At 69.7% G+C, this 57,286-nt stretch carries 53 protein-coding genes, 2 tRNA genes and 1 riboswitch (1 of these 56 cut by a window edge); of the genes, 29 read left to right on the top strand and 26 right to left on the bottom strand.

The features are described 5' to 3' along the window. On the bottom strand, positions 1-1,500 hold the 5' portion of the coding sequence (locus AB0M47_RS16770; protein ID WP_363413907.1) for a M4 family metallopeptidase. The gene continues 1,119 nt to the left of window position 1, outside the view; the window shows 1,500 of its 2,619 coding nt (coding positions 1-1,500); its start codon is at positions 1,498-1,500; the stop codon falls past the left edge of the window. A 201-nt stretch (positions 1,501-1,701) separates the two neighbouring features. Between AB0M47_RS16770 and AB0M47_RS16765 the strand changes: the two genes are divergently transcribed. The 10 genes from AB0M47_RS16765 to AB0M47_RS16720 all read left to right on the top strand — a co-directional run bounded on the left by AB0M47_RS16765 (position 1,702) and on the right by AB0M47_RS16720 (position 11,834). Continuing rightward, a complete protein-coding gene (locus AB0M47_RS16765; RefSeq protein ID WP_363413905.1) occupies positions 1,702-3,837 on the top strand; it encodes a (Fe-S)-binding protein in 2,136 nt (711 codons plus the stop codon). Positions 3,838-3,858: 21 nt separating this feature from the next. Further along, a complete protein-coding gene (locus tag AB0M47_RS16760) occupies positions 3,859-5,181 on the top strand; it encodes a hemolysin family protein (protein ID WP_363413946.1) in 1,323 nt (440 codons plus the stop codon). Continuing rightward, on the top strand, positions 5,178-6,182 hold the full coding sequence (locus AB0M47_RS16755; RefSeq protein WP_363413902.1) for a hemolysin family protein: 1,005 nt from the start codon (positions 5,178-5,180) through the stop codon (positions 6,180-6,182). The genes AB0M47_RS16760 and AB0M47_RS16755 overlap by 4 nt, the downstream gene beginning before the upstream one ends. Positions 6,183-6,298: 116 nt before the next feature. Beyond that, a complete protein-coding gene (locus AB0M47_RS16750; protein ID WP_363413899.1) occupies positions 6,299-7,276 on the top strand; it encodes an NlpC/P60 family protein in 978 nt (325 codons plus the stop codon). Between the two features lie 36 nt (positions 7,277-7,312). Further along, the gene (locus AB0M47_RS16745; RefSeq protein WP_363413896.1) at positions 7,313-8,083 is read left to right on the top strand and encodes a LamG-like jellyroll fold domain-containing protein; all 771 of its coding nucleotides are present in this window, start codon (positions 7,313-7,315) and stop codon (positions 8,081-8,083) included. A gap of 109 nt (positions 8,084-8,192) precedes the next feature. Then, positions 8,193-8,343, top strand: a riboswitch (cyclic di-AMP (ydaO/yuaA leader). Positions 8,344-8,376: 33 nt separating this feature from the next. After that, positions 8,377-9,369, top strand: a complete 993-nt coding sequence (locus AB0M47_RS16740; protein WP_253759309.1) for a C40 family peptidase — start codon at positions 8,377-8,379, stop codon at positions 9,367-9,369. Between the two features lie 125 nt (positions 9,370-9,494). Beyond that, positions 9,495-10,067 (top strand): DUF998 domain-containing protein, encoded by a 573-nt coding sequence (locus tag AB0M47_RS16735; RefSeq protein WP_363413893.1) that lies wholly within the window; start codon positions 9,495-9,497, stop codon positions 10,065-10,067. Between the two features lie 90 nt (positions 10,068-10,157). After that, complete coding sequence (locus AB0M47_RS16730) at positions 10,158-10,535, top strand: hypothetical protein (RefSeq protein WP_363413890.1); 378 nt, start codon at positions 10,158-10,160, stop codon at positions 10,533-10,535. 282 nt (positions 10,536-10,817) lie between these two features. Further along, entirely contained in the window at positions 10,818-11,204 is a 387-nt protein-coding gene (locus AB0M47_RS16725; protein WP_363413887.1) for a hypothetical protein, read from the top strand. Between the two features lie 66 nt (positions 11,205-11,270). Further along, entirely contained in the window at positions 11,271-11,834 is a 564-nt protein-coding gene (locus AB0M47_RS16720) for a hypothetical protein (protein WP_363413884.1), read from the top strand. Between the two features lie 110 nt (positions 11,835-11,944). Here the strand turns inward: AB0M47_RS16720 and AB0M47_RS16715 are convergent. Further along, positions 11,945-12,018: transfer RNA gene (locus AB0M47_RS16715), tRNA-Gly, on the bottom strand. Positions 12,019-12,238: 220 nt separating this feature from the next. Between AB0M47_RS16715 and AB0M47_RS16710 the strand changes: the two genes are divergently transcribed. Beyond that, on the top strand, positions 12,239-13,204 hold the full coding sequence (locus AB0M47_RS16710) for a zinc metalloprotease (protein WP_363413881.1): 966 nt from the start codon (positions 12,239-12,241) through the stop codon (positions 13,202-13,204). An 81-nt stretch (positions 13,205-13,285) separates the two neighbouring features. On the opposite strand, the gene AB0M47_RS16705 is transcribed toward AB0M47_RS16710, so the two are convergent. Next, positions 13,286-13,828, bottom strand: coding sequence for a pyridoxamine 5'-phosphate oxidase family protein (locus AB0M47_RS16705; protein WP_363413879.1), 543 nt, complete (start codon positions 13,826-13,828; stop codon positions 13,286-13,288). A 95-nt stretch (positions 13,829-13,923) separates the two neighbouring features. On the opposite strand from AB0M47_RS16705, the gene dcd reads away from it, so the two are divergent. Then, complete coding sequence (gene dcd, locus AB0M47_RS16700; protein ID WP_363413876.1) at positions 13,924-14,502, top strand: dCTP deaminase; 579 nt, start codon at positions 13,924-13,926, stop codon at positions 14,500-14,502. On the opposite strand, the gene AB0M47_RS16695 is transcribed toward dcd, so the two are convergent. After that, positions 14,499-15,137, bottom strand: coding sequence for a GNAT family N-acetyltransferase (locus AB0M47_RS16695; RefSeq protein ID WP_363413873.1), 639 nt, complete (start codon positions 15,135-15,137; stop codon positions 14,499-14,501). The genes dcd and AB0M47_RS16695 overlap by 4 nt on opposite strands. A 122-nt stretch (positions 15,138-15,259) precedes the next feature. Here AB0M47_RS16695 and AB0M47_RS16690 point away from each other — a divergent pair, with 122 nt between their 5' ends. After that, positions 15,260-16,507, top strand: coding sequence for a PP2C family protein-serine/threonine phosphatase (locus AB0M47_RS16690; protein WP_363413871.1), 1,248 nt, complete (start codon positions 15,260-15,262; stop codon positions 16,505-16,507). Here AB0M47_RS16690 and AB0M47_RS16685 read toward each other — a convergent pair. Then, positions 16,504-16,644 (bottom strand): hypothetical protein, encoded by a 141-nt coding sequence (locus tag AB0M47_RS16685; protein WP_253759326.1) that lies wholly within the window; start codon positions 16,642-16,644, stop codon positions 16,504-16,506. The two genes, AB0M47_RS16690 and AB0M47_RS16685, sit on opposite strands and share 4 nt — an antisense overlap. A 251-nt stretch (positions 16,645-16,895) precedes the next feature. Between AB0M47_RS16685 and AB0M47_RS16680 the strand changes: the two genes are divergently transcribed. From AB0M47_RS16680 to AB0M47_RS16665, 4 genes are all read left to right on the top strand, one after another. Further along, the gene (locus AB0M47_RS16680; RefSeq protein WP_363413868.1) at positions 16,896-18,746 is read left to right on the top strand and encodes an acyl-CoA dehydrogenase; all 1,851 of its coding nucleotides are present in this window, start codon (positions 16,896-16,898) and stop codon (positions 18,744-18,746) included. A 135-nt stretch (positions 18,747-18,881) separates the two neighbouring features. Beyond that, positions 18,882-19,565, top strand: a complete 684-nt coding sequence (locus AB0M47_RS16675) for a hemolysin III family protein (protein ID WP_253759330.1) — start codon at positions 18,882-18,884, stop codon at positions 19,563-19,565. A 68-nt stretch (positions 19,566-19,633) separates the two neighbouring features. After that, complete coding sequence (locus AB0M47_RS16670; RefSeq protein ID WP_363413865.1) at positions 19,634-20,365, top strand: 5-oxoprolinase subunit PxpA; 732 nt, start codon at positions 19,634-19,636, stop codon at positions 20,363-20,365. 46 nt (positions 20,366-20,411) lie between these two features. After that, positions 20,412-22,214 carry an NHL domain-containing thioredoxin family protein gene (locus AB0M47_RS16665; RefSeq protein WP_363413862.1) on the top strand — a complete coding sequence of 601 codons (1,803 nt, stop codon included), beginning with the start codon at positions 20,412-20,414 and terminating at the stop codon, positions 22,212-22,214. A 178-nt stretch (positions 22,215-22,392) separates the two neighbouring features. On the opposite strand, the gene AB0M47_RS16660 is transcribed toward AB0M47_RS16665, so the two are convergent. The 11 genes from AB0M47_RS16660 to AB0M47_RS16610 all read right to left on the bottom strand — a co-directional run bounded on the left by AB0M47_RS16660 (position 22,393) and on the right by AB0M47_RS16610 (position 38,196). Next, positions 22,393-23,685 (bottom strand): MFS transporter, encoded by a 1,293-nt coding sequence (locus AB0M47_RS16660; RefSeq protein ID WP_363413860.1) that lies wholly within the window; start codon positions 23,683-23,685, stop codon positions 22,393-22,395. Between the two features lie 84 nt (positions 23,686-23,769). Next, the gene (locus AB0M47_RS16655; protein ID WP_363413857.1) at positions 23,770-26,481 is read right to left on the bottom strand and encodes a hypothetical protein; all 2,712 of its coding nucleotides are present in this window, start codon (positions 26,479-26,481) and stop codon (positions 23,770-23,772) included. Positions 26,482-26,607: 126 nt separating this feature from the next. Next, the gene (locus AB0M47_RS16650; protein WP_363413854.1) at positions 26,608-28,245 is read right to left on the bottom strand and encodes an ABC transporter permease; all 1,638 of its coding nucleotides are present in this window, start codon (positions 28,243-28,245) and stop codon (positions 26,608-26,610) included. Then, positions 28,236-28,982 (bottom strand): ABC transporter ATP-binding protein, encoded by a 747-nt coding sequence (locus tag AB0M47_RS16645; RefSeq protein ID WP_253759342.1) that lies wholly within the window; start codon positions 28,980-28,982, stop codon positions 28,236-28,238. The genes AB0M47_RS16650 and AB0M47_RS16645 overlap by 10 nt, the downstream gene beginning before the upstream one ends. A gap of 112 nt (positions 28,983-29,094) precedes the next feature. After that, complete coding sequence (locus AB0M47_RS16640; RefSeq protein ID WP_363413851.1) at positions 29,095-30,573, bottom strand: cation acetate symporter; 1,479 nt, start codon at positions 30,571-30,573, stop codon at positions 29,095-29,097. Then, positions 30,570-30,989, bottom strand: a complete 420-nt coding sequence (locus AB0M47_RS16635; protein WP_253759346.1) for a hypothetical protein — start codon at positions 30,987-30,989, stop codon at positions 30,570-30,572. Before AB0M47_RS16635 ends, AB0M47_RS16640 begins: the two co-directional genes overlap by 4 nt. Before the next feature lie 40 nt (positions 30,990-31,029). Further along, positions 31,030-33,177 (bottom strand): DUF4153 domain-containing protein, encoded by a 2,148-nt coding sequence (locus tag AB0M47_RS16630; RefSeq protein WP_363413848.1) that lies wholly within the window; start codon positions 33,175-33,177, stop codon positions 31,030-31,032. A 300-nt stretch (positions 33,178-33,477) separates the two neighbouring features. Next, the gene (locus AB0M47_RS16625) at positions 33,478-34,254 is read right to left on the bottom strand and encodes a LytTR family DNA-binding domain-containing protein (RefSeq protein ID WP_253759350.1); all 777 of its coding nucleotides are present in this window, start codon (positions 34,252-34,254) and stop codon (positions 33,478-33,480) included. Then, positions 34,251-35,480: a histidine kinase gene (locus tag AB0M47_RS16620; RefSeq protein ID WP_363413845.1), complete on the bottom strand. Its 1,230-nt coding sequence runs from the start codon at positions 35,478-35,480 to the stop codon at positions 34,251-34,253. Before AB0M47_RS16620 ends, AB0M47_RS16625 begins: the two co-directional genes overlap by 4 nt. 13 nt (positions 35,481-35,493) lie before the next feature. Then, positions 35,494-36,966 (bottom strand): sugar transferase, encoded by a 1,473-nt coding sequence (locus AB0M47_RS16615; protein WP_363413943.1) that lies wholly within the window; start codon positions 36,964-36,966, stop codon positions 35,494-35,496. 309 nt (positions 36,967-37,275) lie between these two features. Further along, positions 37,276-38,196: a DNA-formamidopyrimidine glycosylase family protein gene (locus AB0M47_RS16610; RefSeq protein WP_363413842.1), complete on the bottom strand. Its 921-nt coding sequence runs from the start codon at positions 38,194-38,196 to the stop codon at positions 37,276-37,278. A 35-nt stretch (positions 38,197-38,231) separates the two neighbouring features. On the opposite strand from AB0M47_RS16610, the gene AB0M47_RS16605 reads away from it, so the two are divergent. Together AB0M47_RS16605 and AB0M47_RS16600 are read left to right on the top strand one after the other, a co-directional pair. Beyond that, on the top strand, positions 38,232-39,176 hold the full coding sequence (locus tag AB0M47_RS16605; RefSeq protein ID WP_363413839.1) for an endonuclease/exonuclease/phosphatase family protein: 945 nt from the start codon (positions 38,232-38,234) through the stop codon (positions 39,174-39,176). Positions 39,177-39,187: 11 nt separating this feature from the next. Next, the gene (locus AB0M47_RS16600) at positions 39,188-40,351 is read left to right on the top strand and encodes a glycosyltransferase family 4 protein (RefSeq protein WP_363413836.1); all 1,164 of its coding nucleotides are present in this window, start codon (positions 39,188-39,190) and stop codon (positions 40,349-40,351) included. 55 nt (positions 40,352-40,406) lie between these two features. Here the strand turns inward: AB0M47_RS16600 and AB0M47_RS16595 are convergent, their stop codons facing one another. From AB0M47_RS16595 to AB0M47_RS16585, 3 genes are read right to left on the bottom strand one after another with little or no spacing between them, the layout of a single operon-like run. After that, positions 40,407-41,084: a CDP-alcohol phosphatidyltransferase family protein gene (locus AB0M47_RS16595; RefSeq protein WP_363413833.1), complete on the bottom strand. Its 678-nt coding sequence runs from the start codon at positions 41,082-41,084 to the stop codon at positions 40,407-40,409. Next, positions 41,068-42,138 carry an iron-containing alcohol dehydrogenase family protein gene (locus tag AB0M47_RS16590; RefSeq protein WP_363413830.1) on the bottom strand — a complete coding sequence of 357 codons (1,071 nt, stop codon included), beginning with the start codon at positions 42,136-42,138 and terminating at the stop codon, positions 41,068-41,070. Before AB0M47_RS16590 ends, AB0M47_RS16595 begins: the two co-directional genes overlap by 17 nt. Further along, positions 42,126-42,857 (bottom strand): phosphocholine cytidylyltransferase family protein, encoded by a 732-nt coding sequence (locus AB0M47_RS16585; protein ID WP_363413827.1) that lies wholly within the window; start codon positions 42,855-42,857, stop codon positions 42,126-42,128. Before AB0M47_RS16585 ends, AB0M47_RS16590 begins: the two co-directional genes overlap by 13 nt. A gap of 225 nt (positions 42,858-43,082) precedes the next feature. Between AB0M47_RS16585 and AB0M47_RS16580 the strand changes: the two genes are divergently transcribed. The 3 genes from AB0M47_RS16580 (at position 43,083) to corA (ending at position 46,015) form a co-directional block, all read left to right on the top strand. Continuing rightward, a complete protein-coding gene (locus tag AB0M47_RS16580) occupies positions 43,083-43,481 on the top strand; it encodes a CBS domain-containing protein (RefSeq protein WP_253759373.1) in 399 nt (132 codons plus the stop codon). A 73-nt stretch (positions 43,482-43,554) separates the two neighbouring features. Next, positions 43,555-44,649, top strand: coding sequence for a PLP-dependent aminotransferase family protein (locus tag AB0M47_RS16575; protein ID WP_363413823.1), 1,095 nt, complete (start codon positions 43,555-43,557; stop codon positions 44,647-44,649). Positions 44,650-44,896: 247 nt separating this feature from the next. Then, entirely contained in the window at positions 44,897-46,015 is a 1,119-nt protein-coding gene (gene corA / locus AB0M47_RS16570) for a magnesium/cobalt transporter CorA (protein WP_363413820.1), read from the top strand. Positions 46,016-46,147: 132 nt separating this feature from the next. Here corA and AB0M47_RS16565 read toward each other — a convergent pair whose 3' ends face one another. Continuing rightward, complete coding sequence (locus AB0M47_RS16565; protein WP_363413817.1) at positions 46,148-46,669, bottom strand: peptidylprolyl isomerase; 522 nt, start codon at positions 46,667-46,669, stop codon at positions 46,148-46,150. A gap of 399 nt (positions 46,670-47,068) precedes the next feature. Between AB0M47_RS16565 and AB0M47_RS16560 the strand changes: the two genes are divergently transcribed. Together AB0M47_RS16560 and AB0M47_RS16555 are read left to right on the top strand one after the other, a co-directional pair. Further along, positions 47,069-47,521: a hypothetical protein gene (locus tag AB0M47_RS16560; RefSeq protein WP_363413814.1), complete on the top strand. Its 453-nt coding sequence runs from the start codon at positions 47,069-47,071 to the stop codon at positions 47,519-47,521. A gap of 75 nt (positions 47,522-47,596) precedes the next feature. Then, the gene (locus AB0M47_RS16555; RefSeq protein WP_363413811.1) at positions 47,597-48,511 is read left to right on the top strand and encodes a rhomboid family intramembrane serine protease; all 915 of its coding nucleotides are present in this window, start codon (positions 47,597-47,599) and stop codon (positions 48,509-48,511) included. Here AB0M47_RS16555 and AB0M47_RS16550 read toward each other — a convergent pair. The 3 genes from AB0M47_RS16550 to AB0M47_RS16540 are packed head-to-tail and all read right to left on the bottom strand — an operon-like array spanning position 48,505 to position 51,106. Then, positions 48,505-49,836 (bottom strand): HAMP domain-containing sensor histidine kinase, encoded by a 1,332-nt coding sequence (locus tag AB0M47_RS16550; RefSeq protein ID WP_363413940.1) that lies wholly within the window; start codon positions 49,834-49,836, stop codon positions 48,505-48,507. The two genes, AB0M47_RS16555 and AB0M47_RS16550, sit on opposite strands and share 7 nt — an antisense overlap. Positions 49,837-49,883: 47 nt before the next feature. Next, entirely contained in the window at positions 49,884-50,567 is a 684-nt protein-coding gene (locus tag AB0M47_RS16545; RefSeq protein ID WP_363413808.1) for a response regulator transcription factor, read from the bottom strand. Positions 50,568-50,617: 50 nt separating this feature from the next. Continuing rightward, positions 50,618-51,106, bottom strand: a complete 489-nt coding sequence (locus AB0M47_RS16540) for a hypothetical protein (protein WP_363413806.1) — start codon at positions 51,104-51,106, stop codon at positions 50,618-50,620. A gap of 96 nt (positions 51,107-51,202) precedes the next feature. Between AB0M47_RS16540 and AB0M47_RS16535 the strand changes: the two genes are divergently transcribed. After that, on the top strand, positions 51,203-51,787 hold the full coding sequence (locus AB0M47_RS16535) for a hypothetical protein (RefSeq protein WP_363413804.1): 585 nt from the start codon (positions 51,203-51,205) through the stop codon (positions 51,785-51,787). Between the two features lie 128 nt (positions 51,788-51,915). Next, positions 51,916-52,614, top strand: coding sequence for a glycosyltransferase family 2 protein (locus tag AB0M47_RS16530; protein WP_253759390.1), 699 nt, complete (start codon positions 51,916-51,918; stop codon positions 52,612-52,614). Here the strand turns inward: AB0M47_RS16530 and AB0M47_RS16525 are convergent. After that, a complete protein-coding gene (locus tag AB0M47_RS16525) occupies positions 52,601-53,509 on the bottom strand; it encodes an NAD(P)H-quinone oxidoreductase (RefSeq protein ID WP_363413801.1) in 909 nt (302 codons plus the stop codon). The genes AB0M47_RS16530 and AB0M47_RS16525 overlap by 14 nt on opposite strands. A gap of 38 nt (positions 53,510-53,547) precedes the next feature. On the opposite strand from AB0M47_RS16525, the gene AB0M47_RS16520 reads away from it, so the two are divergent. After that, a tRNA-Ser gene (locus tag AB0M47_RS16520) sits at positions 53,548-53,634 on the top strand. A 74-nt stretch (positions 53,635-53,708) separates the two neighbouring features. Beyond that, entirely contained in the window at positions 53,709-54,215 is a 507-nt protein-coding gene (locus AB0M47_RS16515) for a GNAT family N-acetyltransferase (RefSeq protein ID WP_363413798.1), read from the top strand. 5 nt (positions 54,216-54,220) lie between these two features. On the opposite strand, the gene AB0M47_RS16510 is transcribed toward AB0M47_RS16515, so the two are convergent. Beyond that, a complete protein-coding gene (locus tag AB0M47_RS16510) occupies positions 54,221-54,988 on the bottom strand; it encodes a hypothetical protein (protein WP_363413795.1) in 768 nt (255 codons plus the stop codon). A gap of 289 nt (positions 54,989-55,277) precedes the next feature. Between AB0M47_RS16510 and AB0M47_RS16505 the strand changes: the two genes are divergently transcribed. Further along, positions 55,278-56,888: a peptide deformylase gene (locus AB0M47_RS16505; protein ID WP_363413792.1), complete on the top strand. Its 1,611-nt coding sequence runs from the start codon at positions 55,278-55,280 to the stop codon at positions 56,886-56,888. Here AB0M47_RS16505 and AB0M47_RS16500 read toward each other — a convergent pair. Then, the coding region (locus tag AB0M47_RS16500; protein WP_363413789.1) for a CPBP family intramembrane glutamic endopeptidase at positions 56,858-57,286 on the bottom strand (429 nt) is incomplete at its 5' end. The two genes, AB0M47_RS16505 and AB0M47_RS16500, sit on opposite strands and share 31 nt — an antisense overlap.

Here is a 57,286-nt window from a genome sequence, read left to right as displayed (position 1 = left end):
CGCGTAGTTCGCGACGCCCGAGTTGTAGTGCACGCCGCCGCTGTCGGCCTCGCCAGTGAACCAGTACCCGTCGCCGACCGACTGCGGCTGCCCGTACGCCCAGGGGTTGTTCATGCTGCGCAGCGTCCCGATCGAGCTGGGGAGGTCCTCGCCGAGCTGCCACTTCAGGCTCGGGTTGGCCTCGTTCACCGCGGTGTACTGCTGGTCGACGAACTCGCCCATGATGTCCGAGAGCGCCTCGTTGATGGCGCCCGACTGGTACGCGTACAGCAGGTGCGAGGAGTACTCGGTCACCCCGTGCGTGTACTCGTGGGCGACCACGTCGTCGGTGGCGAACCCGTCGCCGAAGACGAACTGGGTGCCTTCCCAGAAGGCGTTCTGGAACGGGCACTGAGCCACGTCACAGACCCGGACGGTGGCCTGCAGCTGGGCGCCGCGGCCGTCGAACGAGTCGACGCCGAAGTTCGCCTTGTAGAAGTCGTAGGTCGCGCCGAGCATGTCGTACACCTTGTTGACCTCGGCGACGGTGCTGACCGCAGCGCCCTCCTTGCGCGTGGTGCTCTTCGCGCCCAGGGCGGTCGACGGCGTGCAGCGGTAAGCCGCCGCGTTGTCGGTGTCCACCTTCGTCCCGGCGAGGTCGCAGACGATCCGGTTGCGGGCGCTCTGCCGGTCCGACATGGTCAGCCGCGCGGTGCCGTCGAGCGCGTCCACGAGCACCGTCGCGACGTCGCCGCCGTCGGTGGCCGTGATCGCGACCTGCCAGGTCGGGCGCAGGCTCGCGGCGCCCGGTGCGCCGATCAGCGTCGGGTCGTACAGCGCCAGCTTCGGCTGGCCGGCCTTCAAGGTCGAGGCCGGTACGCCGGTCTCCGTGGCGGCTGCGGTCAGTGCCGTCGTCGCCGCGGCCGCGGCCGGAACGGTCGCCTTGGTGCTGACCGGGGAGAGCCCGGACGTCTCGGCGATCGCCGACCGGACCTGCTTGCCGTGGCTGGTCACCACGACCTGGCCGCCCAGGATCGGCAGTCCGCCGGCCGTCTGCTGGTAGCGGTTGACCGTGTCGCCGCCGGGCAGCGCCGCCGTCTGCGTCTTGCTCAGCGAATGCGCGTCGGTGAGACCGAAGGCGGCCGCGTACCGGACGGTGAACGCGTCCGCTCCGCCAGTGGTCAGTGACTTTCCGGTGGCCGCGGTGGCGGCCGTGACCGCTCCGTCGGCGGCGACGACGACGGTGTTCTTCCCGCTTCCGGACGTACGCAGTTCCCGGATGCCGGCCGAGGCCGACATCGATCCCTTGGGCGGCGTCTGGCTGCGCTGGCCGCCGGTCGAGGTGTTCGAAGTGGTCGAGGTAGCGGTGCTCTCCGCAGCGGCGGAATCGCCGGTGCTGCCGTTCGCGGGGGCGGGCGACGAAGTCGCGACGGGGGCGTCGTCTGGGACGGCGCTCGCCACGGCGACCCCGGCCAACGCCACGCCCGCGGCGAGGAGCGCCACGCGGGTGCGTGATCTCAAGGCTGGTCCTACCAGAGGGGTGAGGGAGAGGATTCCGCCAGAGTCTAAGTGTGCGATTCAACCCGCGCTGCCCCGCCGACGCCCACTGCACGTGCGGTCCTCGTAGTCTGACCGTACGCTGTGGCGTAGTAGACGTTACTGGCGGGTAACCAAGACGGTAGGCTGAGCGGCACTGGAGCCGAGCAGAACGAGGAGTGGTGCATGGGCGGCGTGCAGATCGTCACCACGATCGGGGCTTTCGCGATCACCGCGGTCGCGGTCTTCCTGGTCGTACGCGCGGTGCGCAGCATGCTGGCGGTGATCCGGCTGGGCCAGCCCGACCCGACGCGTACGGGGAACAAGGGTGAGCGCCTCAAGGTGATGCTCGCCGAGACCGTGGGTCACACCCGGATGCTGAAGTGGACCGCGGTCGGTGTCGCGCACTGGTTCGTCATGGTCGGCTTCATCCTGCTCTCCTCGCTCGTGCTCGAGGCGTACTGGGAGGTCGTCACACCGACCGGCGAACTGCCGATCATCGGCCACTGGGGCGTGTTCGGCGTGGTCACCGAGTGGGTGGGCGTCCTCGGCATCCCGGCGATCCTCTACCTGATGGCGATCCGGCTGATGAACCGGCCCAACCGGCCCGGCCGCCGCTCCCGGTTCGCGGGCTCCACGATGTGGCAGGGCTACTTCGTCGAGTGGGTCGTCCTGCTGGTCCTGGTGATGGGCATGCTCATCCGGGGATTCAAGGCCGCCAACGGCCACCTGCCCTACCCGGTCTGGGCGGCTCCGGTCAGCCACGGCCTCGGCGAGATCCTGCCGGCCAGCGCCGCGGCCGTGTCGATCATCGCCATGATCAAGATCGCCGTCTCGATGATCTGGGTCATCGTCATCAGCCTGAACCTCACGATGGGTGTGGCCTGGCACCGGTTCGCCGCGTTCTTCAACATCTTCTTCAAGCGCAGCGGCACCGAGCGCCCGGCCCTCGGCGCGCTCAAGCCGATGGTCGACAGCACCGGCCAACCGCTGAACTTCGAGGAGGCGGATCCGGAGAAGGACCTCTTCGGCGTCGCCCAGGTCGAGCAGTTCACCTGGAAGGGCCTGCTCGACTTCACCACGTGTACGGAGTGCGGCCGCTGCCAGTCGCAGTGCCCGGCCTGGAACACCGCCAAGCCGCTGTCGCCGAAGCTGCTCATCACGAGCCTCCGCGATCACGCGTACGCCAAAGCTCCGTATCTGCTCGCCGACGAGAGCCACCGAGACCTCGACGTCCTCGCCCTCGCCCGGGCGGAGAGCGAGCGTCCGCTGATCGGCGGCGCCGACCTCAACGGCGTGATCGACCCGGACGTGCTGTGGTCGTGCACCACCTGCGGGGCGTGCGTCGAGCAGTGCCCGGTCGACATCGAGCACGTCGACCACATCGTCGACATGCGCCGCTACCAGGTCATGATCGAGTCCAGCTTCCCGGCCGAGGCCGGTGTGATGCTGCGCAACCTCGAGAACAAGGGCAACCCGTGGGGCGCCCCGCCGAACACCCGCGAGGACTGGACCAAGGGGCTGGACTTCGCGGTGCCCCGGGTCGCGGAGGGCGCTGAGTTCGAGTACCTGTTCTGGGTGGGCTGCGCGGGCGCGTTCGAGGACAAGGCCAAGAAGACCACCCGCGCCGTGGCGACCTTGCTGAACGAGGCCGGTGTCCAGTTCGCCATCCTCGGCAACAACGAGACCTGTACCGGTGACCCGGCCCGCCGGATCGGCAACGAGTTCGTCTACCAGATGCTCGCCCAGCAGAACGTCGAGACGCTCAAGGAAGCCGGCGTCCTGAAGATCGTGGCGACCTGCCCGCACTGCTTCAACGCCATCGGCAACGAGTACAAGCAGCTCGGCCTGGAGGTCGAGGTCGTGCACCACACCGAGCTGCTGGCCCACCTCGTCAAGACGGGCAAGCTCACCCCGGTCCGCCCGGTCGACGGCGGCCTGACCTACCACGACCCGTGCTACCTCGGCCGGCACAACCGCGTCTTCACCCCGCCCCGCGAGGTGCTCGGCGCGGCCCTCGGCGAGCAGCCCATCCGCGAGATGCAGCGCACCATGGAGCGCTCGTTCTGCTGCGGTGCCGGCGGCGCGCGGATGTGGATGGAGGAGCGGATCGGCAAGCGGATCAACGTGGAGCGGACCGAGGAGGCCGTCGCCACCGGCGCGGCCACCATCGCGGTGGGCTGCCCGTTCTGCTCGACGATGATCACCGACGGGGTGAACACCGTCGGCTCGGGGGAGAAGGTCGAGGTCGTCGACGTCGCCACCGTGCTGCTGCGATCGATCAAGCCGGAGGCGACTGCGGCACCGGCGGCCGCCGAGTAGCCGGCTTGTAAGATCCACGTCATCGACGGTCTACTGCTCACGGTCCTGCTGCCACTGGTGCTCTTCGTGCTCCTGACAGCGGGCAACGCCTTCTTCGTGGCGGCGGAGTTCTCGCTGGTCACGGTGGACCGGGCGGAGATCGACGAGCTTGCCGAGTCTGGCGACAAGCGCGCCCGCACGGTCCGCCGTGCGCTGCGCGCCTTGAGCTTCCAGCTCTCCGGGGCGCAGCTCGGCATCACGATCACCGCGCTGCTCACGGGTTACATCGCGCAGCCGGCCTTCGACGTGCTGCTCTCCGGCCTCGGCCTGGGTCAGGCGGTCAACCATGCGATCGCGCTGACCTTGGCCACCCTGCTGTCGATGCTCTTCGGCGAACTCGTCCCGAAGAACGCGGCGCTGGCCAGGCCGATGCCGTTGGCGTTGCGGACCTCCGGACCGCTGCGCGTCTTCTCGCGTACCTTCACGTGGCTCATCGCGGTTCTGAACGGCAGCGCGAACTGGCTGGTCCGCCGGTTGGGGGTCGAGCCACAGGAGGAGCTGGCCAGCGCGCGGTCGCCCGAGGAGCTGGGCCTGCTCGCGGCGATCTCCGCGCGGGCGGGCGCGTTGCCCTCGGACACCGCGCTGGTCCTCCAGCGCACGGTGCGGTTCGGCGAGAAGCGGGCGGCCGAGGCGATGACCCCCCGCGTGGACGTCGTCGGGCTGACCGCGACCGACACGGTGGCCGACCTGATCACGACCTCGATCGAGACCGGGCACAGCCGGTTCCCGGTCTACGAGCAGACGCTGGACCAGGTCACCGGAGTGGTGGAGCTGACCGACGCCCTCGCGGTTCCGCCCCACCGCCGCGCGGTGACCAGCGTGAACGCCGTCGCGCGCGAGCCTGTGCTCGTCCCCGAGTCGCTCGACCTCGACGGAGTGTGGGAAGCGCTCAACGCCGCCCGCGCGGAACTCGCGATCGTCGTCGACGAGTACGGCGGCACCGACGGCGTGGTCACCCTGGAGGACCTGGTCGAGGAGATGGTCGGCGAGATCGCCGACGAACACGACACCGACTGGGTCGACGTCGAGCTGACGGCTCCGGCCGACGCGCGCGAGCACCTGGTCGACGGGGTGCTCCGGGAGGACGAGCTGCGCGAGCAGACCGGCTTCCGGCTGCCTGAGGGCCCCTACGAGACGCTCGCGGGCTTCCTCATGGCCCGGCTCGGGCACATCCCGAGCGTCGGCGAGTCGGTACGCGAGAACGGCTGGGAGTTCACCGTCGTGGAGACCGACCGCCATCGGGTGGAGCAGGTACGCGTCGTCCGCCCCGAACCCGGGGACGACCGCGAGGACGATGCGGCGTGACCGGGATCGTGATCATGCTCGTGTTGCTGCTCGGCAACGGGTTCTTCGTCGGCGCCGAGTTCGCCCTGATCGCCTCGCGGCGTACCGTGCTGGAGCCGAAGGCGACGACCTCCCGGCGTGCCCGGTGGGCGTTGACCGCGATGGGCCAGATCCCGCTGATGATCGCGGGCGCGCAGCTCGGCATCCAGATCTGCTCGATCCTGCTCGGCGCGATCGCCGAACCGGCCATCGCGCACCTGCTCGAAGCGCCGTTCGAGCTGGTCAATCTGCCGGAGCAGCTGGTGCATCCGGTGTCCTTCGTGATCGCGCTGGCGATCGTCGTCTACCTGCACACGGTGCTCGGCGAGATGGTGCCGAAGAACATCACGCTGGCCGGGCCGGAGGCGTCCGTGGTCTGGCTCGGGCCGCCGATGCTGCTCTTCTGCACGGTGACCAAGCCGCTGCTGCTGGTCATGAAGTGGCTGTCCCGGCGCGTCCTCAAACTCTGGCGGATCGACGCGGTGGACTCGGTGAAGTCGGTCTTCACCGCCGAGGAGCTGGCCGGCCTGGTCACCCAGGCCCGCTCGGAAGGCCTGCTCGATCCGGAGCAGCACGCGCGGATCTCCGGCGCGCTGGCGATGCATCAGCGTACGGCGGCCGACGCGTTGCGTCCGTGGACCGAGGTCGACCTGGTCACCGACGACACGTCGCCCGCCTCGCTGGAAGTGCTCGCCACCCGGACCGGCCGGTCCCGATTCCCGGTCGTGCAGCGGCTCAACCGCCGCGTGCTCGGGTTCGTCCACATCAAGGACGTGATCGGGATGAGCGGGGCGGCCCGGCGGGCGCCCATCCCGCCCGACGTGATCCGGCCGCTCGCCGTCGTGCCGCCCGAGCGCAGTCTCGCCGAGCTGTTGCTCGCGATGCGCCGCGAACGCCGCCACATGGTGCTGGTCAGCGACGGTCAGCGACCGCTCGGCGTGGTCACCCTGGACGACGTGCTGGCGGCGGTTTCCGGTCGCTGACCGGCTCCCAGCAGTCTTCGAGCGAAGTTGACCGCGAGTAAACAGGCGTGAGCAGGGTGAAGTTTCCGCACCGACGCCTTGCGTACGCCGAACGCCCGCCCCTAGGGTGATGAGCTGTGCCTCACCCCCGCACTCTCTACCGTGGACTCATCACGGCCCTTGGCGTGTTGCTGATCGGACTGGTCCCCTCGACCGTCTACGCCGCGCCCAGCGTGGCCGAGATCGAGAAGCAGATCAACGAGGCCTGGGAGAAGCTCGAACCGGCGATCGAGCAGTACAACAAGGTCCACAACGAGCTGACCAAGAACCAGAAGAAGGCTCGGGACCTGCAGAAGAAGATCGCCCCGCTGAGCCTCCAGGTGTCGGTCTCGCTCGGCCAGGTCGCCGACATGGCGAGCGCCTACTACATGACCGGGCCGGCTTCGCGGCTGACGGGACTGTTGAACGCGAAGTCGCCGGACCAGTTCCTCGACCAGCTCACGACGCTGGAGCAGATTTCGCAGACGCAGCAGCTGGCGATCGCGGGGGTCGCGGCGCAGCGTGACGTCTACGACGGGCAGAAGTCCCAGCTCGATCAGCTCATCGCCACGCTCGGCCAGCAGGACGCGGCGTTGGCGGCGCAGAAGAAGTCCATCCAGGCTGAGATGGATCGGCTGCAGAAGCTGCGCATCCAGGCGTACGGGTCGTCGTCGGTCGGCGGCAGCCTCCGGATCGGGGTGTGCCCGCCGGTGCTGCCGGGCGGCGCACGGGCCACCGCGGTGAAGAAGGCCTGCGCGCTCATCGGTAAGCCGTACGTGTGGGGCTCGGAAGGGCCGAACTCTTACGACTGCTCGGGTCTGACCAAGGCGGCGTGGGCGGCGGCCGGCAAGAGCCTGGAGCACTACACCGGGGCGCAGTGGAACGAGTCTCATTACGTGAGCCGTGCCAACCTACAACCCGGTGACCTGGTGTTCTTCTATTCCGATCATCATCATGTCGGCATATACGTCGGTAACGGGCTCATGGTCCACGCCCCGCACAGCGGTGACTACGTGCGAATGGCGTACATATCGAATATGCCGATCAGCCCGAGCGGGACTCGTTCCGTGCTTTAACGGACAATTGTGCCGAAAATCGGCACAATTGTCCCAATGAAGCGTTTCCGTCTCCTGCTGGGCAGCGGAGCCGGCCTGCTGGCCGTGCTTGTCGCGACTGCCCCGGCCCCCGCCAGCCCGACGGCCGCCCCCCGAACCCCCGATCAGCGGCGAGCCGCCGGCGAGGCCGTCACTCTCCGGTACGCCTTCGACGCCGGTCTGGCCGATCCGATCTGGGACGCCGACCGGACCCTGCGGGTGCACCCGGTCGGCGTGATGGGCGGCGTCCTGACCGCCAAGGCCCGGGCCGGCACGGTGGCGGTCGGATTTCCGCCGGCCTGTTTGGGGGACGAGGCCGAATGCCCCCGGGTCATCCTGGAGAGCGACCCGGCGCCGTGGCTGAATCCGGCTCAGGCCGACGTCTCGTGGGGCGCGCAGGTGCTGCTGGATCCGCGGAACACCAGCGACGGCGAGAACGTCGTGCAGAAGGGCTTCTCGACCCAGGGCACGCAGTACAAACTCCAAGTGGATCACTTCGGCGGCCTGCCGAGCTGTGTCGTCGCCGGGATGGTCGTCGGCGTCAACCGCATCTACGTCGCGCAGTGGCGTCGCACCGTCGCCGACGGCGCCTGGCATCGCCTGGATTGCGTACGCCGAAGCACCAGACTGGCGTTGTTCGTAGACGGTGAATTGCGGGCGAGTACCGCGATTCCCGCACAATTGTCTATTGTGAACTCCGATCCGCTCCGGTTGGGCGGCAAGGGGATCGGGCCCTGGAACGACCAATTTCACGGTTTGCTGGACGATGTCTACGTCACGGTCGGTTAGACAATTGACTACGCATTGAAGTCCGTGCTAGCCCCGGGTTGCGGTTCGATAACGCACGACTTTAGAGTCATCGAGGCGCAGGAAGTCGGTCGGCCATCCGGGGCGGCCCCTCGCGCCGCCGCCGAACCGCGACATCCGTCGCGGACCGGGGACCCAGGTTAGTGAGGCCACCGAGCCTCAGGGGGTGAATCCGCGTCAGCGGTAGCGCATCTTCCAGCGCGAACCCGTCAGCTAACCCGGTAGGCGGTGAGAGCGACCCGAACGCTCTCAGTGGAAGAGGAGACCCACCTAAGGTGGCCAGCCAATCCACCCGCAAGAAACGTGCCCTGATCACGCTCGTGCTCTCCGCCGTCGCCACGATGGGGATGTTGCTCAGCAGCGAGGCCGTCCGGGCGGACCCGTCGGTCAGCGCGCTGGAACAGCAGATCGACGACGCCTGGAACAAGCTCGAGCCCGTGCTGGAGCAGCACAACGACACCAAGGAAAAGCTCACCGCCGAGCGCAAGCGCCTCGAAGGCCTGAAGAAGCAGCTCGATCCGCTGGAGCTGGAGCTGCACGTCGCGACCGCGCGCGTCGGCGAGTTCGCCGCCTACCTGTACACCGGCGGCAGCACGACCGAGCTGAACGCCCTGCTCTCGGCCAAGTCCCCGACCGACGTCACGGACCAGCTGGTGCTGCTCGACCAGTTCTCCCGCATCCAGCAGGACAAACTGTCGGATGTCATCGCCAAGCGCGATGACCTGACGGCCAAGAAGAAGCCGATCGACGACAAGATCACCGCGCTGGCCGAGGCCGAGAAGAAGCTCAACGACCAGGCCAAGACGCTCAACGGCCAGATCAAGACGCTGCAGGACCAGGTCCAGAAGTTGTACGCGACCACGGGCGGTCTGGGCTCGCTGCGTCCCGCGCCGTGCCCGTCGACCTACCCGGGCGGCAAGGCGGCCACGGCCGTCCAGTACGCCTGTCGCCAGATCAGCAAGCCCTACGTCTGGGGCGCCGACGGACCCGGTTCGTTCGACTGCTCGGGCCTGACGATGGCGGCGTGGAAGGCGGCCGGCATCTCCCTGCCGCACAACGCGAAGTCGCAGTGGAACTCGGTGCAGCACGTGTCGCGCGCGAACCTGCGCATCGGCGACCTCGTCTTCTACTACTCCGACATCCACCATGTCGGGATGTTCGTCGGCAACGGCTGGATCGTGCATGCGTCCAGAGCCGGCGTACCGATCATGATGCGGAAGATCGACGCCGCACCGATCTACGGCTACGGCCGGCCCTACGGCAGCTGACTTCCCCGTAGGGGTCCGCGAATCCGGCGGACCCCTACGGGACAGTCACCTAGCTCGCGCGACGGAGAGCTGAACCCGTCGCGACGGCGATGTCTCGCGACCGGCGTACGACGAGCATCTCCCTCATGAATCGCCTGTCGCTCGCCCTGTTCGGGCTGCTCCTGTCCGCCTTCCTCATCGTGGCCGGCCACCTCGACGGCGACGGACTGTCGCCGTGGATCCACACCATCAGCGACTACGCCGCCGCTGATCGCGGCGGCGCGGTGGAGACCGGGATGGGCCTGGCCGCGCTCGCCACGCTGGCCTTGCTGCCGTCGGTCTACCGGGCTGACCGGCTGGCCGCCGTCCTGCTGAGCGTCTGGAGCGGCGCGCTCCTGGTCGCCACGGTCCTGCCCACCGACCCGGTCGGCGAGGCGTTGAGCCAGACCGGCTACCTCCACCGGTACGCCTCCACAGTGGCCTTCGCGGCGTTGCTCGCCGCCGGGCTGCGCCTCGGCTTCCGCCGGCTCACCGGCGTCGGTGTGGCCGGCGGAGTGGCCATGCTCGCCTCGACCTACCTCTTCCACCGATACGCCATCGGCCTCACCGAACGTGTCATGGCCGCCGCCGAGCTGAGCATGCTCATCGCCCTGACCTGGAGCCTGCTGCGCGCCTCGGTCCGGGCGTACGCCCCCACAGCCGTCCCCGCCCATGCCTGACGGCCTGCCTGAATGCGACAGTCCGCCGCGGCACTCTCTGTGTCAAGGCGACCTTGACGGTCGAGTGAGCGTCAAGGTAGCCTTGACGGCATGTTGATCGAGAAGGCCTGCACCACGGACATCACGCAGGCGGTGACCGCCGCCAGCCTGGCCGCCGTGAACGAGGCGAGCCGCCAAGCCGACCGAATCCTCGGCCCGCGCCCCCTCCCCGAAACGCCCGACTGGGAAGCCGAGCAGGGCGACCCGGCGATCCAGCGGGACATCGCCACGGGCCTGCTGCAACTGCGGATCGAACTGGGACTCGGGCTCGACCCGTTCGGCACCGTGCTGGGCCTGCGTCGCTGGGGTGCCACGTGGGAACTCATCGCGCGGGCGGCCGGAGTCAGTCGCCAGGCGGCGCACGAGCGATGGGGCAAACGCGTACGCGAGACGCTGGGCATCCCGGAGAACGCCGAAGCCGGCCTCTGACGAGGCCGGCTTCGCGGAAGGCGCTCAGCGAACGGAAAACACAAAGCCCAGGCCCCGAATGATCCCGGTGACCTGGGCTTTCTGTGAAGAGCGGGTGAAGGGAATCGAACCCTCACTGTCAGCTTGGGAAGCAACCGAGCAAGATCCGCCGATGAGATCACTCCACAGGCACTCGTATGCGACGTTGAGGATCGGGGCACGAGCTGGTTCACCTGGTCCAGCGTCGCATCTGCTGCGGAAGTCACCCACGCTCACCGATATGAGAACGGCACCAGCCAGACGATGTCCGGCAGCCGCACGGCTGAATTTCAGACCTCAGTGACTGCCGGGATCACCATCACTCAGGGCGGCGGCGTGAGCGCAAGCATCATCGTGGCAAGTCTTGATGGTCAAACGAGCCTTTCGTTGCAGGCGTCGGGCTCGGTTACGCGGACGTACAACATCTCGGTCACGGTCAACATTGCGCCGGGCAAGATTGTGATCGCGTACGGCGGAACGACGAAGGTCACTGGAAAATACACTCGCTATTACTGCAACACTGCAGGTTCGATCACGCAGGTTCAAGCCGGGACGGCGAAGTCCTGGAATATCGAGACAAGCGGTGGGCAGCAATGCGACCTGTCGCCGATCTCGTCCCTCGCCTCGTTGGCGAAGACCCGCTACTGCTGATGTGCTGGGTGGTCGCTGCGACCCGCAGCGACCACCTTCAGGGGGCAAACGATGAAAGCAGCAACAGTGATGGTTCTGCTCGCCACCGCGCTAATGGCGGGCTGCAGCGCAAATGACGACCCGTCGCCAGCGCTGCCGCAGAAGTCTGCTTCCACAACGGCGGCCTGCGCTCCCGAGGTAGCAGCCATCAAGTGGGAGACGCCTGCGGTCGTGCGCACGCTCACCGGCGCGACGAGATTGACCGTTAGCGCCAATGGGGAACGGTCGATTGGTGTGGTGAAGCAAGACCAGCCAGCAGTCACCAAGATCAATGGATTTTCGGATAGTGAGCGTTGGCGTGCCTGGATCTTGAAGGAGGCTACCGCGACGCTACAACGTCCGTTCGATGTCTCCTCCGGGCCGGCACTCGCCGAGGTCGACCAGTTTCTCGATGGCATGACAAAGACGGGCGACTACATCGGGTTCGTGGGAGTCTTCGCCGTGACGGCAGACTTCAGAATCACATGTGAGGGGCAACCGCCGCTCGCTGGGAGCCTTGTCGGCTGGGATTCTTCGACTTCCGGCGTCCTGGAATGTGGCCGGCCACCTGCGCCGGAGAGCTTCGCCGCACTGGCTTCGCAGTATTGCTGATCAGCCAAGTTCGCCTTGGTGCTGCAGGATCGAGCGCGTACTCGGTTGGTCTTCTTCAAGTCGGACCGAGTACCGCGCTCGCAGGCCTACGACCCCTGGGTCTTCTCTCTTGGAGCGGGTGAAGGGAATCGAACCCTCACTGTCAGCTTGGGAAGCTGATGTTCTGCCATTGAACTACACCCGCAGGCGGCGCAACTCTATCAGGTCCGACCCGGCCGTGCGTAACCCCGGCATCCGATGATCGGCTGATGCCGATGCCACGATGATGATCAGTGCCCGGCGACAGTCAAACCCATGCGCACTATTCTCGATCGCGATCGATCCTCCGTAGCGTCCGAGGGACCCCCGACATCGGGGCGCACTGTCGCGACACGACTACCGGCGTGTCGTGGGGAGGAGAAGGCATGGCAGACGCAGGGCGTACGCCCAGGAAGCGTGCGGCCGGACTAGCGGTGGCCGCAGCGGCCGCCTTCGTGCTCAACGCATCGCCTGTGGCGTTGGGCGCGTTCGCGGCGACGTCGGCGGCGTGCTACGACCCGGTCGCCAGCGGTGCGGCCAGCGCCAAGGCGAAGCCCGGCAGCGTCGGCAAGGTCGACCCGAACGAGTTGACCGCCGCGCAGACCGATGCCCGTGAGAAGGAGACCAACGCCCTGCTGAAGGGCAAGGGTAAGACGCCGGGCACGGTCACGGCCGCCGCGACGATCACCATTCCGGTGATCGTCCACGTCGTCAGCTCGGACGGCACGCGGGCCAACGGCAACATCCCCGACAATCTGATCGCCGCCCAGCTCGACGTGCTCAACAAGTCGTACGCGGGCGTCTACGGCGGTACGGCGACGGCGTTCCAGTTCCAGCTGGTGAAGGTGAACCGCGTCGTCAACCCGGCGTACTACCCGATCGTCTACGGCTCGCAGGGCGAGAAGGCGATGAAGGCGGCGCTGCGCGAGGGCGACGCCGGCACGCTCAACATCTACACCGGTCTGCTCAGCGACGACCTGCTCGGCTGGGCGACCTTCCCGACCAAGAAGCTGTCCACTTCGGATGGCGTGGTGATCCTGGCCGAGTCGGTCCCGGGTGGCACCGCGACGCCCTACAACGAGGGTGACACGGCGACGCACGAGGTCGGCCACTGGCTGAACCTCTACCACACCTTCCAGGGCGGCTGCTCCAAGCAGAACGACAAGGTCTCCGACACCCCGGCCGAGGCGTCGGCGGCGTTCGGCTGCCCGGTCGCCCGCGACACCTGCACGGCGTCGGGCGTCGACCCCATCCACAACTTCATGGATTACACCGACGACGCCTGCATGTACGAGTTCACCGCGGGCCAGGCCCAGCGGATGCTCGACGGGTGGACGGCGTACCGGGGCTGACAGAAGTCTCGCCGCGTTGACTGACTGCGAGGTCAACGCGGCGAGAGAACGACGGGGGACAGGGTCCGAAGCCGGGGGGCCTCAGGCCGCGATCACATCCCGTAGCACCGCGGGGACATGCCCGCGTCGCCATCCTCGGCGGCGCGGGCTTCGTCGTTCGGGCGACGACTCGCGCCACACCTGCGCGACGCCGGATCGGGCTCGCCCGTCGCTGGTCGGACCCATGGGCGAGTGCATCATCGCGACCTCGACCTGCAGTTCGAACAGCCGCCAGTCGACGGAGTCGTCGGCGCCGGCCCGGGCGGCGATCCGGGCGATGACCGCCGGGTCCTCGACCGGCCGGGCCGTCCCGGTCAGGTACGCCTCGACGTCGGTCTCCTCGGCCGGGAACGCGTGCAGCGCGTATCGCCCGTCGCGTTCGAGGTCCCGGCGTTTCGGCGAGTCGATGAGGAAGCAGTACACACCCTCCTCGGTGATGAGCGGAGAGACCGGGTGCACCCGCGGGCCGCCGTCGGACCGGACCGTGGCGAGATAGCCCAGTCCCGGGCCGTACTGGTGGAACAGCGCACGGATCTGCGCGGCGAGCCGGGGAGAGGCCGCGGCGAACTGCGTCCAGGAAGCCATACACACATTCTATAGAACAGACGTACGAACACCTAGCCGAATCGCCGAGGTAGCGCGGAAGTAGTACATAAGGCCGGGCAGGTAGAGTCCCAGGGGTGCTGCTCTCCGACCGTGATCTCGTTGCCGAGCTGAAGGCCGGCAGTCTGCTCCTCGACCCCTTCGAGCCGGACCTGATTCAGCCGTCGAGCATCGACGTCCGGCTCGACCGGCATTTCCGGGTCTTCAACAACCACCTCTACACCCACATCGATCCGGCCGTCCAGCAGGACGACCTGACCGCCTGCGTCGAGGTGGACGACGACCAGCCGTTCGTCCTGCATCCGGGCGAGTTCGTGCTGGCCTCGACCCTCGAGGTGGTCACCCTCGGCGAGCAGCTGGCCGGTCGCCTGGAGGGCAAGTCGTCCCTCGGCCGCCTCGGCCTGCTCACCCACTCGACGGCCGGCTTCATCGACCCCGGCTTCTCCGGCCACGTCACGCTCGAGCTGTCGAACGTGGCCAACCTCCCGATCAAGCTCTGGCCCGGCATGAAGATCGGCCAGCTCTGCCTCTTCCGGCTCTCGTCGCCGGCCGAACACCCCTACGGCTCGTCCGTCTACGGCTCGCGCTACCAGGGGCAGCGCGGCCCGACGCCGAGCCGCTCGTGGCAGAACTGGCGGACCTGGCCCACGCGCTAGCTCAGCCCGAACATCTCCAGACAAGGGTCCAAACCCTCGATCTCCACTGGTACGCGGGAATGCAGCGCCCAGCGCTCGCGGGTGAGTCGCAGCCGCCGCGAGATCGTCGGCCGGCCGCGTACCGCGTCGACTTGGACGCCGTCGGGCTGATAGCCCAGCTTCTCCGAGACCCGTAGCGACGAGTGGTTGTCCAGGAAGGCGGCCGAGCAGGCGCTCAACGCGTCGAGGCCGTCGAAGGCCAGCGCGAGGACGGCCGCCCGCATCTGGGTGCCGAGGCCCTGGCCGTGGAAGCTTCGTCCCATCCAGGACCAGGTACGCACTTCGCGCGTGACGGCGTACTCCTTGGCGCTCATGATCTGCCGCCCGATCGGCTCGCCGTCGCGGAAGGCGACCAACCCGAGGCTCCAGTCGTCGGGCCGCCACTGGCCGAGTTCGGCGAGCGCGCCGAGGATCACCCGCCGCCCGACGTCGGGCTCCTGGGTCCACGGATGCATGAACGGCAGGACGTCCGGGTCATGGATGCCCGCCGCGGCGACGTCCCCCAGACGGGCGAGTTCCGCCAAGTCGGCCAATCGGAGTTCCAGATCAGGCGTACGCACCCGTAAGCCGTACAGCGGGAGATGAGCTACCAGCACCGGGTCATCCTTGAGGTTGACCGCTTGATGGGCAACCGGTTAACCACGCGCCCCTCATCCGCCCGGTCAGAATGCGGTCGTCTGTCGGGTCAACCTCATCGTCGTAGCGTCCGCGATCCGGCATGCTGATTGCCGTACTCGAACGACTGCTGTGGTCGTCTCGCCGGCCACTGACCCCAGGCACCCGCGCCGGCGTCGGCGCGGCCGCCATCCTGCTCTTCTTCCTGGCGATACTGGAGTGGGCCGACGGCCCCGAACCGCATTACATCGGCCTGATGGCGACGGCGCCGTTCCTCGCGGCCGCCTTCGCTCCGTGGCGTTCGGTGCTGGTCGCGGGCGGTCTGGCCACCGCGCTCGGCACCGTCTTCGCGGTGATGAGCGGCGCTCGCGGCCAGACCACGCTGCTCAACGTCATCGGGATCGGCCTCGCGACCGGCTTGGCGGCCGCGGCCGCGGCGGTACGTCAGAAGCAGGCCGAGCGGATCGCCGAGCTGTCCCACCTCGCGATGATCGCCCAGCAGGCCGTCCTGCGCCCGCTCGGGCCGACCGTCGGCGGATTGTCGATCGCCGGCCGATACATCTCCGCCACCGCGGCGGCCGACATCGGGGGCGACCTGTTCGAGGCGGTCGAGACGGCCTACGGCGTACGCATCATCGTCGGCGACGTCCGGGGCAAGGGTCTGGAAGCCGTCCGGCTGGCGAGCATCGTGCTCGGGTCCTACCGCCATGTCGCGTACGACCGGGCCGATCTGCGGGCCATCGTGGCCGACCTGGATCGAGCGGTCGCCCGCAGCGTCGGTGAGGAAGACTTCGTCACCGCGGTCCTCGTCGAGGAACGCGGCGGGACGCTGACCGTGGTCAACTGCGGTCACCCCGCGCCGCTGCTGCTCCGGCGGGGCAACGTCATCCCGCTCGAGCCGCCGGCCCCGGCGCCGCCGCTGGGCTTCCTGCCGTCGGTGAAGGCGCGGGTGGAACGCCTGGAACCCGGTGACCGGCTGCTGATCTTCACCGACGGACTCGCTGAGGCCCGCCGGGACGGCCGGTTCTTCCCGATCGCGGAGCGCGCCTGGCGTCTGCTCGGCCATGGGACCGTCGGCGACGGGCTGGCCTCGATCGAGACGGCACTGGTCGAATGGGTGCACGGGCGACTCGACGACGACATCGCGCTCGTCCTGCTCGAATACACCGGTCCGCAGTCCGGCGGTCCGATGCCCAGCTGGGAGGTCGGCACCGCACCTTCGGCGTCGGCCCGGCCGGCCCTGGAGGAGGGCGGGTCTCCGCCACGGGCGCCCTCACCCGGTCCGCACCCCGATCGGCCGGACGCCGGTCCGATCCAGCCGAGCGGTCCGCGCTCTACGCGTACCGCCTAGGAGACGACGCGAGCCGCTCGGGCGCGACGGGCCTGGCCCACGACGAAAGCCGCCGGCAGGACGAACGGTGCGCGGTGCCGCCCGATGTAGCGGGCGGGGGTGCGGCTGTCGAACAGCCGGGCGATGATCACCTTCATGGTCGGTTCCTCCCCTGTCGAGTCACTCTCTGGAACGAAAGCCCCCCAAGAAGGTGACGGGGGAAGCGGCGTGTCGGGTTGCCCTGGTCCGGGCCGACCTACTCACTTTTCCGACGTATGGGATGAAACAGGCACTATCTGCGACCCGCGCGGTGATTTCTCCCCGGCCGGTTACCGCCGAGTAATGTTTGCGCGCTAGAGTCGAGGTTACTGATCGGTAACCGGCACACACCAAAGGGCTTGGGGAAGCGATGACGCACTACAAGAGCAACCTTCGGGACCTGGAGTTCAACCTCTTCGAGGTCTTCGAGACGCCGTTCGGAACCGGCCCGTACGCCGACGTCGACGCGGAGACGGCGCGGGGCGTGCTGGCTGAGGTCGACCGGCTGGCGCGAGTCGACCTCGCGGCGAGCTTCGCCGAGGCCGACCGCAATCCGCCGGTCTTCGACCCCGCGACGCACTCCGTCACCGTTCCGGACGCCTTCAAGAAGTCCTTCCAGGCGTTCATGGACTCCGAGTTCTGGCTGCTCGACCTGCCTTCGACGGTGGGTGGCACGCTCGCGCCGCGCAGCCTCTGGTGGACCCTCGCCGAGATGGTGCTGGGCGCCAACCCGGCCATCTGGATGTACTCGTCCGGCCCGTCCTTCGTGAACACCATCCTCTCGGAGGGCACGGAGGAGCAGAAGAAGTGGGCGCAGATCTTCGTCGACCGCCGCTGGGGCTCGACCATGGTGCTCACCGAGCCGGACGCCGGCTCCGACGTGGGCGCCGGGCGGACCAAGGCGATCCCGCAGCCCGACGGCTCCTGGCACATCGAGGGCGTCAAGCGCTTCATCACGTCCGGTGACCAGGACATGACCGAGAACATCATCCACTACGTGCTGGCCCGTCCGGTCGACACTCCCGGCGTGGGCGGACCCGGCACCAAGGGCCTGTCGCTGTTCCTGGTGCCGAAGTTCCACTTCGACCCGGAGTCGGGCGAACTGGGCGAGCGCAACGGCGTCTTCACCACCAACGTCGAGCACAAGATGGGCCTGAAGGTCTCGGCCACCTGCGAGATGACGTTCGGCGGGCACGGCGTACCGGCGAAGGGCTGGCTGCTCGGCGAGGTGCACGAGGGCATCCGGCAGATGTTCCTCATCATCGAGAACGCCCGCATGATGGTCGGCACCAAGGCGATCTCCACCCTGTCGACGGGCTACCTCAACGCGCTGGAGTACGCCAAGGAGCGCGTCCAGGGCGGCGACCTCAAGGCGATGACCGACAAGACGGCTCCCCGCGTCACGATCACCCACCACCCCGACGTACGCCGCTCGCTGATGCTGCAGAAGGCGTACGCCGAGGGCCTGCGCGCGCTCTACATCTACGCGGCGCAGTGGGCGGACAAGGCGCGCATCGCGACGGCGGCCGGCGACGCCGACGCGGCGAAGCAGGCGACGAAGATCAACGACCTGCTCCTGCCGCTCGTCAAGGGCGTCGGCTCGGAGAAGGCGTTCGAGCTGCTCGGCTCGGAGTCGCTCCAGACCTTCGGCGGATCCGGTTTCCTCCAGGACTACCCGCTGGAGCAGTACGTCCGCGACTCGAAGATCGACTCCCTCTACGAGGGCACCACCGCGATCCAGAGCCTCGACCTGTTCTTCCGCAAGATCGTCCGGGACAACGGCAAGGCCATGCTCACGGTCGCCGCGGAGATCTCGGAGTTCCTCTCCGACGACAACGAGAACAGCGAGCTCAAGCAGGAGCGCGAGGCGCTGGGCAAGGCCGCGATGGAGTTCCAGCGGATGGTCGGCGTGCTGACCGGCTGGCTGGGCGAGGCCGCCGGGGGCGACCCCGACGCCGTCTACAAGGTCGGCCTGCACTCCCGCCGGCTGCTGCTGGCCCTGGGCGACCTGGTCGTCGGCTGGCTGCTCCAGCGGCAGGCGACCGTCGCGCTGGCCGCGCTGAACGGCGAGGTCACCGAGGCGGACCGGGCGTTCTACACCGGCAAGATCGCGGCGGCGAAGTTCTTCGCCTCCGAAGTGCTGCCGGAGCTGGGTGCTTCCCGCCGGATCATTGAGGGCGCGTCGCTCGACCTCATGCAGCTCGACGAGGCTGCGTTCTGATTCTCTCCTGATTCTGTTGCGGCACAACGGTTTCATCGACGGCGTCGGGGCATTCCGCCTCGGCGCCGTCCACTGTTCCGGTGAAGATTGCCACAACCTACGGTCTCGTAACCTACGGTGCCGTAACCTAATCACGTGAGCACGACCGCCGACCTCAAGCAGAAGCTGAAGCCGATCGACATCGGCAAGCCGCGCCTGCGCGGCTGGCTTCACGCGTACGCGTTCTTCATCGCCCTCGCCTGTGGGGCAGTGCTGGTCACGCTGGCCGCGTTCCGGCCCGGCATCGCGCCCGTCGTCAGCGTCGCCATCTACAGCGTCACCGTCTGCGGGCTCTTCGGGATCAGCGCCCTCTACCACCGTCGGGTGTGGAGCGAGCGCGGGTACCAGATCATGCGGCGGCTCGACCACGCCATGATCTTCGTCTTCATCGCCGGGACGTACACGCCGTTCTGCGTACTGCTGTTGGATCAGGGCAAGGCGACCGTGCTGCTGATCATCGTCTGGGCCGGCGCGGTCGCCGGGGCGGCGCAGTCGCTGATCTGGCCGCACGCTCCGCGATGGGTCTCCGCCCCGATGTACATCGCCCTCGGCTGGGTCGCCGTCGCGGTGCTGCCCGACATCCTCCACAACGGTGGCGTCACGGCGCTGGTGCTGCTGCTCGCCGGTGGGGCGGCGTACACCGTCGGCGCGGTCTTCTATGCGCTGCGCCGGCCGAACCCGTGGCCGACGGTCTTCGGCCACCACGAGTTCTTCCACGCCTGCACTCTGGTGGCCGCCCTCTGCCACCAGATCGCCGTCTACTTCGCGCTCTACGCCTGACTCCGCCCGCCCGCGATGATGGCGTGGGGAACGCGGCGGCGGCGTGGTGGCGTCGGTACGGTGAGCGGATGGATCTCAACGCGGACCTCGGCGAGGGCTTCGGGCACTGGAACCTCGGCGACGACGACGCCCTGCTCGCCGTCGTGACCAGCGCCAACGTGGCCTGCGGCTTCCATGCGGGGGACGCCGGGATCATGCGCCGGGTCTGCGCGGGCGCGGCGGAGCGCGGCGTCGTCATCGGGGCGCAGGTGGGATACCGGGACCTGGCCGGGTTCGGCCGACGCAAGATCGAATACGAGCTTCCCCAGCTGCGGGACGAGCTGATCTACCAGGTCGGGGCCCTGCAAGCGCTGGCGGCCAGTGAGGGTGCGCAGGTCCGGTACGTCAAACCGCACGGCGCCCTCTATCACGCGGTCGACCACGTTCCGGCCGTCGTCGAGGCCACGATGGCGGTCGGCCTGCCGCTGTTGTGCGCGCCGGAATCCGTGTTGTCGACGGAAGCCGCTGATTCCGGCGTACAAGTCGTCTTCGAAGGGTTCGCGGACCGCGCCTATCGCGCGGACGGCACGCTGCTCCCGCGCGACAAGCCTGGCGCGGTGATCGGCGACACCGAGGAGGTCGTGGCCCGCGCCTTGCTCATGGCCGTGGACCAGCGCGTCATCGCGCTCGACGGGACGGTGGTCCCGCACAACGTCGACTCGATCTGCGTGCACGGTGACACACCCGGGGCGGTCACGCTCGCTCAACGGGTACGCACAGCGCTGGAGTCAGCGGGGGTGGACCTCCGTCCGGCGGTGTGATCGGGTCGTCTCGCGGTTCAAGGTCAGCATGCGGCAGGATTGTCGGATGCGAGTGAGGGCGCCGGAGCTGCGCGGTCGAGGCTGGTTGAACACGGGCGGCAAGGAGCTGAAGCTCGCCGACCTGCGCGGCAAGATCGTCGTCCTGGACTTCTGGACGTTTTGCTGCATCAACTGCCTGCATGTCCTCGACGAGCTGCGCCCGCTGGAGCAGAAGTACGCCGACGTCCTGACGATCATCGGGGTGCACTCGCCGAAGTTCGAGCACGAGAAGGATCCCGACGCCCTCGCCGCGGCGGTCGAGCGGTACGGCGTCGAGCACCCGGTGCTGGACGATCCCCAGCTGGAGATGTGGCAGCAGTACACGGCCAAGGCGTGGCCGACGCTCAGCGTCGTCGACCCGGAGGGCTATCTCGTCGCGAGCATGGCCGGCGAAGGGCACGCCGAAGGGCTCACCCGGCTGATCGAGCAGATCGTCGCCGAGCACGACGCGAAGGGGACGCTGCATCGGGGCGACGGGCCGTACGTGCCGCCGCTGCCCAGCAAGACCGCGCTGCGCTTCCCGGGCAAGGCGCTGGCACTGCCCGGTGGGAGCCTACTTGTCAGCGACTCCGCCCGGCACTCGCTCGTCGAACTCGACGCCGACGGCGAGACGGTGCTGCGCCGGCTCGGCTCCGGTACGCGAGGTCGCGCCGACGGCGGTCCCGCCACGGCCGGCTTCTCCGAGCCGCAGGGCCTGTGCCTGCTGCCCACGAAGGTCGCCGAGCAGGTCGGCTATGACGTCGTCGTCGCCGACACCGTGAACCACCTGCTCCGGGGCGTACGCCTGGAGACCGGAGAGGTCACCACGATCGCCGGCACCGGACGGCAGTGGCGGTCGACGGTGGACTTCCACGCGCACGACGCGACCAGCGTCGACCTGTCGTCCCCGTGGGACGTCGCCTACTACGACGGGCGCATCGTGATCGCGATGGCCGGCATTCACCAGCTCTGGTGGTTCGACCCCATTCGGCGGACCGCCGGGGCGTACGCCGGAACCACCGTGGAGGCGTTGCGCGACGGCGACCTGGAGCAGGCGTGGCTGTCGCAGCCCTCGGGCCTGTCGGTGTCGGCGGACGACGCGCGACTGTGGTTCGTGGACTCCGAGACGAGCGCGCTGCGCTACATCGAGGACGACCAGCTGCACACCGCCGCCGGGCAGGGCCTGTTCGACTTCGGGCACGTCGACGGCCCGGCCGAGACCGCGCTCCTGCAACACCCGCTGGGCCTCTGCGCGTTGCCCGACGGCTCGGTGCTCATCGCCGACACCTACAACGGGGCGATCCGCCGGTACGCCGACGGCCAGATCTCCACGGTGGAAGCCGGATTGGCCGAGCCCAGCGACGTGATCGTGGCCGCCGACGGATCCGTCCTCGTGGTGGAGTCCGCCGCCCATCGGCTCATCCGGCTGGCGCCGGGCGCCGTGGACTCGCTCGTGGACGGCGGCCGGCTCTCGGTCGAACGCCCGGCCACCCCGATCAGCTCAGGCGACGTCACGCTGGAGATCCTGTTCACGCCGCCGCCCGGCCAGAAACTCGACGAGACCTACGGTCCGTCCACGCGACTGGAAGTGTCGGCGTCCCCGCCGGAGCTGCTCCTCGAAGGTGCCGGTGTGACGACCTCGCTCGTCCGGCAGCTCGTCATCAACCGGGCCGTGCCCTCGGGCGTACTGCAAGTCGTGGCGCAAGCGGCGACGTGCGACGCCGACGTCGAGCACGCCGCCTGCCACCTGGCCCGGCAGGACTGGGGCGTGCCCGTGACGGTCGACGACGCCGCCTCCGACCGGCTGGCGCTCGCCCTGCTCGCCCGCTGACCCCCCGGCTTTCCGCTGGCCGCTGGCCGCTGGCGCGGTCACGGCTGGCGGGGCGTGTTGATCTAGGCGCGGAATGGTTGCCGGGGCAGCCCTTTCTCGCCAAGATCAGCCTGCTGCGGGCTGGGCCCGTAAGGCTGGGCGGCTAAGACTGGGCGGGTAAGGCTGGGAGGGGCAGCGGTCAGGCGGTGACGGACTGCGGATTGCCCACCGCTTCGACCTGCGGCGCTTCGAGGCCGTCCTGTTCCGGCGTGATCAAGCGGCGCAGTGAGAGTGCCAGCAGCGACGCGACCAAGCAGCCGCCGACGGTCAGCGCGACCCAGATCCCGGCGTGCCCACCGGCGATCAGCGGCGCGGCGGTCACCGGGCCGACGATGCCGCTGATGCTCCAGACCATCGAGCCCAGGGCGTTGAAACGGCCTCGCAATTCGTCCGTGGCCAGCGCGTTGATCAGCGTCGGGTTCACCGGCGAGATGAGTGTCTCGGCCGAGGCGAAGACGGCCGCGCTCGCGATGACGGCGATGCTGGAGATCACCGCGTTGCGTCCGTCGACGACCCCGGCGATGCCGAGGATCAGCCAGGACGCACCCATGATCACCCCGACGAGGGCCAGCACTCGGGTTCGGCTGCGCCGCTGGATGAGGCGTACGACGATGAGCTGCGCCAGGACGATGACCAGGGTGTTCGCCGTGAACGCCAGCGCGACCACCCGTTCCTTGACGTGCGCGACGTCGATGGCGAACGCGGTGAAACCGACTTCGATCTGGGCGTACCCGCTGATCGTCATCACGACGCTGAAGGCGAGCAGCCGCCGGAAGCCCTTGTGGGCGAAGACTTCCCGGTAGCCCGCCTTACGTGCGGCCGGCTGGCCGGCCGGGGCCGAGACGGTGAGCTGCTGCCCGACCCCGCGCATGAAGAGCAGGTTGAGGAACGGAATCAGGTACGCGATCGCGTCGAGCGTGTAGATCAGCTGGAACGTGCTCGGCTGCTTGATGTCGACGATGGACCCGGCGATCACCGAGCCGACGCCGATGCCCAGGTTGAGCAGCGTGAAGTTCAAGCCGAACGTCTTCTGCCGCTCGTGTTCCTCGGTGACCGAGGAGAGGATGACGTTGACGCCCGCCCAGATGACGCCGCCACCGAGGCCGATGAGGGTGGCCGCGCCGACGGCGAGGGCGACGTTGTGCACCAGGCCCATGCTGAAGACCCCGGCCGCCTCGACGAGCAGCATCGGCACGACCACGCGGCGTGCGCCGTACCGGTCCACCGCCCAGCCGCCGATCGGGCCGATGACCAGGGCACAGACTGCGATCCACGCCATCACGAGACCGGCGGTGAACGCCGAGATGTCCCGGACCTTCGTCAGGTAGATGAACATGAAGGGCAGCGTGAGTCCCCGGCCGATCGCCGAGAAGATCGTGGCCAGCAGGATGCGCCGGGCCTCGACACGCCGAGGCAGCAGGTCATGCAGCATGCACCCATACTTGCGGCCGGGTACGACACTCGGCCAGCGAGTTTCCGTAAGGCGTGTCGGTGATCACACGCCTTACGGAAGTGGTCAGGCGACGGGCTCCAGGCAGTAGATGTCCGAACCCTGGGTCAACGCGTCGTTCTGCGGGTTCGGGCAGTCCTTCTGGTCGGCGACCTTCTTCACGATCTTGAAGGCGCCGGTTCCGGCCGTACCACAGTCCACGACCGACGCGGAGTTGCCGCTGCGCTGCACACACTGCCCGACCGCCAGCGCGTCGTCGCTGCCGCCGCCGAACAGCTTGTTGACGGCGAAGAGTACGCCGAAAGCAACGCCGATCAGCAGTACACAGGCCGCGATGACCATCACGAGCACCTTCGCCGTACCACCCTTGGCCGGGGCGGGCTCCGGTTCGGCGCTGAACTTGTCGAACCGGCCCTGCTCCTGCGCGGGCGGGCTCGGCGGCTGCTGCTGCGGCGGTACGCCACCCGGGCGCTGCTGCGGAATCGAGGGCGCCGACGGCTGCTCACCCCAGGCGCTCGGCGGCGGCGTACTGGGCTGGGCGGGCGGAGCGGACGCCGACTGCGCCGGTCCCATCAGGTCGCTGTACGCCGACATCCCAGCCCCACGACCGGCCGGAGCCGGACTGACCGGCGGCTGGATCGTGGTCTGCGACGGCATCGCCGCCTGCGGGGGAGCCGGAGCGGCGGCCGGTGCACCCGATCCGTACACGGTCGGCTGAGTGGGGCTGCCGTACACCGTGGGCTGGGACGGAGCACCGTAGACCCCGGGCTGCCCGGAAGTCTGCGGTACGCCACCGGCCTCGGCCGGCGAGATGCGGCCGACCGACACGGACGCGCGGGCCGAAGCCTGCGCGGGCCGGCCCTGCGGGACCGCCTGCGCCGGAATCTGCGGTGCGGCCTGCTCGGGTGCGGCGGCGGGGCTGCCGTACTGCGCCGGAGCGGACTGCGCAGCCGGTGAACCGTACGTTCCCGGAGTCGGCGCGGGGCTCGTCGGCGCGGGCGGCGCCATGGGCAGGTTCGACGGGGGTTCCTCCGCCGGGGGAGTCGCCGGCTGCGAGGCGGTCGAGCCGTAGACCCGGCCCGAGCCACGCGACTGCGGCACGGCTTCGGCGGGCGGAGCGATCCGGCTCGCCACCGGGACGGCGGCCTTCGCGACCGTTCCCGCGGCGGCTCCAGCCGCTCCCGCGACGACGGCGGCCGCGACGGGCGCGGCGACCGGAGGCGGCGGGGTCGGCGCGGTCTCCGGAGCCGGTGCGGGCGCACCGTACACACTGGACTCGGCAGCGGGCGCGGGTGCGGCCGAACCGTAGACGCCGCCACTCGACGCGGGCTCGCCATACGACGGCGCCGCATCGCTGTATGCCGGTGCCGGCTCGCTGTACGACGACGCGGGCTCGCTGTAGGACGGAGCGGGATCGCTGTACGACGCCCCGTTGTACGCCGGTGCCGGGTCGCTGTAAGACGGTGCGGAGTCGCTATAGGACGATGCCGGCGCCGGCTCGGGCTCGGCGTACGAGGGCGCTGAGTCGTGGGCGGGGGCCGAGTCGTATGCGGGCGCAGCCGAGCCGTAGACGCCGCCGCCGCTGGACGGCGCGGCACCATAGCCGCCACCGCTGGAGGGCGCAGCACCGTAGCCACCGCCGCTGGACGGCGCGGCTGAGCCGTAGACGCCGCCACCACTCGACGGCGCGGCTGAGCCGTAGACGCCGCCACCACTCGACGGCGCGGCTGAACCGTAGACGCCCGCGTCGGAGGACGGCGACGACTGTGTTGGCGGCGGGGTCGCCGGGGAGATCGGCTCTTCGAAGACCGACGTGTACGAGCGCGGCTCCGAAGCGGGCTCGGCGGGCGCTTCGCCGCCGAACGGGGACCAGCCCGTCGAATTCGCCTCGGGGATCTCGAACGCCCAGCTCCCGGTACGCCCTTCCGGCGCGGCCGACGAAGCGCCCCCGCCGGCGGAAGACCCGGCGGAAGCGGTGGGCGCGGGCGACTCCTCGACCGGCGGCGGACCGCTGGGTGCGAAGGACTGCCAGGCCGGCGGCGACGACTGAGCCCACGACGGGGTCTCCTCCGCGCGCCCGGCCGTGCTCCAGGCGTCCGGCGCCGGCTCGGCCGGGTTCGGCAGCGGGACCACCGCGGGCGGCGGAACGTACACCGATTCGCCCGGTTGCGGGGCGAACGACGTGTTCTGCGCGGGCGGCGGGTCGTAAGCCGACGACGACGGCGGATCGTACGAGGAAGACGGCGCCGCGTCGTACGACGACGAAGCGGGCGCGTCATAAGACGGCCGCGAGTCATAAGACGACTGCGCTGCCGGTGCGTCATAAGACGGCTGCGACTCATAAGACGGCTGAGCGTCATAAGACGGCCGCGAGTCGAAGGACTGCTGCGCTGGCGGCGCGTCATAAGACGACGGTGCGTCATAAGACGGCTGCGACTCATAAGACGGCTGAGCGTCGAAAGGCGGCCGCGAGTCGAAAGACTGCTGCGCCGGCGGCGCGTCATAAGACGGCGGCGCTTCGTGGGTCGGCTCGGCCGAGCCGCCGTCCGGCGGGAACCCACCGAACGCGGGCGCTGCGGCGGAGCCGTTGTAAGAGCCGGTCGGAGCGGGTTCAGCCGCCTCGTCCGCGCCGAACATCGGGAACGGCGAGGCCGGTGCCGCTGCGGTGGGCTGCCCGGGAGCGAAGTCCGGGAAGTCCTCGGCGGCCGGCGGTGTGCCGAACACGCCGTAGCGGTCCGACCCGGCGTTGCCCGCGTGGTCGGGGAACTCGGACGTCATTCGCGCGCCTCCTTCACGTACCGGTCGTACCGTACCGGTCCGCAGCGCAGACGGGAACCCGGGCCATGGGCCGACCTAGTCGTCGGAGTTGGGTGCCAAAACCGGACAGAACGAGAAAACCGCAGGTCAGCCGCGTGGTGTGATGGCCGCCAGCAGCTCCGGACCGCGCCGGTCGACTGCGTCACCGCCGATGATCACACCCAGCCAGACCGCACCCAGCCCGTACGCGACACCGACCGGCAAGGCCAGCCAGGTCCAGAGATCTCCCGCGAGGGCCGCGGCCAAGATCAGCGGTGTGGCCAGGATGACCGAGCCGACCATGGCGACCAGGGCGAGCAGGCTTTTGGTCAAGCCGCCGCCGGTGTTCACCGCGAACGGGTTCGACGTCTCGGGGAGGGCGTACGCGCCGAAGACGCTCACGATCAGGCACGCCGTGAGGCTGACCCCGTACCCGCCGAGCAGGATGCCGATCCGCGCCGGCAACTCGGCGGCGTCGCCTCCGAGCAGCGTCACGAGGATCGAGATGAGCACGATCAACGGGACGATGTAGAGGGAGTAGCCGATGATCCGGCTGCGGATCTCCCGTCGCCCCGGTACGCCGGTCGCCAGGTGCAACGCGTACGCCGTGCCGTCGAAGCCGAACTGGTTGGCGACCGCCACCGCGCCCAGTACGCCCACGAAAACCATCGACGCGGTGTGGATCGCCGGATTGTCGGGCAACGCCGGGGCATCCGCTTCGCTCGGGAGCAGCCCGGACGGGCCGAGGTTGAACAGCACCGGCAGGAAGACGCCGATGACGGCGAAGGTGATCAGGTTCGCCCGGCGCCGGGTGTCCCGCCACCAGTAGCGCGCCTCGCGTACCACCATCGCGCCCTCGGCCGTGGCCGGCACCCAGCGCAACCGGCCGAAGAACTGGGGCACCGGCGAGGCCGATCCGGCGGCGCGCCGGGGGCCGGAGGCGTCGGTCGCGCCGAGCATGGCCCGTTCGATGGTCGCCGACCACCACCACAGCAGCAGGCCGGTGGTGACGACGCCGATGCCGACCTTCGCGACCGCCGCGAGGTAGTCGCCCCGAGCGGCGGACACCGCGGCGGACCACGGCGCGGCCAGCGGGGTCCAGCCCAGGACCTCGGCGAAACCCTCCAACTTGGCGAAGTCGGCGCGGGAGAGCGCCGAGATCCCGAAGATCTGCGCCGGCCCGAGCAAGGCGACCAGCAGTGCGAGACCGATCGCGGCGAGATCGCGTACCCGTCGGGATCCCAGAAGATTGGCGAACGCGCTCGTGACCGCTCGCGAGAGCGCGACGCACATCAGCAGGCCGACCACGACGCCGACCGCGCTCACCACGGCCGGGAGCACCCCGTGACCGAGGGCGGACCCGATGACCAGACCGGAGGTCGCGAGCAGGGTGGCCGCGACCGGGACGCCGAGCAGCGCGGCCGTGAGCAGGCCGGTGATGAGCGTGCGCCGGGGGATCGGGAGCAGGGCGAACTTGGCCGGCGCGAGCGACTCGTCGACGCCGAACCAGAGCAACGGGCCGAACAGCCAGCCGATCACCAGCAGCGCCCCGCCGAGCGTCGGGACCAGGGCGGTCAGCTCCGGATAAGCCGGCTGCATCGAGGCGATCAGGGCCAGGCAGCCGCCGCCGCCGAACCAGGCGCCGAAGAACAGCGACAGCACGAACATCGCGACGCGCGCCGGTTTGCCGCGGAAGCCGTTGCGCAGCACCCGAAGTTTGAGCTGGGCGAAGAGTCTCACAGCCACTGGAGTTCCTCGCCGGTCGCGGTGCGGCCGCCGACCACCTCGACGAAGACCTCCTCCAGTTCGCGTCCGCCGGTGACCTGCTCCAGCGTGCCGACGGTCCGGATGCGGCCCTCCGCCATGATCGCGACGTGGCTGCACAGCCGCTCGACGACCTCCATGACGTGGCTGGAGAAGATCACCGTTCCGCCACCCTGGACGTACCGCTGCAGGATGTCGCGGATCAGCGACCCGCTCACCGGGTCGACCGCCTCGAACGGCTCGTCCAGCACCAGCATCCGGGGCGCGTGCAACAACGCGCAGGCCAGGGCGATCTTCTTCTTCATGCCGGCGGAATAGTCGATCACCAGCGTCCGGCCCGCGTCGGCCAGGGCCAAGACGTCCAGCAGCTCCTTCGCGCGCTGGTCCACGACCGCGCGGTCCATGCCCCGCAACATCCCCGTGTACGCGAGCAGCTCGGCCCCGTCCAGCCGGTCGAAGAGGCGTACGCCGTCCGGCATGACGCCGAGCAGCGCCTTGGCCTGGACGGGATCCGCCCAGACGTCGTGCCCGAGGACGACCGCGGTGCCCTGATCGGGGCGCAGCAGCCCGACCGTCATGCTCAGCGTCGTCGTCTTGCCCGCACCGTTCGGGCCGAGCAGCCCGAAGAAGCTGCCGGTCGGGACGTCGAGATCGACGCCGGCCACAGCGATTTTCTGGTCGAACCGCTTCACGAGGCCGCGCAGGGCGAGTGCTGTCACGTCCTGAGCTTAAGGTCCGCCCGCCCCCTCCCAGGTAGCCCTCTGCGCTGGATCAGGGATCTCGGTCGAATCTTGGGCAAGATCCGACCCGGAACCGTGATCCAGCGCCCAGTCAGGAGACCGCGCGCAGGGCTTCCGGTGCGTGCAGCCGGAACATGATCTGCCGGATGTCGGCGGGCACCCGGTGCTGGGTGGCGAACGACACCGCCACCATCACGGCGAAGGCGAGCGGCACCGTCCAGGCGGCCGGCTGGGCGATCAGTTCGCCAAGCGTCCCGGGTAGCTCCGGGCCGAACACCGTGACCAGGACCGACGCCGCCGCGGCTCCGCCGCCGGCCAGTACGCCGGCCGCCGCCCCGAGGTCGGTCAGCCCTCGCCACCAGGTGCCGAGGACGAGCAGCGGGCAGAAGCTCGACGCGGCGACCGCGAAGGCCAGACCGACCACTTGGGACACGTTGAGCCCGGTGACGTTGAGCGCGAGCACGAGCGGAACGGTCCCACCGAGTACGGCGGCCACCCGGAAGGCGCGTACCGATCCTCGCCCGAACACGTCGGTCGCCAGCACCCCAGCCACTGCGGTGAGCAGCCCGGACGCGGTGGAGAGGAAGGCGGCGAACGCCCCGGCCGCCACGAGCGCGCCGAGCAGCTGCCCCAGTACGCCGGTCCCGAGCGCCCGTTCCGGCAACAGCAGCACGACGGCGTCGCTGCGGCCCGAGGCCAACTCGGGGGTCCAGATGCGCCCGAGGACTCCGTAGAGCGTCGGGAACAGGTAGAACGCCCCGACCAAGCCCAGCACGACCAGCGTCGTACGCCGAGCGGCCGCCCCGTCCGGATTGGTGTAGAAGCGCACGAGGACGTGGGGGAGACCCATCGTGCCCAGGAAGGTCGCGAGCATCAGCGAATAGGTGCTGAACAGCCCGCGCTTGCCGCCCTCGCTCGGCAGCAGCCATTCCAGCGGGGCGGGCACGTGCGGTTGCCCGGTCGACCGCCAGTGCAGCACGAGGAAGATCGCCGGGACCGCGAGCGCGGTGAGCTTCAGCCAGTACTGGAAGGCCTGGACGAAGGTGATGGCACGCATGCCGCCGAACGCGACGTTCGCCGTCACCACCCCCGCGACCAGCACCGATCCGGCCCAGTAGGGCGAGCCCGTGACAGTCGCCAGGGTCAGCCCGGCCCCCTGGAACTGCGGAACGAGGTAGAGCCAGCCGATGAAGACGACGAACCCGGTGGCCAGCTTGCGCAACCGACGCGAACCGAGCCGGAGCTGGCAGAAGTCGGGCAGGGTGAAGGCGCCCGAGCGGCGCAGCGGCGCGGCGACGAACAGCAGCAACGCCAGGTAGCCCGCGGCGAACCCGACCGGATACCAGAGCATGTCCACGCCGAAGCGCAGGATCAGCCCGGCGACGCCGAGGAAGCTCGCCGCGCTCAGGTACTCCCCGCCGATCGCGGCCGCGTTCCAGGTCGGGCTGATCACCCGCGAGGCCACCAGGAAATCGCTGGTCGTGCGGGCGAGGCGCAGACCATAGGCCCCGATGGCCAGGGTCGCGAGGGTCACCACGCCGATCGCGGGCAGCAGATAGGGGTTGCTCACCGCCGCTCACCGCCGGCATCGCGATGCAGCGCGGCGAAGTCCGTCTCGTTGCGGTTCGCGAGGCGCACGAAGGCCACGCCGACGCCGATCAAGAAGGGGTACGCGAGTAAGCCGAGCAGCAGCCACGGCAAGCGGAATCCGGCGATCCTGACCTCGCCGAAGCTGGGCGCGAGGCTGAACAACAACGGCAGCGAGCCGAGCCCGACCAGCACCACGACGGCGAGCCGCAGCGCGAGGGCGAGCTGCGCCCGGACGAGGCCGCGCAGCAGAACGTCCTGAACGGCCGCCGGCGCGGCCGGATCGCCACCGCGCCGGGGGGTGGCGATCTCCGCGAGCACCACCCGCGTACGCACCGGGCCCGGCGGCTCATCAGCCCGCTGAGCAGCGGACTCGGAACCGTCGGGGGGCGGTGTCATGCCGGGAGTCTATCGACGAGGCAGGACACCGCCATCCCCCTCAGCGCTGGTAGTCGTACCCCCGGCGGCCCTGGCACGGGCCGAAACCGGCCGGGTAGCGCTCGGCGAGCAGCTGCCGGGCCTGTTCCCGGCTCCAGTTCCACTCGTACCAGTCGTCCTTGTCCTCCCGCAGGTTCCGGTCGATGTCGCCGAGTACGCAGTTCCGCGCGCTCTCCGGCAGGTTGACCAGGGCCGGCACGGCGTCGGCCGACAGCGCGCCCAGGTACCAGAGGTCGATCTTCTCGCCCGCCTGGTAGCGCTCGATGTTGTGCTGCGCGATGTAGTGCTCGGGGTTGAGCGCGGCCGCGCCGAGCAGCATGACGACCCAGATCCCGAGGACGGCCCGGGAGAGCCACGGCGCCTTCATCTTCCAGCCCGCCAGCAGCACGAGCAGGAAGCTGATGCCGAGGAACAGTTCCAGCATCGCCACGGCGAAGCGCTCCCGGGTCAGCCCGTACGTGTCGACGTAGAGCTGGAGCCGGGTCAGCGCGGAGACGACGATGACGATGCTCAGTACGCACAACGTCCCCAGCAGCACCCGCAGGGTCAGTCGCTCCCGGCGCTGCTCCTTGTGCCCCCAGCGGGCGGCGGCCGCCACGATCACCAGGGTCAGCAGCGAGACCACCACCAGCTGCCGGAACCCGCCGACGGCGTACTTGGCGTAGGTGACCTGCGCGTGCTCCAGGATGTAGGTGTTCCCGCCGAACAACGCGGTGAACTGGACGGCGACGAAGCCGACGAAGAGCAGGGCGAGCCCGGCCAGCGGCAGCGCGAGCAGGTCGCGGCCGAACAGCGGGCGGCCCGGGCTCTCCATGCCCCGCAGGTCCGGCGGGTTGCTCGCGAGGAACACCCCGCCCGCCGCGAGCAGCAGTCCCACGCACAGCAGGAAGATGCGCAGGATCAGGTTCCCCGCGTCCCAGTCTGGAATGACGTTGCCGATCCGGCTGAAGAACGCCTCGAGGTAGTGCGCGAAGACCGCGTCGGCCGAAGCGAACAGCGCCCCGAAGATGAGCAGCAGCACCAGAGTGATGACCACCGACAGCATCACGTTGGCGTTCCGCCGGGATCGGGCGGAGGCCGCCGCGGCGTCACCGTCCTGTCCGGCGGCCCGGCGTCGCTCGGCCCGGCGCGCGGCCATCCCGGCGAGGCTCTGAGCTACCCACGGGATGCTGCGGAACCCGGCGATGGGCGCGGCGACGACGCCGAACAGCATGGCCCGGACGGACTTGCCCCCGGCCGCGGCCAACGACGCGCACGCGAGCGCGCCGATGACGAAGTAGAAGGTGAGCAGCCCGGACGCCCGGATGGCGCTCATCGTCAGCAAGGCGAGCGCGGCCAGCCCCCAGACCAGACGCATGATCCGGTCGTTACGGCTGACCTCGGCGTCACTGCGCCAGGCGGCGTACCCGACGCCCAGGGCGGCGGCGAGACCGGCGATCGGCCAGCCGATGCCCGGCTTGCTCAGCGGCAACGCCAGGGCGAAGCCCAGCCCGCCGAGCAGGATGCCCAGCAGCGCCAGGACGGGTGCCGGATGCCTCGGACCCGGCCAGCGGGTCTGCGTGAAACTCGGCGGCGGCGTACGCGGGGCGTAGCCAGGCGGGTTGGTCCAATACCCGGTCGGCGGCACCGGCGGATAAGGCGGCCCCGGCTGCGGGAACCCAGGCGGCGGGGTCTGCGGCGGCACCTGAAACACCGGCTGCCCGGCCGGCTGGGCCATCGGCTGCTGCGGAATCGGCTGCTGGGCCATCGGCTGCTGCGGAATCGGCTGTCCGGCCGGTTGGGCGATCCGTTGCTGCTGCGCTGGCTGCTGCTGCGCGGGCTGCGCGGTCGGCTGCCCGACCGGCTGTTGCGGAGCCGACTGGGCGACGGGCCGCGTGGGAACCGACGGCGAGGCGATCGGCGCTGCCTCAGCGGCCACCGCTGCTGCGGCAGTTTCGGCGGCCACCGTCTCAGGCGCGTCAGCATCGGCGAGCTCAGCCGCTGCTACGGCGTTGGCCGGAGCGGCCTTCTTCGCCGGCGTCGCCTTCTTGGCTGTGGCGGCCTTAGCCGGGGCGGCCTTAGCCGGGGTCGCCTTGGCTGGAGCCGCCTTCTTCGCGGGCGCGGCCTTCTTGGCGGGCGCGGCCTTCTTGGCCGGCGTCGCCTTCTTCACCGGGGCAGTCGCAGGCGGAATGGTCGCAGGCGGAGTAGTCGCCGAAGGATCAGTCGCCGACGGTGGCACGTCGGCGGACGGGTCGGCGGCCGTCGCCTTCTTCGCCGCGCGAGCCCGCTTCGCCGGCGGCGCTGGTGGCTCCGCTTCCGGGGGTACGGCGGACGAGGCATCCATTGCGTCCGCAGTGGACGGTGTCGGTTCCTCGGGCGGTAGGGGCTGTTCAGGCGTCTCAGACATCCGGCTTCTCCTGTCAGACCAGTGGGTCCGTCACAGCGGACTGGACTGTAACTGGAAGGAGGCTCAGCTAGGTGTCCCGCGTTGCCAGCCTTGCTTGGCCGCCCGAACGAGCCGATCTTTCAGCTCCCGGGTGTGGCGGCGACTGACGGGCAGCTCAGCGCCGTCGACGACGACCACGTAGCCGGTGTTGGTCAGCCGTAGTTCACCTATAAGTCTGATCTGCACCAGGTACGAACGGTGGATACGGACGAAGCCCGCGTCGGCCCAATGCTCGGCCAACGTCGCCAGCGGTACGCGTACCAGGTGGGAACCGCCCGCGGTGTGCAGCCGGGCGTAGTCGCCTTGCGCCTCGACCCAGCGGACGGCCGACCGTGGCAGCATCTTCGTCACCCCGGCCAGCTCGACCGGGATCGACACGTCCTCGCCGGCGGGGACCGGTGGCGCGCCCGGGAGGACGAGCCGGGCGACGACGCGGCGGACGGACTCGGCGAGCCGGTCGGCCCGGATGGGTTTGCGGACGTAGTCCACGACGCCGAGGTCGAAGGCGTCCACCGCGGCGTCGTCGTACGCGGTCACGAACACCACGGCGGGCGGCCGGGCGAACCGGCGCAGGACCCGGGCGAGTTCGAGCCCGTCGAGGCCGGGCATCCGGATGTCGAGGAAGACCGCGTCGACCTCGTGATCACGCAGGATGCGCAACGCGTCGGTGGCGTCGGCGGCGGTGTGCAGGCGGGCGATGCGCGGGTCGGCGCGCAGCAGATAGGCCAGCTCGTCCAGGGCTGGCGGCTCGTCGTCGACCGCCAGTACGCGTAAGAAAGCCGGAACGTCGACAGAACTCATGCCGACACCCCCGGGTGGAACTTCGGGATGCGCAGGCTGACCTTCGTCCCGGCGCCCAGCGCGGTCTCCACGATCAGCCCGAACCGGTCGCCGAACACCGACCGGAGCCGCTCGTCCACGTTGGCCAGGCCGACGTGCTGGCCCGCCTCACCCGTCTCCCCGGTCTCGTCGGCCTCGTCGTCCTCGGTCAAGTGGTCACCGCCTCCGGGGCGTCTCGCCAGGACGGCCGGATCCATCCCGACACCGTCGTCCTCCACCGTGATGTGGCATTCCGAGCCCGCGTCCTCGGCCTCGATCCGCAGATTACCGACCCCGGGTTTGCGGGACAGCCCGTGGCGTACGGCGTTTTCGACGAGCGGCTGCAGGCAGAGGAAGGGCAGGGTCACCGGCAGCACCTCGGGCGCGATCCGAAGGCGTACCTGGAGGCGGTCGCCGAACCGCGCGCGCTCGATGGTCAGGTAGCGGTCGATCGAGCGCAGCTCCTCGGCCAGCGTCGTGAACTCGCCGTGCGCCCGGAACGAGTACCGGGTGAACTCGGCGAACTCTTCGAGCAGGTCCCGGGCCCGGTCCGGGTCGGTACGCACGAACGAGGCGATCGCGGTCAGCGCGTTGTAGATGAAATGCGGGCTGATCTGGGCGCGGAGGGCGCGTACCTCGGCTCGGGCGAGCCGAGCGCGGGACCGGTCCAGCTCGGCCAGCGCCAACTGGGCCGACACCCAGCGCCCGGTCTCCAGCGACGCCTGGACCAGGCCGGGTGCCGGGCGATCCGAGGTCACCGCGGCCAACGCCGCGCGAGCGGTGACGCCGTCCCCGGTCAACGGCACGATCACCGCGCCGCGGACCGGGCAGTCGATCCGCTCGCAGGGCAGCTCCTCGATCGTCAGCACGGCGGTACGCCCGGAGCGGATCCCGGTGCTCGCCGCCGCCACGAGCTGATCCGTGTGGTGGCCGCCGAGGCCGTCCAACGCGAGCTGCGTACCGTCCTCGTAGAGGCCGAGACCGGCCGACCCGATCAGGGGACGGAGATGGCGTACCGCCCGGGTCGCCGAAGCTGGAGTCAGACCGGCCCGCAGCGGCTCCGCGGCCAGGCCCGCCGCGTGAAGCACTTGGTAGGTGGCCCGCTGGGCCGCCGTGGCGATCCGCGGACGGCGACGCAGCCGGACCACCGCGCCCACCGCGAGCGCCAGCGCCAGGACCAGCGCGAGCGCGGCGAGAGCGGTGGGCATGCGCGCCGCGGAGTTAGTACGCGCCCTTGCGCGCGAAGACCACGCCGACCGTCCGCCACAGGATGGCCAGGTCGTAGGCGAGCGACCAGTTGTCCACGTAGTACAGATCCAGTCGCACCGCCTCCTCCCACGTGGTGTCGGAGCGGCCGGAGACCTGCCAGAGCCCGGTCATGCCCGGGCGCACGAGCAGGCGGCGGCGGGCAGGTCCTTCGAAGTCGTCGTCGCCGGCCGGCAGCGGACGCGGCCCGACCAGGGACATCTCCCCGATGATGACGTTGATGAGCTGCGGCAGCTCGTCGAGCGAGGAGGCCCGCAGGAAGCGCCCGATCGGCGTGACCCGGGGGTCGTCCTTCATCTTGAAGAGCAGGCCGTCGCTCTCGTTGAGGTCGACCAGGGTGGCCAGGCGTTCCTCGGCGTCGGTGTACATGGTCCGGAACTTCCAGACCCGGAAGAGGCGGCCCTCGTGACCGATCCGCTTCTGCCGGAAGAAGATCGGGCCCGGGTCGGTGATCTTGATGGCCAGCCCGATGATCGCGAAGATCGGCAGCAGCGCGATGACGCCGAGGAGGGCGCAGAGCCGGTCCATCGCGTTCTTGGCCAGCAGCGAGACGCCGGACAGCGTCGGCTCCTCGACGTGCAGCAGCGGCAGGCCCTCGATCGGCCGGATGTGTACCCGGGGACCGGCGATGTCGGTGATCTGCGGCGCGACGACCAGGTCGACGCCCGAGCCCTCCAGCTCCCAGGCCAGCTCGCGCAGCTTGCCCGGCTCGGAGTTGGCCGACCCGCAGATGGCGATGGTGTCCGCGCCGACCTCGTGGACCAGCCCGATGATGTTGCGATTCGTGTAGACCGGGATCGGGACTTGGGCCCGTCGAGCGGCTGACACGCCGTCGGTGAGGTGGATCGCCACCGGCTGGAGCCCGGCGGCCGGGCTGCGGGTGACGATCTTGTAGACGTAGAGCGTCTCCTGCAGCGTGCCGACCAGCAGCGTGCGGTGGTTGGCGTGCCGGATCCGCCGCCGGACGAAGTGCAACGCCCGGCGCGCGAGCCCGCGCAGGATGAGCATGTAGATCAGGGCGCCGAGGACGGCGGTCAGCACGGACCAGCGGGACAGCAGGACGCGGAAACCGAAGGCGGCGACCGAGACGGTGGCCAGCACGGCCACCCCGGCTCGAACGACCCGTTTGAACTCGTCCGCCCCGATGCCGAGCCGGCGGCGGTCGTACGCCCCGTTGCCCCAGAGCAGGATGAGCCAGCAGACCGGCAGCGCCACATACGCGATCTCGGCGAAGAACGGCACGTTGAGGCCGGTGCTCGCCCGGGTCTCCCACCACGTGACCGCGGTGTAGCTGCCCAGCGCGGCGGCGGCGTAGTCGAGGACGATCAGGATCAGGATGTAGGGCCGGTGCCATCGGGCGAGCCGGGGACGCGTACGCATCCAGACCGAGCGAGTGACGCCGTTGTATTTCTTCCGCGCGCCGTTCACCGCGGCGGCCCGGCGACCGGCGCCGGTACGCGGCCCGCCATCGGCGGGTTGAGCTGCTGATTCTCCGGCAGGCGGAACCGTCGGAAGCTCTTGCGTCGGCTCCGACTCGGTGCGTCCCGCGACCTCTGGAGGCTTCTTGAGACTCGTCGTCACCTCACCCGGGTCCTCCCGTGCCACGTTCGCCAGTCTTCCATTCCCACCACCGAGACAGGGCTCACATGTGGTGGGGAGGAAGCCCGAGTCACTATACCGACGTTTGATGGGTGCGGAAGAGGGCTGATCATGCGGTGACTCTGAGTTCTCTGCGCGTCACCTCAAGAGTTTGGACAATCGGCGGTCCGCGAGCGGCTTCCCGCCGGTCTGACACGTCGGGCAATACTGCAGGCTGGAGTCGGCGAAAGAGACTTCCCGGACGGTGTCTCCGCAGATCGGGCAGGGCTGCCCGGTACGCCCGTGGACCCGCAATCCGCCCTTCTTCTCGCCCTTCAAAGTCGCCGCCTTCTGCCCGACCGACCGGTTCACCGCGTCGGTGAGCGTGCCGAGCATCGCGTCGTAGAGCGCCTTGAGCTGTTCGTCGGTCAGCTTCCCCGTGAGCGCGTACGGCGACAGCCTCGCCACGTGCAGGATCTCGTCCGAGTACGCGTTGCCGACCCCGGCGATGATCTGCTGGTTCCGCAGGACGCCCTTGATCTGCCCGGACTGTTTGCGGACCAGCGCCGAGAACTCGTCCAGGGTGAGCCCGAGCGGCTCCGGCCCCAGCGTCGCGATCTGCGGCACCGACTGGGGGTCCTTGACGAGGTAGACGGCCAGCTTCTTCTGCGTGCCCGCCTCGGTCAGGTCGAAGCCGGACCCGTCGTCGAGGCGTACGCGCAGCGCGATGGGGCTCTTGCCGGGCTTGAGCGGGGTGGCCGAGGTGAAGCTCTCCCGGTAGTGCAGCCAGCCCGCCCGGGCCAGGTGCGTCACCAGCATCAGGCCGTCGCCGGCCCCCGCTCGATCCGGCGTCAGCCGGGCGGACGGCGGATCGGCGTCGGCGGCACCGCCGAGCATGATCTCGAGGAACTTGCCCCGCCGGCCCGCGTCGGTGATCGTGCGGCCGGCCGCCGCGCTCACCGGTGGATCGAACGTCTTCAGAGCACTGATGGCCGAGACTTCGACCCTGCTCACGGTACGGCCGACCGCGCGCTCGCGCAGGAAGGCGGCGAGCGCTTCGACTTCGGGCAGCTCTGGCACCCGTCCAAGTTACCCCGACCGATAAGGTTCCGAAGGTGACCGGTACGTGGAGACGGGGCTGGGTCATCGCCGCCCTCGCCGTAGCGCTGGCTGCGCTGATGGCCCTGCACGCGTACATCCCGAACGGGGTGCGCAACCTCGGCAGCCTCCTGGAGACCTTCCTGCCCTGGCTCGGGCTCCCGATTCCGATCCTGGCCGGGCTGGCGATCTACCGGCGCTCGGCGCCCGCCGGCATCGCCGTGCTGCTCCCGATCGTGGTCTGGCTCGCCCTGTTCGGCGAGATCGTCCTCCCGGCCAAGGGCGGCGGCCCGCACGATCTGCGGGTGGTCAGCAACAACGTGCTGGCCGGCAACGAGGATCCGGCCGCCACCAGCCGGCAGCTCGTCGCGGCCGACCCCGACGTCATCGGGTTGCAGGAGATCCCCTCGAACGCGGTCGCCGCGTACGAGGCGGAGCTGGCCTCGGCGTACCGGTATCACGTGGTCCGGGGGACGGTCGGGCTGTGGAGCCGCTTCCCGATCACCGAGCCGAGCGCGGTCGACCTGCGGCTCGGCTGGGACCGGGCGCTGCGGGCGGTCGTCCACGCGCCGGCCGGGACGATCGCGGTCTATGTGGCTCACATGCCGTCGGTCCGGGTCGACGTGGACCAGGGATTCACCGCCGACCAGCGGGACGACAGCGCGGCGGCGCTCGGCGAGGCGCTCTCGGCCGAGCGGAATCCCCGGGTCGTCCTGCTGGCCGATCTGAACGGCAGCGTCTACGACCGGGCGCTGGCCCCGATCACCGCCCAGCTGGACTCCGCCCAGGCGGCCGCGGGCAGCGGGTTCGGGTTCAGCTGGCCGGCCGGCTTCCCGCTGGCCCGGATCGACCACGTCCTCATCCGCGGCGTGGACGTCGCGCACGCGTGGGTGCTCCCCGCGGACGGCAGCGATCACCGGCCGGTCGCGGCTGACCTCCGCCTCGCGAAGTCCACCGGGTAGCGTTGCGCACCGTGAAGGTCGTCGTCGCCCACAATCGCTACCGGTCGGACGCGCCGAGCGGCGAGAACATCATGGTCGACCTGGAGTCCGCGCAGCTGGCGGCGGCGGGCGTCGAGGTGGTCCCGTTCCAGCGTGACTCGGATGACATCCCGTCCCTGCCGGCCGTCCAGAAGGCCTTGCTGCCGCTGTCGCCGATCTGGTCGCCGGCCTCCACCCGCGCGCTCGCCGATCTGCTGCGCCGCGAGCGGCCGGACGTCCTGCACCTCCACAATCCGTATCCGCTGCTGTCGCCGGGAGTGGTCCGGACCGCGCATCGCCACGGCGTGCCGGTGGTCCAGACCGTCCACAACTACCGACAGGTATGCGCACCGGGGCTGTACTTCCGGGATGGCCACGTCTGCACCGACTGCAAGGGCAAGGCGTTCGCCCTGCCGGCGATCCAGCACCGGTGTTACCGCGGCTCGGCCGCGCAGAGCGCGATCATGGCGACGACGCTGGCCGTCCACCGGGGCACCTGGCAGTCCGTCGACCGCTACATCGCGTTGACCGAGAGCATCGCCGCGCATCTGCGGGACTACGGCATCCCGCCGGAGCGGATCGCCATCAAGCCGAACGCCGTCGAGGACCCAGGGCCGCCCGCGCCGGTGGGCGAGGGCGTCCTGTTCGCCGGGCGGCTGTCCCCGGAGAAGGGCCTGGGCATCCTGCTCGACGCCTGGCGCCGGACCGTGCCGGGGACGCTGGGCACGCTGCGCATCGCCGGGGACGGCGAGCTGCGGCCGCTGGCCGAGGCCGCCGCGGCCGAACGGTCGGACGTGGAATACCTCGGACCGCGCGATCGGGCGGGCGTACGCGAACTGATGCGCGCCTCCGCGCTCGTCACGGTGCCGTCCACCTGGTTCGAGCCGCTCTCGACGGTGATCATCGAGGCGCTGGCCAACGGGCGTCCCGTCCTCGGCACCGCCCTGGGCGGCAGCCCGTATCTCATCGACTCGGCGGGCTGGGTCGTCGCGCCGACCGCCGACGCGCTCGCCGGAGTGCTTCCGCTCGCCATCAAGGAAGCTGGTTCGCTGGCGCAGGGCGCGCGGGAGCGTTACCTGGCCAACTTCCATCCCGACGTGGTGACGAGCCGCCTCATCGACATCTACTCGTCCGTCGCCGGATCGCGGCGCGCCTGAGCGCTCGCCCGGCTCAGCCGGGCCTTTTCAGCTCGGTCGGCTCAGCTTGGTCGGTTCAGCTCGGCTGGTATGCCTTGCGCGCCGTGAAGGCGATGCTGGCGAGCAGGAATCCGCCGTTGACGAAGGTGAACGCGGCGGCGTACCAGACGGCCCAGTCGGCCTGGATCGCCAGGACGACCCCGGCGAGCAGGAACACCACGCCGGGGTCGCGGACCAGCTTGACCACCCGGACGGGCAGTGACTGCGACGGCATCATCGAGTCCGCGTTCGGGCCGGACTGGAGCACGCTCGTGATGAGGTTGACCATCCAGGTCCCGGCGAACATGGTGAGCAGCCAGACCGGCGCGTCCGAGCGGGCCGCCGCCACCGCCGAGATCGCCGTGACGAGGGCGATCTGGGAGGCCACGTCACAGAGGATGTCGATGCGGGCGCCGGCGGCCGAGCGTTGGCCGGTGACCCGGGCGAGCTGACCGTCCGAGCAGTCCAGCACGTACGCCACCTGCCAGCCGACGAGGGCGAGTACGCCGATCCAGCTGGACCAGGAGTCGGCGCGCAGCACGACGATCACCGAGGCGGCCAGCCCGACGAGCAGGTTGGCCAGCGTCAGCGTGGTCGGCCGGAGGCCGGCCCGGGAGGCCGCGTACGCCGTCGCCGCGCCGAGGCGCTGGCTGAAGGCCTCCGAGAACAGTCCGCCACCGCGGTTGACCTGGTAGAAGTCACGGACGGACGGCATCGACGTAGTCCTCCACCAGGGTGCGCAGCTTGGCCCGCGACATCGTAGCGCCCACGCCCAGGTGTTCCAGGATCGTGTAGCGCTCGGGGCGGGTCTTGGGGGCGAACTCGGCGACCTCGACGAAGTCGTCCAGCGACAGGCCCAGGTCGGCGGGGAGCCGCGGGAGCCCGTGCCGGGCGAGCACCCTCGACATCTGCTGGAAGCGGGACTGGTCGCCGCGCAGGAAGGTGCAGAAGAGACCGCCGAGACCGACCTGCTCGCCGTGGCTGCCGTGTCCCGGCTTCAGGATGTTCATCGAGTGCGAGATCTCGTGGCAGCCGCCGCTGGCCGGGCGCGAGGTGCCGGCGACGGCCATCGACAGCCCGGCCATGATGAGACCCTCGGCCAAGGTGATCAGGTACGCGTCCTCGGTGATCGATCCGGGATGGTTGATCAGCGCCTCGGCACTCGATCGGGCCATCGCCACGGCGAGGCCGTCGATCGGTTCGCCGGTCTCCCGGGCGGACAGCTCCCAGTCGGCGACCGCGCTGATCTTGCAGAGCACGTCCCCGATGCCCGCCTTGGTCTGGCTGTCCGGCCCGGACTCGACGAAGTCCAGGTCGACGAAGACCGCCAGCGGGATGTGCACGCCATAGGACGGGCGCGCCCCGTCATGGTCGAGGGTGGCGGTCGGGGAGGCGATCCCGTCGTTGGCCAGGCTCGTCGCGACGGTCACCATCGGCAGCCCGTAGCGGGTGGCGGCGTACTTGGTGGTGTCGACGGTCTTGCCACCGCCGATGCCCACCACCGCGTCGACGCTCAGGTTGCGCAGCTGCGTACCCAGCTCCAGCGCGGACTCGAGAGTGCCGCCGGTGACGTGGAGGATCTGCGCGTTCTTGAGGGTCGGCGCGATCAGCTCGGCGATCTTCTCGCCCTGCCCGGGGCCGACGACGATGGCGACCTCCCCGTTGGCGGACACCCGGCCGTCGGCGAGCAGCTTGCCGAGGCTGGCCACGGCGCCCCGGCGGACGTCGATGGTCAGCGGCGCCTGGACCGAACGGGTCAGTAGCGGCATGCGATCTCCCGCGCGCGGGCGAGGTCGTCGTGGTTGTCGACCTCGACCCACTCCACCTGGCCGATGGGTGCGCCGGTGATCAGTCCGCCGCGGTTGGCGTACTCCTGGTAGCCGTCCTCGTAGTAGAGGTTCGGGTCGCGTTCCCAGGTCGCCTGGAGCGCGTCGGCCAGGTCGGCCGCCACCTCCGGCTGGATCCGGGTCAGCCCGATGTACTCCCCGTCCGCGGTCGCCGGGTCCATGAGCTTGGTGATGCGCTCCAGCCGGCCGTCGGCCGAGAAGATCGCCTTCATCTCCTCGTCGGCCAGCTTCTTCTGGTCGTCGATCGCCAGGGTGATGCCGTTGGCCGGGGCCGCCAGCAGGGTCCGCTCGACACTCTGCGGGTGGACGGTGTCCCCGTTGACCAGGAGCGCGCCCCGGGCGAAGTGCTCCCGCGCCAGCCACAGCGAGTACGCGTTGTTCCACTCCTCGGCCTTGTCGTTGTGGACGAGGCTGAGCGTGATCCCGTACTTCTCCTCCAGCGCCGCCTGGCGGGCCACCACGGCCTCGGCGCGGTAGCCGATGACGGCGGTGATCTCGGTGAGGCCCACAGCGGCCAGGTTGGCCAGCGCGATGTCGAAGATCGTGGTCTCGCCGTCGACCGGCACCAGCGTCTTGGGCACGGTGTCGGTATAGGGGCGCAGGCGCCGCCCGGCACCGGCGGCCAGGACGAGACCGATCATGGGAGAACCTCCTGCTGAATGCGGGGTCCGGGGGACCACCCCCGGGTGCAGCCCGACCAGCTTAGTGGAAGTTTGTACAAGCGGCGTTCACCCGCCAGTCACCCCGTCTCGCCCCACCCGGGTGACCCGACGACATATGTCAAGTCTTGAGTGTTGGCCCCATCGCGGCGAGGATGTCCATACGGTTCGTTTCAGTGAGGTGACGACCGAAGGGCGGCGTTCACGATGTTTGTCCGAGACGCGATGACCAAGCCGATTCTCATGGTCGGCCCGGAACACACGCTCCGCCAGACCGCGCAGCTCATGGCGGCCAGACGGGTGGGGTCGGCGATCGTGCTGGACCCGGACGGCGCCGGGGTCGGCATCCTGACCGAGCGGGACCTCCTGTACGCCATCGGCGCCGGCAAAGATCCCGACATCGAGGTCGCTAACGGGCATATCACCTGGGACGTCGTGTACGCCCGGCCGGACTGGTCGTTGGAGGAGGCCGCGATGGCGATGGCCCGCGGCGGCTTCCGGCACCTGGTCGTCATGGACGAGGACGAGGTACTCGGGATCATCTCGGTCCGCGACATCATGCGGGTGTGGGCGCAGCTCCGAGCCGAGGCGGCGGCGTCGGTCTGATCGGTGGCTCACCATTCGGGAGCGCGGTAAGTCGCGCGCGTACCCGGCCCGGCCATCGGTACGCTGAGCAGCTATGTCCCCTGCGCAGCTCATCTCGTTCGCCCGTGGTGCCCCGTCGCTCGACATCGTCGACATCGACGGGCTGAAGACCGCGGCCGTCCGTGCGTTCGACGCCGACCCGGCCGGGGTGACCGCCTACGGCAACAGCCTCGGTTACCAGCCGCTCCGGGAATGGATCGCGGCCAAGCACGGCGTACCCGTCGACCAGGTGATGGTCACCAACGGGTCGCTGCAGGCCGACGCCTTCCTCTTCGAGCACCTGGTCCAGCCGGGCGATCACGTGGTCGTGGAGAAGCCGACCTACGACCGGACCCTGCTCAACCTCCGCAACCGCGGCGCGGTCGTCCACCAGGTGACGCTGGAGCCGGACGGCATCTCGGTGACCGAGCTGCGCGCGCTGCTCGAGGCGGGCGTACGCCCGAAGCTCGCGCACATCATCCCGAACTATCAGAACCCGGCCGGGGTCACCCTGTCGGAGGAGAAGCGGCACGCCCTGCTGGCGCTGGCCCGCGAGTTCGACTTCGTGATCTTCGAGGACGACCCGTACGCCGACATCCGCTTCCGGGGCGAGGCGCTGCCCCAGATGATCTCGCTCGACTCCGACGGCGTCGTCGTGCACGCGTGCTCGTTCACGAAGACGGTCTGCCCCGGTGTCCGCGTCGGCTACCTCATCGGGCCGAGCCGGATCATCGACGGGATCGCCAAGACGGCGACCAACACCTACATCTCCGCCGGCCAGGTCGCCCAGGGCATCGTGCACCAGTTCTGCGTCTCCGGCGACATCGACCGGTCGATCGCCAAGGTGAGCGCCGCCCTCGGCGAGCGGGCCAAGGTGCTCGGCGACTCGCTGCGTACGCGGATCCCGGGGGTCGAGTTCACCGAGCCCGACGGCGGCTACTTCCTCTGGATCGAGCTGCCGGACGACGTCCATGTGGACAAGCTCCTGCCGGAGGCGGCCACCCGTGGGGTCGCCGTGGTCAAGGGCTCCGACTTCCTGTTGGAGGGCGGCGAGCACGCGCTCCGGCTCGCGTTCTCGGCGGTCACCGTGGACGAGATCGACGAGGGCGTACGCCGGCTGGCCGAGGCGATCGACGCCGTCCGCGGCTGAACCGTCGCCATCGTCGCCGGAACCTCGATACCGGCTCCTGATCGGATAACCGACCGATAACAACGCGGCGTCCCGGCCTTCCGCCGGGGCGCCGTTCGGCCCAGAATGCTGCGGAGCCTCATTCCCCCGAGCGCGCCGGGCGGGCCGCCTGCCCCCACCCCCGAACGCGGACGGTCCGCCCGGCGCCCTCGGACTCGGCATGGGCGTAGCCTTGTTGCCCGAACCAACGGCTACGGGAGGAGGCGTCATGGCGGATCGGATCGGCAACGGCGAAACCAAGGGATTGCGCGCCTGGACGGCTCCGGTACGCGGAGCGGTCACCCGGATGTGGGGCGGCACCTTCGACGAGAGCCTGCCGGAGGAGCCCGGCCGTAGCGGCATTGTGGACTGTGCGGTCTACGTCGACGGCGTACGCCGAGAGGGCACGCTCGATTACCGCGCCGCTCTGGAAGCGGCCCGCGCCGAACCCAACGCGTTCGTCTGGCTCGGCCTGAACACCCCCCGTCCGGAGGAGATGGCCGGCATCGCCGACGCCTTCGGACTCCACGAGTTGGCCGTCGACGATGTGATCAACGCCGGGCAGCGGCCGAAGCTGGAACGGTACGAGGACTTCACCTTCCTGGTGCTGCGGTCGGCCCGCTACATCCCGCACGAGGCGCTCAGCGAGCACGCCGAGGTCGTCGAGACCGGTCAGGTCATGCTCCTCATCGGCGACCGCTTCGTGATCACGGTCCGGCACGGCGAGGCGTGCACCCTCCGGGGCGTACGCAAGGAGCTGGAGGGCCGGCCGGAACTGTTGCGTCTCGGCACCTGGGCCGTCGCGTACGCCGTCACCGACCACGTGGTCGACCTCTACGTCGACGCGTCCGAGCGGCTGGAGGACGATCTGGACCTCGTCGAGGAGAAGGTCTTCTCCCGCGAGGGCACCGCCCAAGTGCAGCAGATCTACCAGTTGAAGCGGGAGATGGTGGAGTTCAAGCGGGCGGTCCTGCCCTTGCAGCGCCCCATCATGGCGCTGGTCGGCGAATCGTCCGAAGTGGGCAAGGAGCTGCGGCGTTACTTCCGGGACGTGCAGGATCACCTGACCCGGACGGTCGAGCAGATCGCCGGCTTCGACGATCTGCTGAACTCGATCCTCCAGGCGCGGCTGGCCCAGGTCTCGGTCGAGCAGAACAACGACATGCGCAAGATCGCGTCGTGGGCCGGTATCGCGGCGTTCTGGACGGCGGTCGCCGGGATCTACGGCATGAACTTCGACAAGATGCCGGAACTGCACTGGCAGTACGGCTATCCCATCATCTTCGCCGTGATGGTCGGCGGGTCGCTGCTCCTCTTCCGGCTGTTCCGCCGCTCCGGCTGGCTCTGACCCACAGCGCGACGATCCACAGCACGACGATCCACAGCACGAGCACTCACGACACGACGATCCACAGCGCGAGCACTCACGACACGACGAGCGGCCGCCCAGAACTCCGGGCGGCCGCTCGTCTGTATAGGACTAGCGCTCGATGTCGACCTTCTCGATCACGATCGGCGTGGTGGGCCGGTCGGACCGGTCCGTCGCCGTGGTCGCGATCGCCATGACGACCTGCTCCGACGCCTCGTCGGCGACCTTGCCGAAGATGGTGTGCTTGAAGTTCAGCCACGGGGTCGCGCCGACCGTGATGAAGAACTGCGAGCCGTTGGTCTTCGGGCCGGCGTTCGCCATGGCGAGGATGAACGGCTTGTCGAACTGAAGCTCCGGGTGGAACTCGTCGTCGAAGGTGTAGCCGGGACCGCCGCGACCGGTGCCCGTCGGGTCGCCGGTCTGAATCATGAAGCCCTCGATCACGCGGTGGAACGGCGTGCCCTCGTAGTACGGGCCGTTGCCGGGCTGACCGGTGTTCGGGTCGGTGTATTCGCGAGTGCCCTCGGCCAGCTCGGTGAAGTTGCGGACCGTCTTCGGGGCGTGGTTGCCGTACAGCTCCAGGCGGATCGGCCCGAGGCTGGTGTGCAGGATTGCGTAGCGGGCGTCAGCCACGTGCTTGCTCCCGTCATCTGGCTCGCCGCCTTCGCACCGGGCGGTGCGAGGTCACGACGAGGCGTTCATTGCCGTCCCCGATCCTCCCACCTCGTCGAGACGAACGGACGGGCGGATCGCGCGTTCCGGTGGTGCGACCTGCTCAGAGGGGGCAACATGTTTGAGGGGACACCATTGGAGGTGGGGGTTTTGTTCGGTTTCGGGGGGACTCCGAAGACGCATGGCCAACTGGCCAAGGAGGAGTTCGGCGCCGGCTGGGATCACATGGTTCAGGCCGCGTCACACGCTGCCGGGGGCATGGGATCGGCGGTCGGGCCACGGGCCCACGCCATGCGCTCGATGATCACGCCCGCCGCCGGGCGTGTCCGCGGCCTCGCGTCGTCGGGGTGGGACACTACCGTGAGCACGTTCTCGCCGCTGATGACGGCCGCTCGGGAAGGCGCCCGAGAGGCGACCGAGGCGGCCCTCAAGGAGAAGGCCAGGCTCGCGAAGCTGGCCAAGAGGGAGGAGCGGATGAAGCAGAAGCGGATCGGGCTGGCCGTCGGCCTGCTCGCCGCCGGGGTCGCCGTCGGCGCCGCCGCCGCGCTGGTGATGCGCCGCCGTCGTCGGTCGACCTGGGAGGAGTACGACCCGTCGCAGGCACTGGACACCGCGATGGAGTCGACCTCCAGGACCCTCGACAAGACGGCCAACAGCCTGGAGAAGGCGTCGGACAAGGCCGCCGAGAAGATGAAGGGCGCCGGCGACAAGGCCGGCGGCATGAGCCGGGACGCCGCCGAGCAGACGCGGTCGATGGCCAACGATCTGACCGACTCGCCGTCGCCGTCGAAGAACGGCGTACGCCGGAGCTGAGCGGCCATAGCGCACCGAGCCGGTGGGACTGAGCGCCCACCGGCTTTCATGGCAACCTGACGTAGCCTGGTCGGCATGACTTCTGTCGGCCAGGTTCCGGTCTGTTACCGTCACCCCTCTCGTGAGACGTATCTGTCCTGCTCACGGTGTGGCCGTCCGATCTGCCCCGACTGCATGATCCCCGCGTCAGTCGGTCATCAGTGTCCGGAATGCGTACGTGAAGGCACCAGGAATCAGCGAGCGGCGGTCACCGCGTTCGGTGGCGACGCCCGGGCCGGCGCCCAGGGCTATGTGACGAAGGGCCTCATCGCGATCAACGTCGCGATGCTCCTGATCGGGCTCCTGGTGAGCGGGGCCGGCAGCCTCTTCGGGGGCAACTGGGGCGGCCTGCTCGGCGGCGACAGCTCGCTGAGCGAGTGGGGCGGCATGGTCGGCTCCCAGGCGGTCATGAGCGACGGCCGGTTGCAGGCCTACGACGTCATCGCGCAAGGCGAGGCGTACCGGTTCCTGACCAGCATGTTCCTGCACGCCGGGATCCTCCACCTGGCGCTGAACATGTGGGCGCTGTGGGTCGTCGGCCGGGTGATCGAGCAGGCCCTCGGCCCGGTGCGGTTCCTCGCCCTCTACCTGGTCGCCGGGCTCGGCGGCAGCCTCGCGGTCTACCTCTTCACCGGGCCGTACCTGACCGTCGGCGCGTCGGGCGCGATCTTCGGCCTGTTCGCGGCGCTGTTCATCCTGTTGCGCCGGGTCGGCCGGGACGCGACCGGCATGCTCTCGCTGATCTTGATCAACGTCGTCTTCACCTTCGTCGTCCCGGGCATCTCGATCGCCGGGCACCTGGGCGGCCTGCTGACCGGCGCGGTCGCCGCCGCCGGACTGGCCTACGCACCGCAGAAGAACCGCGCGGTCATCCAATACGCGTCGCTCGGCGCCGTCTTCGTGGTGATCGTCGCGGTCACCCTGATCCGGGCGGCGACGCTCAGCTACTGACGGGGCAGGGTCACGGTCAGCGCCGCTCCGCCTTCGGGCGCGTGCCCGGCGCTGATCGTCCCGCCCAAGCGGCGTACCAGTCCGGCCGCCAAGGCCAGGCCGAGCCCGCTGCCCACTTTGCGTACCCCTTGGTAACGCTGGTGGAGCGCGCCGCGCTGGAAGGCGACGGCGAGATCGTCGTCGGTGAAGCCCGGCCCGCCGTCGCGGACCTCGACCACCGCGGCGGCTGGGCTCGCGGTCAGCTCGACCACGATCGGCCGGCCTGGCGGGACCACCCGCAGCGCGTTCTCCAGCAAGCCGTCGATCACCTGCCGCACGCGCCCCGCGTCCGTCGTCACCATCAGCTCCGCGTCCGGAACCCGCACCACCAGTGGTACGCCGTGAGCAGTGCACCGAGGCTGCCAAGCTTCGCGCAGCGCCCGCACGACCGGCACGAGATCCACGACGGCGGCCTGGAGCGGGAAGTCCACCGCGTCCAGGCGGGCCAGGGCGAGCAGATCGTCGATGAGCCGGGCCAGATGGTCGGCCTCGCCGAGCATGGTCGTGCCGACCGGGGCGGTCTCGCTCTCCTGGACCACCCCGTCGGCGAGCGCTTCGGCGTAGCCCCGCAGCGTGGTCAGCGGCGTCTTCAGCTCGTGCGAGATGGAGAGCAGGAACTCGCGTTGCCGGGCCTCGGAGACGGCCAGCGCGCCGGCCAGCTCGTTCAAGGCCAAGGCCAGATCGGCCACCTCCGGCGGATCCTCGACCGGTACGCGTACCGCGTGATCGCCGGCCCGGATGCGCGCGGCGGCGACAGCGGCGTTCCGCAGTGGCCGCGTGAGGCGTCGCGCCAGCAGCACGCCCGCCAGAATCCCGGCGAGCAGACCGGCCCCGAGCGGCAGCCACAGTCCCTTGAGGACGGCCCAGGCGGTCCCGGTGGCGGCCGGAGCGGTCAGCACGACGCCGTCGCCGTCGCCGACCGGGCGGCCCTCGACCAGCGAGATCCGGCCGTTCACCAGCGACATCCGCAGGCTGACCGACTGCCCGGCAGTCACCCGCTTGACGACCGATTCCGGCAGCCCGGCCCGGTCGCTGACCCCGTTGCGGATCAGATAGATCTCGACGTCCCGTTTGCGCAGCGTCGTCGCCAGGCGCTCCTCGTCGGCGGTACGCCCCCGATCGATCCGGTTGCGCAGTACCTCGGTCACCAACTGCGCCTCCTCGGTGAGCACCTGGCGGGCCCGGTCGTCCGAGACGCGTACCGCGATGGGAATCGCGACGAGCGCCGTGACCAGCACCGACACCAGGGCGACCGCCGCGCCGGCGAACGCCGCCCGGGTGACCAACCCGGCCCGGCCCGATCGCGCCGACGTGACCAACTGAAGCGGGCGGGTCAGCTCGTCGCGCACGCGTACCCCACTCCGCGGACGGTGCGGATGACGGTCGCGTCGTCACCGAGCTTGGCGCGTACCTGGGCGACGTGGACGTCGACGGTCCTCGTCCCGCCGTGGGCGGCGTACCCCCAGACCGCGCTGAGCAGCTCCTCCCGGGTGAATACCCGGCCGGGCCGCTGCATCAGATGGGCCAGCAGGTCGAACTCGGTCGCGGTGAGCGACAGCTCGCGCCCGTTCGCCATGACCGTGCGAGTGACCGGATCGAGGCGTACGCCCCCGACGGCGCGGCTGCGGTCCGGCTCCGGCCGTCCGCTGCTGCGCCGCAGCACCGCCCGGAGCCGGGCGACGAGTTCCCGCGGACTGAACGGCTTGGTCAGATAGTCGTCGGCGCCCAATTCGAGCCCGACGATCCGGTCCACCTCGTCGTCGCGGGCGGTGAGGAAGACGACGGGCGTCCAATCGTCGTCGGCGCGCAGGCGGCGGCAGATCTCGGTGCCGTCGAAGCCCGGCAGCGCGATGTCCAGGACGCAGGCCACCGGGCGCAGCCGCCGGGCGGCCGCCAACCCCGCCGGGCCGTCGCGTTCGACGTGCACCCCGAAGCCGTCCCGCTGGAGGTAGAGCCGGACCAGATCGGAGATCGCCGGCTCATCCTCCACGACGAGGATCAGTCCCTTGTCGGTCACCGCCCTATCTTGTACGCGTTTTGTACGAGACAGGTAAGGCGGACGTCAGATCAGTACGCGCCCAGCGGGCTGACCAGCCGGGGCGGCTCGGTCGCGACGGTGCGCTGCGAGGCGAGCGTACGCGGCTTGAAGATGTGACTGAGCAGCGCGTCGAGGTGCCAGACGTGCTTCGGATGCCCGACCTTGATGAGGAACCGTTCGCGTACGCCGTCGATCGCGGTGGCCGCGAACTCGACGGCGCCCAGCCGCTGGTCGGGGTGCCAGACGACGTTGCTCAGATGGCGCAGCTCGGTGTTGAGATGGAGGCGCATCTGGCGGATCAGCCGCGTCTCCTGCGTGACGACGAGCCGCCGATAGGTGAGGACGAGCAGGTACTCCCGGCCGAGGGGCCGTTCCGGGCGCGTGCATCGAGTGACCAGGACCGCGCCGTCGTCAGGCTCGACGCACCGGCGCATCACGTGCATGTGGCGGGTGACGGTCGCCATCGGGAGACCGGCTTCCGCCGTCGCTGGCAGAAACGTTCTGGAGAACACGTCCACGCAAGTTCCAACGAGTGCAAGATGCACCGGACACCGCTTACCAGCTTCGTACCTGGAACTGATCGGCGGGCAGCACTCTCGGCGCAGCATCGGGACATGCGAAAGGTTCTTGTTTCGATGCTGCTCGGGGCGGCTCTCCTCGGCGGCGCGACCGCCTGCGGACCCGCCGACGTCGCCGGCGCGACCGGCCAGGCCGCCGCAGAGTTCACTCCGGAGGGTGAGGCTTTGGTCGCTCTCGGCTTCGATCCGAGCGAAGTGGCCGCCGCCGAACCGGGATTCGCCGCCGCCGCGATCGCCCCGTCGTCCACCGTCGCCCCGTCGCCGTCCGGCAAGGGGGACAAGGGACGGCTCGCCGATTGGCGTAAGCGCCGGGCGGTACGCGTACTGCTGGCGAAGAACACCCTGCACGGCGAGGCAGTGGTGCAGAAGAAGGACGGCACCACGATCACCGTGCTGGTCCAGAAGGGAGTGATCACCGAGCTGACCGCCGACCACGTGACCGTCAAGTCGGCCGACGGCTACACATTGACCTGGACGCTCGGCGACCAGCTCCGGGTGGTCGAGAAGCGCAAGTCCGTCCAACCCTCAGAGGTGAAGGTCGGGCAGCAGATCGGGGTGGCCGGCGCCAAGCAGCAGGACGACGTGGTCGCCCGCTTCATCCTGATTCCAGCGCAGAAATAGTCGTTCGTCACCGGATCCAGTATTCTCAGCGGTGCTGCGGGCCTCGCAGCACCGCGATTGTGCACCGGCGTCGGGTCAACGGCTACGCTGTCCCCGATCTGTCGGGGTGAGGCTGGAGTTCTGCCGCCATGAAGCTGTCCATTTTGATGCCGGTTTACAACGAGGAAGAGCGGCTGCCGGAGGCGCTGAAGCAGGCGCTGGCTGTCGAGTACCCCTGCGACGTCGAACTGGTCGTGGTCAACGACGGCAGCGCCGACCGGACCCGGGAGATCCTGGAGAGCTGGGAGGACGCCCGGCTCCGCCCGATCAACCACGAACGCAACAAGGGCAAGGGCGCGGCGATCCGCACCGCGGTGGACGCGGCCGACGGGGACTACATGGTGATCCTCGACGCCGACCTGGAGTACGACCCGAAGGACATCCCGCGCCTGCTGGAGCCGGTGCTGGACGGCAAGGCCAAGATCGTCTACGGCAACCGGAGCTTCGGCGGGCACGCGGCCTTCTCGTTCTGGTACGTGATGGGCAACAAGGGTGTGACCCTGTTCGCCAACATCCTCTACAACAGCTACATCGGCGACCTCGAGACCTGCTACAAGCTCATGCCGCTGGAGCTGTACCGCTCGTTGGCGATCAAGTCCAAGGGCTTCGGCATGGAGGCGGAGGTCACCGGCAAGCTGCTGCGCCGCCGGCTGCGCCCCTACGAGGTGCCGATCAGCTACCACGCCCGCACGCGGGAAGAGGGCAAGAAGATCACCGCCATGGACGGGGTCGAAGCGCTGCTCATCCTCATGCGCGAGCGGCTCCGCCCGGTGCCTAAGCAGCGTTGACGGTCAGCACGACCTTCCCGAGGTGAGCGTTGGCGGCCACACGCTCGTGCGCTTTCGCCGCCTCCTCCACCGGGAACGTCTCGTCGATCACGGGACGGATGCGACCGTCCTCGAGCATCGGCCACACCTGCTCGCGTACCGCTGAGACGATCGCGGCCTTCTCCGCCACGGGCCGCGACCGGAGCGTGGTGCCGGCGACCGTCAGGCGCTTGCTGACCAGCGCGCCGAGGTCCAGCTCCGCGCGGCGCCCGCCCTGCAGCCCGATGATCACGAGCCGGCCGCCGGTGGTCAAGGCCGTGACGTTCTTCCCCAGGTACGCGCCACCGATGATGTCCAGGACAAGATCAGCCTGTACGCCGCTGAAGTCGTCCTCGCGATAGTCGAGGAGTTCGTCCGCGCCCAGCTCGCGCAACTTCTCGTGCTTCTCCCGGCGAGCCGTGGCGATCACCCGCGCGCCGAGCGCCTTCGCATACTGGATCGCGAACGTGCCGATCCCGCTGCCGCCACCGTGAATGAGCACGGTCTCGCCCGCAGCGAGCCGCCCGACCATGGTCACATTCGACCAGACCGTGCAGGCGACCTCAGGCAGCGCCGCCGCCGCGATCAAGCTCACCCCCCGCGGAACGGGCAGGAGCTGACCCTCCGGCACGGCGACGCGCTCGGCATAGCCACCGCCCGCGAGCAGCGCACAGACCTCGGACCCGTCGGCCAGTCGGCCCGAGCACTCCAACCCGAGGTACGCCGGCGCGCCCGGCGGCGGCGGATAGAACCCCTGAACTTGCAACAGATCGGCCCGGTTCACGGCCGTCGCGGCGACCTCGACGAGCACCTCGCCCGGACCCGGCTCGGGTTCGGGCACCTCGCGCCAGACGAGGTCACCAGTCATTGCACGCATGCCTGTAGGCTACGGTGCGGGTCCGTTCCGGCGGGCTTGGAGGGTTCGCCTAGTGGCCGAGGGCGGCGGTCTTGAAAACCGCTAAGGCAGCGATGTCTTCCAGGGTTCGAATCCCTGACCCTCCGCACTTCCATCGATGTGCCGCTTCCGGCGCGTAACTCAGTCGATCTTGTCAGTCGGTCGGAGTTACGCTGCGCCCATGGAGATTCGGCTGGCGACTTCGAGCGATCTGCCCGGCTTTTCGGAGATCGAAGTCGACGCGGGGCGGCTGTTCGCGGACGTCGGCATGGACGAGATCGCCGGGGATGAAGGCGCGCCTGTGTCCGTCCTGGCCGAGCATCAAGCTGCTGGGCATGCCTGGGTTGCCGAGGTCGACGGAACTGTGGTCGGTTACCTGATCGCCATGCCGGTCGACGGCTGCCTGCACGTCGAGCAGATCTCCGTGCGGCCCGCGTACGGGCGACGGGGCATCGGCGCGGCGTTGCTGGAAGCGGCCGCGCAGTGCGCGCTCGCCGAGAACCGGCCGGCGATGACCCTGACGACCTTCGTCGAGGTGTCGTGGAACGCGCCCTACTACGCACGGCACGGCTACCGCTTACTCGGTGTGGACGAGTTGACGCCCGGCCTTCAGGCGATCCGGGAGCGGGAAGCCGCCATGGGACTGGACAAATGGCCGCGCGCGGCCATGCGCCGCGACCTCCCCTAGGTGGGTTAGGGGCGGATGCAGCAGCCGCTGCAGATCTTCGGCTGGTCCAGGGTGAACGCCAGGCAGCACGTCTTGCGCTGGACGGACAGCCCCGACTCGCTCGCGCACACGTCCACGAGGTCGTCGAGCTCGAGCGCGGTGAGCAGGCGCAGCAGCGATTCGTGGGTGGAGCCGGGGAGCGCGTCGCTGGCCCGGATCATCCCGTACGCGATCCCGGAGGCGACCGAGCCGAGCAGCGTACGCCGGCCGACGCGGACTTCGGTGCGGATCGCGTCGAGCAGCGGGTCGAGGTGCCGCTCGAGCAGCTGCGTACGCAGTGTGCCGAGCAGTTCGTCCTCGTCGGCGACGACTACCGTGCCCGGTGTTCCGGCGAGGGTGTCGGACGGCAGCACGGCGAACGGCGCCGGGGCGGTGCCGATGGTGAGGAACGGCGCCTCGTCGTGGAACTGGGCGTACGTCGTGTCGGCCGTCAGCAGCGGGACGCGTCGCGCCGCCGCCCAGCTCAGCACGGTCGGCAGGCTGGCCCAGTAGCTGTAGCTCTTCCACGCGAGGGTGGCTGCCGCGTGCGGGGCCGCGTTCCAGCGCCGGGCGGCCGCCTGGAGCAGGAGGTCGAGGCCTTCGGGCTCGGTCAGCTTGCTCGCTCGCACCCATCCGGGGCCGGGCAGGACGCCTAGCCGGATCGCCTTCGCGGCGTCCATCACGGCGAGCGCGTTGGCGGCAGGCGCCCAGGCCACAGGGGTACGCCGAGGCGGTGCGAGCACCCCTGCCGTCATCCCAGCCACCCTTCGGCCAACCTGTCCGGACTGCCCTCACGGAGAGCAACCGGGCCAGCGTAGCGCCATTAGGCTAGGCTTACCAGACCGGGGTGCCCCTTCCTTTCCTAGTGTGACCGGATTTACCACTCGTGGCGGCCTGTTCCCGGAGATGAGTTCGCCCTTTGTCAAGCCACTTGTCGGGTATTCATCACGATCATCACATAGATAGTCGTGCGCCCGAGACTGGAATCCTCACGCGCGCGAGCCACCGCGAACCGGCCGGACCCGCGCGGAGCGGAGGGTGGCGATGGCGACGTCGGGGGCCGACCGTGCGGCGGAAGCGTTTGCAAGCGAGCTGGCTCGCTGGCGGCTGGACCGCGGCATGTCCAAAAAACAGTTGGCCGGACTCATGGGGTTCGATCCATCCTACGTCAGTCACATCGAGGGACGACGGCATCGGCCGACCGAGGACTTCGCCCGCCGGGCCGAAGCGGTGCTGGCTACGGCCGGTGCGCTCTGGCAGCGGTTTCAGGAGTACGAGGAGGCTCGGCACGGCCGCTCGGCCGCGTTGATCGCCCGGGACTCGCCGATGCCGCCGCAGTGGCTGCCGCCGGGCACCGGACTGGTGGTCGAGCACGAGGAAGCACTGCTCACCTATCGCGACGGCCAGTACGTGACCACCGTTCGGCGGTCGCTGTACAACGCCGGGGTCGACCCGGTCAGCCGGTATCTCATCCGCGTCGCGGTGGACCGTTTTCCGGGCGATCCGCAGCGGTCCAACCGGCATCACCGGGAACATCCGCTGGAACTCGCCGAGCTGGAACTCCAGGCCTCGTGCGGCGACGGTTCGGCGTACGAGCGCATGCACTGGCGGGTGAAGCAGGACCGCGACGCCTTCAAGGAGATCTGGCTGCTCTTCGAGAACGAGGACGGCCGCTTTCCGCTGTATCCCGGCGAACGGACCGCGGTGACCTACAGCTACCGCGTCGGCGAGGGGAAGTGGGGCAGCTGGTTCCAGCGGGCGGTCCGCCTGCCGACCCGGCGGATGACCGTGCGGATCGACCTGCCCCAGGCGCTCGACCCACAGGTGTGGGGCGTCGAGACCTCCATGTCCGCCGAGGAGACCCCGCTGCGTACCCTCATCGAGAAGCAGATGGAGGGTGACCGGGCGATCTTCACCTGGACCACCGACAATCCCAGCCTGAACGCGCGATTCCGCTTGCAGTGGCGGTTTCGGGCGGTGTCGTCGGCGCCCCCGGCGCTGCACCTGCCCACCGGCGTGGAGGGGCGGCCGCTCGCGCCGCGCCTGGCGTCGGTCGGGGTGGTGCAGTGGCCGCCGCCCGGCCAGCGCGAGCCCACCGCGGGCCAGCTACGCGCGACGGCCAACGGCGGTCATCCACTGAGGACTCGCGCCCGGCGGCTGGAGTTGCCGGACGAGGAGGAGCAGGCGCGGCTGATCGTCGCCGACCTGACGGTGGCGCTGGAGGAGATCGGCCGGCTGCATCCCTTCAACAAGGGCATGGGCCTGGCCGCGCCGCAGCTCGGCGTGGACGCGGCCGCGGCGGTCATCCGCCAGCCCGGGCGGGGTGAGCCGTTCGTGCTGCTTAACCCGGTGATCGTGGAGGAGTCGCGGGAGGCCGACGAGCAGCCCGAGGGCTGTCTGTCCTATTTCGACTTCCGCGGGTGGGTCCGGCGGCCGCTGCGCATCGTGATCGAGCATCAGCGGTTCGACGGCGGCCGGGTGGTGAGCACGTTCGAGCGCGGCCTGGCCCGGCTGGTCGGGCACGAGGTCGACCATCTCGCCGGTCGGCTCTACGTCGACCGGATGCCCCTCGACTCGCCGCTGATTCCCTTGGCCGACTACAGCTCCGGGCCGTGGGTCTACGATCAGCAGCCGTTGGAGCAGAGGGCCTGGTAGCCGACGAACGCCACCACGTCGAGCAGCGTGTGCGCGACGATCAGCGGCCCGACCCGCCGCCACTTCAGGTAGACGAGCGCGAACACCACGCCCATGATCGCGTTCCCGACGAAACCGCCGAACCCCTGGTAGAGGTGATAGGAGCCGCGGAGCAGCGCGCTGGCCGCGATGACCGCGGGGATCGACCAGCGCAGCTCGCGTAGCCGCGTGATCAGGTACCCGACCACGATCACCTCTTCCAGCACCGCGTTCTGCACGGCGGAGAGGATCAGCACCGGCACGGACCACCACAGGCTCGGCAGCCCCGACGCGCTCACCTCGGTGTTCAGGCCGAGGGCGCGCGCACCGAAGTAAAGACCAAGCCCCGGAATCCCGATCAGCGCGGCCAGCGCCGCGCC

This window comes from Hamadaea sp. NPDC051192 (assembly GCF_040682475.1).
Taxonomy (GTDB): Bacteria; Actinomycetota; Actinomycetes; order Mycobacteriales; family Micromonosporaceae; genus Hamadaea; species Hamadaea flava.
Note: the sequence above shows the minus strand (reverse complement) of the source record. Positions and strands in the feature narration are given on the sequence as shown.

Coding starts and splice junctions, on each gene's coding strand:
- AB0M47_RS16685 (WP_253759326.1), bottom strand. CDS start 16,644: ATGAAGGTGATCATCGCCCGGCTGTTCGACAGCCGCACCCCCGCCCGC.
- AB0M47_RS16680 (WP_363413868.1), top strand. CDS start 16,896: ATGACGCACTACAAGAGCAACCTTCGGGACCTGGAGTTCAACCTCTTC.
- AB0M47_RS16575 (WP_363413823.1), top strand. CDS start 43,555: ATGTCCCCTGCGCAGCTCATCTCGTTCGCCCGTGGTGCCCCGTCGCTC.
- AB0M47_RS16590 (WP_363413830.1), bottom strand. CDS start 42,138: ATGCCGCTACTGACCCGTTCGGTCCAGGCGCCGCTGACCATCGACGTC.
- AB0M47_RS16515 (WP_363413798.1), top strand. CDS start 53,709: ATGGAGATTCGGCTGGCGACTTCGAGCGATCTGCCCGGCTTTTCGGAG.
- AB0M47_RS16555 (WP_363413811.1), top strand. CDS start 47,597: ATGACTTCTGTCGGCCAGGTTCCGGTCTGTTACCGTCACCCCTCTCGT.
- AB0M47_RS16635 (WP_253759346.1), bottom strand. CDS start 30,989: ATGACACCGCCCCCCGACGGTTCCGAGTCCGCTGCTCAGCGGGCTGAT.
- AB0M47_RS16690 (WP_363413871.1), top strand. CDS start 15,260: ATGCTGATTGCCGTACTCGAACGACTGCTGTGGTCGTCTCGCCGGCCA.
- AB0M47_RS16705 (WP_363413879.1), bottom strand. CDS start 13,828: ATGGCTTCCTGGACGCAGTTCGCCGCGGCCTCTCCCCGGCTCGCCGCG.
- AB0M47_RS16725 (WP_363413887.1), top strand. CDS start 10,818: ATGTCCGGCAGCCGCACGGCTGAATTTCAGACCTCAGTGACTGCCGGG.
- AB0M47_RS16655 (WP_363413857.1), bottom strand. CDS start 26,481: ATGACGTCCGAGTTCCCCGACCACGCGGGCAACGCCGGGTCGGACCGC.
- AB0M47_RS16585 (WP_363413827.1), bottom strand. CDS start 42,857: ATGATCGGTCTCGTCCTGGCCGCCGGTGCCGGGCGGCGCCTGCGCCCC.
- AB0M47_RS16510 (WP_363413795.1), bottom strand. CDS start 54,988: ATGACGGCAGGGGTGCTCGCACCGCCTCGGCGTACCCCTGTGGCCTGG.
- AB0M47_RS16505 (WP_363413792.1), top strand. CDS start 55,278: ATGGCGACGTCGGGGGCCGACCGTGCGGCGGAAGCGTTTGCAAGCGAG.
- AB0M47_RS16765 (WP_363413905.1), top strand. CDS start 1,702: ATGGGCGGCGTGCAGATCGTCACCACGATCGGGGCTTTCGCGATCACC.
- AB0M47_RS16620 (WP_363413845.1), bottom strand. CDS start 35,480: ATGCCCACCGCTCTCGCCGCGCTCGCGCTGGTCCTGGCGCTGGCGCTC.
- AB0M47_RS16530 (WP_253759390.1), top strand. CDS start 51,916: ATGAAGCTGTCCATTTTGATGCCGGTTTACAACGAGGAAGAGCGGCTG.
- AB0M47_RS16670 (WP_363413865.1), top strand. CDS start 19,634: ATGGATCTCAACGCGGACCTCGGCGAGGGCTTCGGGCACTGGAACCTC.
- AB0M47_RS16730 (WP_363413890.1), top strand. CDS start 10,158: ATGTTGATCGAGAAGGCCTGCACCACGGACATCACGCAGGCGGTGACC.
- AB0M47_RS16710 (WP_363413881.1), top strand. CDS start 12,239: ATGGCAGACGCAGGGCGTACGCCCAGGAAGCGTGCGGCCGGACTAGCG.
- AB0M47_RS16665 (WP_363413862.1), top strand. CDS start 20,412: ATGCGAGTGAGGGCGCCGGAGCTGCGCGGTCGAGGCTGGTTGAACACG.
- AB0M47_RS16660 (WP_363413860.1), bottom strand. CDS start 23,685: ATGCTGCATGACCTGCTGCCTCGGCGTGTCGAGGCCCGGCGCATCCTG.
- AB0M47_RS16580 (WP_253759373.1), top strand. CDS start 43,083: ATGTTTGTCCGAGACGCGATGACCAAGCCGATTCTCATGGTCGGCCCG.
- AB0M47_RS16745 (WP_363413896.1), top strand. CDS start 7,313: ATGAAGCGTTTCCGTCTCCTGCTGGGCAGCGGAGCCGGCCTGCTGGCC.
- AB0M47_RS16625 (WP_253759350.1), bottom strand. CDS start 34,254: ATGAGTTCTGTCGACGTTCCGGCTTTCTTACGCGTACTGGCGGTCGAC.
- AB0M47_RS16525 (WP_363413801.1), bottom strand. CDS start 53,509: ATGCGTGCAATGACTGGTGACCTCGTCTGGCGCGAGGTGCCCGAACCC.
- AB0M47_RS16535 (WP_363413804.1), top strand. CDS start 51,203: ATGCGAAAGGTTCTTGTTTCGATGCTGCTCGGGGCGGCTCTCCTCGGC.
- corA (WP_363413820.1), top strand. CDS start 44,897: ATGGCGGATCGGATCGGCAACGGCGAAACCAAGGGATTGCGCGCCTGG.
- AB0M47_RS16735 (WP_363413893.1), top strand. CDS start 9,495: ATGAATCGCCTGTCGCTCGCCCTGTTCGGGCTGCTCCTGTCCGCCTTC.
- AB0M47_RS16595 (WP_363413833.1), bottom strand. CDS start 41,084: ATGCCGTCCGTCCGTGACTTCTACCAGGTCAACCGCGGTGGCGGACTG.